This is a genomic window from Kitasatospora sp. NPDC058478, from assembly GCF_042720345.1.
Classification (GTDB): Bacteria; Actinomycetota; Actinomycetes; order Streptomycetales; family Streptomycetaceae; genus Kitasatospora.
Genome location: NZ_JBHXML010000082.1, coordinates 1 through 45,446 on the forward strand (window position 1 = coordinate 1; position 45,446 = coordinate 45,446).

Consider the following 45,446-nt stretch of genomic DNA (forward strand, 5'->3'; position numbering starts at 1 on the left):
CGCGCCGTCCCGGCACTCCCCGACTCCGGGCGGGATCGGCCCGACGAACCGACAGACACCATCACTCAACCCCTGATGCCGGTAACCGCCCTCCCCGCCCCCGACCATGCCGCGCCGATCAGCAGCCGAATTTAAGCAGATAATCGCTATTCAGATCCCCCATTCGGCCGGTGCGGTGTTCGAAAATAAATGGCTAGCATTCATGGCTCACGGGGTGCTGCAATTGCAGCACCCCAGGCTGTCCGAGGGATGTCCGGGTCGGGCTCCGGTCATACCCGAAGGCCGCCAGTCGAGTACGTCGAATGCGGGAGGTCACATGCAGGGCTTCACCAATGGAATGTCGGCCGCGCTGATCGAGGATGTCGCCTGGGTCAAGGCGCAGGCGAGCTACGGAGACGGTGGCGAGTGCGTCGAGCTGGCCGGGCTGCCGACCGGCGACGTGGCCATCCGCAACTCCCGCGACCCAGAGGGTGCCGCCCTGATCGTCACGCGCGGTGAGATCAGGGCGTTCCTCGACGGCGCCAAGCGGAACGAGTTCGACCACTTGATCCCCTAAAGGGAGATTCAAGAATCAGATAAGTCAGATTAGCTTCATATTCTGACCTGGATTCTGCCGCGTGACGGCACGCGGGCACGGCGTGTGGGAGGATGTGGGCCATTGGTGTCAGGCCACCCGAATCGCCTACGGAGTCCGCGTGTCGTCCATTTCCGAATCTGCCGAATTTCCCGCCGACGAGCGCCCCATCGGCGCTCGCGCGGCCGAAGGCGAGAGCCCGCTCCAGCCCGCGGAAGGCGCCAGCGACCACGGCCTCGCCGCCGTCCTGCCGCTGAACCCTCGCGCCGAGAAGTCGGCGCCGCCGGTGCGGGGCACTCCCACGGCGGACCGGGTGGTCCTGGGAGAACGCCTGCGCCGGGCCCGTGACCGGCGAGGCCTGTCCCAGGAGCGGGCGGCCGCGCACGGCAAGATCCTGCTGCCGGAATCCAAACTGTCGTACTCGACGCTGTCGCGCATCGAGTCCGCCAAGACGCCGGTCTCCGGCGAGATCGTCGCCACCCTCGCCGAGGTCTACGGAATCGACTCCAGGGAACTGCGGGAGCTGCAGGACCTGGTCGAACGGGGCCGGCAACTCGAATGGTTCGAGGCCCCGGAGTGGGAGGGTGCTGTCGCGGCGCACTGCAGCACCTACCTGGGGCTGGAGCCGGTCGCCCGGGAGCTGCGTTCCTACCAGACCACGATCATCCCCGGGCTCCTGCAGACGCCGGACTACGCCTGCGGCATCATCGCCGGCCACCACCTGGCCGTCGACGAGAAGCGCGCGGAGCACAGGGTCCGCGCCAGGATGGAGCGGCAGCGGCGCTTCTTCGCTTCGCCGCCCGCGCGAACGGTCCTCGTGATCAACGAGCTCGCGCTGCAGCTGACGATCGGCGGTCCCGCCGTCATGGCGGCGCAGGTGCGTCACCTGCTGCACGTGGCGGACATGCCGAGCGTGAAGGTACGCGTCGTGCCGCTCGACCAGACCATCGCAACGCCCGTCAGCGGTCTCACCCACCTGATGTTCCAGCCCGAGGGACCGCCCGAGATGGTCTACATCGAAGGCCTCAGCTCGTCCACCTACCACCCCGCCGACACCGGGGAGCCCAGCGCGCGCAAGAAGGTACGCAAGGGCAAGAACGCCAGCGCGGACATGGAATCCTACGTACAGCTGATGTTGAAGATCAGCCAGGGCGCGGCCCACCGGCGGCGCAGCATGGACATCCTGACGCAGGCCTTGAAGCGGTTCGAGGGACGTTAGTCGGCCGACTGAGGATGCGGAACGCGGGCGATGCCCCCGTACTGCTGCCACTGGCTGGAGCGCAGGGCCTGCTGAAGGGCTGACTCGGGGCGCCAGTCGGCGACGTCGACCAGGCCGGGCTGTTCGAGGGCCAGGCCGTCGAAGTAGGCGTCGACCTCCCACTGTTCCCGTACCCGGCCCCAGAGTTCGCCGGTCTGCTCGGCCATGATCCTGGTGACGTCGCCACGCAGCTGTGGGTCGCCGCTGACGGCGTGGCTGATGACCACGAAACTGCCCGAGGGCAGGCGATCGACGATGCGTCGCACTACGCTGCGCGGCTGGGCGGAGTCCGGAAGGCATTCCAGCGAGGCGACGAACAGGACGGCGGTCGGCTCGTCCGGACGCAGCAGTTCCTTGACGGCCGGGTGCTCGAAGATGCCTTCGGTGTCCGTCATGTCGGCGTTGAGCATGGCGGTGCGGTCGTTCTCGTCCAGGGATTCGCGACCGTAGGCGATCACGATGGGGTCGTTGTCGACGTAGACGACGCGCGACCTAGGGTCGACGGCCTGGACGATCTGGTGGACGTTGAGCGTCATCGGCTGGCCCGAACCGCAGTCGAGGAACTGGCGGATGCCGTACTCGGCGGCCAGCGCCCGCACCACGCGGTGCAGGAACGACCGGTTGGCGAGTGCGAGTGCGTCGACCTCCGGCACCCGCTCGCGCAGGCACTCGGCGGCGGCGCGGTCGGCGTCGAAGTTCAGGCTCCCGCCCGCCAACACGTCGTAGATGCGTGCCGAACTGGGCACGGTGACGTCGATCTCACGTTTGGACCCCACAGCGCCCCTCGCTCCTGGCAACCATCGCAGGCCGCACGGCTGTTGAGCGCCCATTGTAAAGATCGCATGACTGAAAGCGCCACGTGCCTGACGGTGCATCACCCAAAGGAGGTGGCGCGCGGCGCGGCGCTGGACAGTCCTGTGCGCCGCCATCCGCCCGCGCACAACGTGTGGCGGCGGGTGGCAGCGATGTCGTTCAGGCCCTGGGCGCCCTCCCTTCCATCAGGGAGAAGGCCCCGCCTGCGGCGATCAGCCGGTCAGCGCTGCGGAGCCCCGCCCTCACCGCGCCGGGGTCCGTGCCCATCAGGCGGGCCACGTCCAAGACGGACAGACCGAGCCCGTGGTGGAGGAGGGCGGCGTCGGCCAGCGGGTCCGGCAGGTGGCGGTGCAGCAGGTCGACCGGTCCTGGCCGCGACGCGGTGGCGCCCGGGCGGGGGCGGTGCGCGGTCACCGCGGCGCGCAGCACGCACCAGGCGTCACCGGCGGGCGAGGGACCGGCGAGCAGGACCGCCCAGCGCGCGTGGGCGTGGGCGAGAGCCTCCTCGACGGCGGCCGCGCCGCTCGCGCCGTCCCTCAGCCGGGCCGTGGCGTAGTCGAGGTAGCGGTCGTACACAAGGGCCACGAACGCCAGGAATCCGGCGTCGGGTTCGGTTCGGCGGGTTCGGTGGGGCGGGCCCGGGGCGGTACCGGGCCCAGAAGATGATGCCTGTGGCATATGCAGATCCTGGGATGGCCGTCGAAGTCCGGCGTGCGAGCCGGGCGGGGGGTGCGCGGGAGGGTGCGCGGAATGCGGGGGTGCGGCTGTTCCCCGCACCGGCCGATGTCAACGCAGCGTCAGCCGCCACCAGGTGACAACGCTGCCGTGCGAGAGCGCGCCGAGGGCGAGCGCGGCGACGTACCGCTAGGCGCCGTCCAGAGCGAGAAGGGCCACGGGCACGCGCGCCCCGCACACCCCGATGACCCGCCCGCACGGCTGCTGCGCTCCCGCGGACGGCGGGACGGGACTGATAGCGTTCACCGCCATCGAGGGCGCCTTCGGGCGCGCTCCATGGCTACGGTCGGGCTTGGGCATACTCAACCTACGTGTGATCGACGTCCAGCCCCGGCCGGCGGCCGTGATCCGTCGGCCAGGGCAGCTCCCGCGAGGAACCAGGGAGCCAGCACGAAACGCTACTCCCCGTACCGGCCGGTAGACCCGCTGTGGCGACTGCTGCAAAAGCCACCCCGGGAACGTTTCCGCTCGACTCCGGACAACCGGGACAACTCCTCACTCCCGTCCCGGACATGGGGCCATCCAGCGGCACACCTTCCCGGAGCCGTCGGCCACTCGAAGAGGTGGTCGAGGAGTGTGCCGGCGTAGGACTCAGGGAGCGGGGGCGGGTCAGAAGCGGCTGCGGCGCAGGGCGTCGGTGAGCATGAGGGCCGGCAGCACCTGGTGCACCTGGCCCGTGTTGGCGTACGGGACGGCGCTGCCCTGCTGGGTGGCGAGGGTGTTCCAGGCCGCGAGGGGGAGGGAGGTGAGGGAGAGGCGGTCGTCCGGGGTGGCGGCGTCGAAGGGGGCGGGGCCGGGGGCGGTGACGCCGAGTTGGGTGAGCAGCGGGGAGAGTTGGGCGGGGTCGTTCTGGGTGTAGAGGCGGGCGGTCTTGGTGCCGGAGGTGCCGCGCCCGGCCCAGGCGGTGACCTGGGTCAGCGGGGCGAGGGTCTCGGAGACCAGGTCGGCGTGCGGGTCGAACAGGTAGACCTCCTGGAGGGTGTCCAGGTAGAGCGGGTGGGCCTGGTTGTCGGTGTTGCCGAGGAAGCAGGTGAGGGCGGCGTGGCCGCTGCTGAAGGAGGCCATGCCGAGGCGGCCGATCGGTCCGAACTGGAAGTTGCCGCTGCGCCGGAGCATGAGGGCCTGGATCTCCGGCAGGTACTCCTGGAGGACGGTGGCGTCCGCGAACGACGAGATCTCGTCGCAGGGGTTGCCGGCGACCCGCATCAGCGGGAGCACGAGCACCACGTTCCGGGCGGCGCCGTCGATCTGGAGCGGGAGGCCCTTGGCGAAGGGGTTGGTGAGGAACGGGTCGCCGATGTACTGGAGGTAGTTGAGCAGGCCGAAGAACTGGTAGTCCCAGCCGAAGGGGTAGGTACTGCCGGTGGTCGGGTCGTGGCGGTCCCGGGGTTCGTTGTAGAAGGCCGGGGAGTTCTGGGCCATGCCCGGGTGGAAGTAGACGAGGAAGGGCGCGGGCGGTCCGCCTGGGTCCCTGGACACGCCGGAGGGCCAGTAGACGGCGACGAGTTGCGGTGCATCGATGCCGGGGAGTTGGAGGACGACGGCCTCGCCGTCGGGGGTCACGCTGCGGGTCTCGACCTGGATCGCGCCGCCGGTGATCGACGGCGAGGCGATGAAGGTGCTGTCCGTCACGCCCGGGGGCGGGGAGTAGGCCCCCGGCGGCAGCGCCACGCCGGGGGTGCGGAAGCTCATGTCGCCGGGTGGTGGGGCGGGCGGGCTGCCCGGGTAGTCGCTGCCGGTCTGGGCCAGGCTGACGCGTGCCTGTTCGGTGACGTCGCGCAGCGGCGAGAAGTGGACCGTCAGCTGGATCGTCTGGCCGGAGTCGGAGGACGTGACGGCGGGTGGCGGCCAGTTGCCGTCGGGCGGGAAGGTGGCCTGGACGGTGCCGGCGGAGTCGATGTCGAGGTGGGCGGTGGGCGTGCCGTACTTGGTCTGGTCGAGGGCGGCCGCCTGGATGTCGATCGACGCGTCGGTGTCCGGGATGTTGAAGATCGACTGGTCCAGGACCACGCTGTCCGGCCCGACCTGGTCACCGCCGTTCACGGCGATGGTGAAGTTGCACTGGGTGGTGGTCTGGCCGTGGATCTGGCCGGTGAGGACGAGCTGGGCCATCGGAGTCTCCTTCTCCTCAGTGCCGCGCGAGCGCGAGCGCGATGGCGTGGGCGATCGGCTGGCCGGTGTTGGCCTCGTAGTAGTTGAAGGCCGGGCAGGGGTTGACCTCGAAGCAGTAGACCTCGCCGTCGTCGGCCAGCATCAGGTCGATGCCGGCGAGTGCGAGCCCCAGTCGGGCCGCCAGGTGCAGGCAGCGTTCGGCGAGGTCGTCGGGGGGTTGCCAGGGCGAGAGTTCGGCCCGGCCGCCGTCGCTCCGGGCGTAGCGGTAGTCGACCCGGTCGGTCTCGATCCGGGTGGCGAAGACCTCGCCGGCGACCGTGTGCACCCGGACGTTGGTGCCGGTGACGTAGCGCTGGAACTGCACCGGGCAGTAGCGGATGAGCGGCAGCCGGTCGAGGGCCTCCCGGTCGAGGGTCCGGACGATCGAGCGGACCCCGCTGATCGACTTGTAGACCAGTTCGCCGTGCCGCGCGTGGAACTCGTGGACGAGGTCCGGGTCGTTGGTCACCAGGGTCTCCGGAGCCCGGAATCCGGACTGCTGGATCAGCTGGGCCTGGTGGGGCTTCGACGTGTTGGACACCATCGCGCTCTCCCGGTTCATCACGCAGCCGGGGGCGAGCTCCGCCCAGGTGCTCAGGGCCGTGTGCCAGGACCGGCACCTGCGTACCGTGTCCTCGCCCGCCTCGCGGACTTCGGGGAGTCTGCGCCATTCCATCAGCCGGAGGTAGATGCCGGTGACGGTGGCGCAGTCGATGGATCCGCCGTCGTACGGGATGCGTCCCCGGACGGCGGTGCCGGTGGCCTCCACCTCGAACGGCAGCTCCTCGAAGCGCCGTTGGTGGAGCATGGCGTACGGCAGGCCGAGGCTGTCGAGTTCGGCCCTGACCCGGGCGAGCGGCGACTCGCTGGCGATGCCGCAGACGACGATCACGGCGCACCCCGGGGGAGCCCGGTGAGGTGTTCGTACAGGCGGTCGAGGAAGGCGGCGCCGGCTGGGCGGAGGTCGGGCAGGGGGCTCGCTCCCGCGAAGACTGCCGGCCGACCGTCGTCGCGGCGGTGGTGGCCGGCTCCGAGCAGGTCGGCCCCGGGAGGGTCGGCTCCCGGCAGGTCGGCCCCCGGCGGGTCGGCCCCGAGCAGGTCGATCCCGAGCAGGTCGACCTCGGCGAGCCGGGCCAGCCGGACGTACGGCTCCTCGTCCTCGGCCGGGGGTGCGCCGAAGACGTGCTCGCCGAGCACCAGGACGTCGCCGCGTCCGGTCGGGGCCGCTCGTGGTTCGCCGTCGGGGCTGCTGGAGATCCGGGCCGGCCGGGCGGGGAGCCCCGCTCTGATCGCGAGTGCGGTCCACTCGGCGGTCGAGCGCCAGGCACCGCACAGTCCGTACCCGGCGGGCCGGTTGACCGAGACCGGGGCCAGGCAGGTGAGCAGGCTGAGCAGGAGTGCGTCCAGCTCCTGGGCGGCGTAGGCGGCGTCGGTGTGGGTGGTGAACGGCAGGTACCCGAAGGGGGCGGAGGCCACCCGGTTGAGCACGCCGTCGACGTCACGGCTGTCCAGGACGCGCCCGTCGGGCAGGGTGATCTCGAAGCTCGCGCCGAGGCGGTCGACGCGGTGCACCGACCTGGTGGAGCTGAGCAGGGTCTGCGGGGAGAGCAGTTCCAGGGGTTCCAGCCCGCGCTCGCGCAGCCCCTCGTACGCCCACACGGCGGCCCGGTCCGCCGGATCGCAGAGCACCAGCCACATGCGGCGCCTACCTCTCGGTCCGTCCCGGCTCGGGGGGTTCGTCCCGCAGGGCGCTGTCCGCGAGGTCGGGGCGCTGCGCCGGGGGGATGAAGTGCTCGGGTGGGTGGTTGACTTCGGATGCCGGGTGCATGCCCTCGGCGGGGTGTTCCTTGAATGCGTCCTTGTCCTCCTTGTCCTCCTTGGCTTCCTTCCGCTCCTTGTCGTCCTTGTCGTCCTTGTTCTCCTTGGCGACGTCCTTGACGTCCTTGACGTCCTTGCCCTTCTCGTCGCGTGACAGCTGCAGGGTGACCTCCTGGGCCACCGGATCGTTGCAGGGCAGGACGAAGTCGGCGGTCTGCAGGCTGGTGACGATCGGTTCGGATACGGGGCTGATCCCGATCTGGAGGTGGTCGCAGGCGTTGGGCGGGAGGCTGGCCGGGAAGTTCTTCAGCACGTAGCCCGCACCCATGGGCTGGTCGCCCGGACCGTTCACGTGCAGCGGTCCGGTGCCGATGTTGGAGATCGGGATCGTGATGTCCGGGACGGTCTCGCCCAAGGCCACCGTCATCCGCAGGGGGGTGCGGTCCAGGATGATCCGCGGCTGCTGGGCCTTCGCCGGGGTCTTCCCCGTGGACCAGACGAAGCCGAGTTCCTGCGGGTCGGTGTTCGTGATCCGCAGGCCCCAGGGGCGTTCCCCCGGATTGGAGATGTCGATCTGCACCGTGAAGACGTCGTTGGCGTCCCTGGTCCACGACGCGGTGCCGACCGCGCTCCCGGTCCCGTCGACGATCGACGACTTGGCGGGTGCCTGCGCGACGGTGGTGAGCGCTCCGGAGCCCGCCCGCAGCTCGATGTCCGGTGGCCTCGCGCCCAGGGGTGCGCAGTTCGGGCCGAGGGCCACCACCAGGACGGACCAGGACGTCGCCACCTTGTCCACGACGAGGGGCAGGAGGCCGCTGGTGGCCTGGTCCGCGAGCCGGAGCTGGCCGGTGTCGGGAAAGATGTCTGCCATGATCGCTTCTTCGGTCGTGGAGCCGCGGTGACGTCCGTCACCACGTTCCGAGGGCTACGACGTCGACGAACACGGGTCGACCGGTGGTGTCGGCGCCGGCGGGAACGGGCCGGGTCTCGAACTCCCGGACGACCAGGCGCTGGGCCCGCTGCCCGGTGTCCGGAACGCTGATCGTGATGGTCTGCCCGAGGACGGCGGAGGCCGTCAGGACGGTGGACCAGCCGGTGACGCCGTCCGGCGCCGTCACCCCCGGGTCCTGGACCTGGAGTTCGGTCCGGACGGTGTTCCCGGCGCCGCCCGGCCCGAGGCCCTCCAGGACGACGCCCGCCTGCCCCGCGCTGCGGGTGACCGTGAGGCGCCGCTGCGGCGCGAGTTGGACGGGCTCGGTCAGCACCACCTGTGACACGTCGGGGACACCCGGGATGGTGTACCGCTGGTAGCGGGCCAGGGCGAGCCGGACGAACGGGAAGTAGGAGGCGGAGACGACCGGCGTCAGGTCGAGGTCGGCGAACCAGCGGTCGCCCTCGGCGTCGAACTCGACCGGGTAGAGGGCGGCGTCCAGCAGGCGGTGCAGCTCGGGGAGGGTCACCTGGGCCCGCTGCGCCGCGTTGACCTGGGCTCCGGTGAGGACGGCGGGTGGTGCCCCGGTGTCCCGGATCGGGTCGCGTCCGGCGACCGCGACGTACCGCAGGGCTTCGGCGGGGACCGGCCCGGGCGGGAAGGTGAGTACGGCCAGGGCCTCGTCGTCGCCCGAGACGTACCAGGGCCGTTGGAGGAGGACCCGCAGGCCGCCGCCCTGGCGCAGCCGGGTGAGCGACCGCTGCCCGTCGGTGGTGCGGGTCCAGCCGAACGACGGGACGCAGTCGAGCAGTTGGGGGGCGGGTGGGCGCACGGTGCTCGGCACGTCGATGTCGCCGAGTTGCCCGGCGGCGGTGCAGGCACCGGGATCGGTGGCGAGGATGCGCGCGAAGCAGTCCTCGAAGCGGGACACCGCCGTCACGGCGTAGCTCACGTGGTGGTGGCGGGTGTCGCCGAACTCCTGGCGGATCTCCGGGAGCGCCTCCAGCAGGGGCAGGTGCTGGACCTCGTACGAGCCGACGTGCGCCATCCGCCGGGTGGTGGTCGGTGCGGCCGGCGGGCTGTCGTCCCGGTCGGTCCAGTCGGCGTTCAGGTCGATCCGTCCGGTGCTCGGGATGTCGATCGCGAAGGCGTCCGTCCCGAGGACGGTGTCGCGGTCGCCGGGCCCCCGCCTGGGCGTCAGCTGCCCGCTCGGGTCGGTGAGGGGGTGTTGCACCGCGTGCACCAGGGTGACCGTGCGCGGCGGGGTGATCAGGCGGTTCCGGCCGGCGACGATGTCCTGGAAGGCCGGCAGGTGCGGCACGTTCGGGTCGACGCCCTGCCAGAGCGCGATGCCGAACAGCGCGACGTCGTCGAACGTGAGGCAGGACGGGATGTCGAAGGTCACCTGCTCGGCCGGGCCGAGCGCGACCGTGACGTGGCGTGGGTCCGCCCGGCTCACCGTGCAGCCGCTCGCGGCCGCCTCCAGCCGTACGGACGCGGTCTGCAGATCGGGCCAGGCGCCTTGCCAGATGGCGATCACGGCGTCGTCGGGCGGGTCGATCTGACCGGGCCGCCCGTTGCCGGGGTCGATGGGCCGGGGCCGGGCGTTCAGGGCGGCGCACACGCCGCTCGGGTCGGCCAGCCAGGGCAGGGCCGCGTCGGTCTCGGGCAGGACGACGTACGAGGACGGCGAGGACGGTCCGGCGGGGACGGTACGCGCGCCCTGGACGTCGGTGAGCTCGCGGTCGGCCCGTTCGGCGACCGCGAACAGCCGGCTCACCTCGGTGCCGGGCGCCGCGGGGCCCAGCGCGGTGTCGAAGGCTCCGTCGTACTGCAGCGCCAGGGCCAGCGAGCACTTCGGCGGCAGCAGGTGCCGCAGGTCGTGGGCACGGTAGCCGTGGAGGGTCGCGTAGTCGTCCGCCGAGGTGCCGCGGTCGCTGCGGATGACCATCCGGTCGTGGCCGTCGCCGTCGTCCCACTCCCGGGTCGGCACCAGCTCCGGCGGCGGCAGCGGCTCGAAGCGCCAGTAGGGGACGAGGTCCGACTGGGCGTCGGCGGCGCCGACCTCCTCGACGCGCAGCCCGCCGCCGGCGAGGTCGGCGATCCTGACCCGGATCCGGTACTTGCGGCCGAACCGCAGCCGAGGCAGCGAGCCGGTGTCGCACTCCACCACCGTGTCGAGGCCCGACGTGACCGGTACCGGCAGGGCGTCCCCGGTGTCAGCGACCCGCTCGGGCCGCTGGGCCACCTGGCTCCAGCCGTCCCAGCGCGCCACGATCTCGTGCAGGTACAGCGCGTCGGCGTCGCCGAAGCCGGTGACGACCGGGCCGGGCCGCAGGTAGCCCTCCTCCAGCAGGCCGTCGGGCAGCAGCGGCACGCCGCCGACGGTGTGGTGCACCCGCCGCCGGCACAGCGAGTACCAGGTCTGGCGGCTGTCGTCGAACACGTCCATCCGGTAGCCGCCGAGCAGGGAGTCCGCCAGCAGGGCGGAGGCGAGCAGGCCGGCCGGCGTGCCGCGCTGCTGCGCCCGCTGGAGCTGCTTGCCGTGCTCCTCCTCCCGCGCCCGGTCGACCAGGGCGAAGCCCGTCGAGTGCAGCGCGGGCAGTGCCCCGACCGGAACGGGGGACGACTCCCCGGGAGGGGGCGACGACCCGTCCGACCGGGCCGTGCTGACCAGCCGCAGGGCGGCGCCGTCCACGTCGAAGGGCAGCAGCTCGAACCGGGGGTTCGCGGAGGGCGCGAGACCGGCACCGGTCAGCGGCAGGAGGCCGCCGCTGAAGCCGGTGGAGGTCGGACCGTCGACGGAGGAGGGCACGAAGCGGGTGCCGGTGACGGTGTAGGCGGTGGCGGGCGAGAGGTCGGTCTGGGCGGCTGCGCTCCAGCCCGGTGACGGATCCGGGTCGGGCTGGGGCCACAGCGGCACCACCCTCAGCTCCGCCGGGTGCGTCTGGTCCACCGGGGTGAGCGCGGAGGCGGGTACGGCGAGGTCGACCAGCAGGCCGAGCGCGCGCAGCAGGACGGGGTGGTCGGCCAGGTGCGCGATGCCCTGGTGGAACTCGCCTGCGGGCGGGGGCGCCGCCAGGCGGTCCGGTGGCGTGGTGTCGGGCGCGCCGCGCCGGTAGAAGGCGTACGCCTGGGCGAGCGCCGGCGTCGCATCGGTCGGGACAGCGCCGGCCGGGGTGGCGTGGGGCGGCGTGGCACCGGTCGGGGTGGCGTGGGCCGGGGTGGCGCCGGCGGGTGCCAGCAGGCCGGGCTGCCACTGCTCGCCGATCGCCCGCAGCGCGGCCCGCAGCCCGGGGTGGCTCTCCGGCGCCGCGCCGCGGTGCGCGGCGTGGGCCTGGGCGGTGGCGGCGTAGATGCCCTTGACGTCGGTACCGGCCCGGCCAGCCGGGAAGGCCTTGGTGGCCCGCCCGTCGTAGCTGGTGGCCCGGTACGGCTCCACCGGCATCGTGGCGGTGAACAGCGTCTGCCAGACGGCGAGTTGCCGGTCCGGGGGGAACTGGACGGTGCTCCCGTCGAGGGCGGTGTACGGGACGCGCACGGACGGCAGCGCCCGCCCGCCGCGCCGGACGTCGAAGCCCACCCCGGCGAGCCGCCGCGGCCAGTCCTGCATCCCGAAGTCCGCGACGGTGAGCGCGGCTCCGTCCGGGGCGAGCAGGCGCGGTGTCAGCAGCACCGACAGCAGGGCCATCGGCGCGGACTGGCCGGGAACGGTCGCCAGCCGGCCCGCCGGGAGCACCGTCCAGACGAACTGCCGCTCCAGGCCGGTCGAACTCTCCGGGCCGGTCGAACTCTCCAGGCCGGTCGATGACATGGCTCACTCCCCTGCGAACGCCTGGCAGTAGGTCTGCCACGGGAAGGTCTGCCCCTGCGGCCCGAGCGCGGCCTCGACCGACGGGTCCGAGGCGGTCGAGGCGCCGCTCAGGGGGCGGCGCAGCCCGGCGGGGGGCGGGCAGTTGCCGAAGCACTTGTGGCACTCCAGCGTGAAGGACTTGGAGAAGAAGGTCAGGTCCACGGTGATCACGAGCCGGGCCGAACCGCTCAGCGAGCCGGAGGTGGAGTCGTACGTCAGGCTGAGGGTCAGTTCGATCGAGACGCTGATCAGCCCCAGCAGCGAGACGCTGCCGCCGATCCGCAGATAGCCGGTGACCTCGGTGTCGGTGCCGTTCTTGGCGAAGACGACGCCGCCGAAGACGTGCACCTCCGCGGACACGATGACGAAGTCCATGACGATGGCGGCGCCGAACTCGATCCCGCCGGTGAAGCGCTGCAGGCCGCTGTCGGTGCCGCCGGCGCTCAGGCCGAGTTCCAGGTACCCGCCGCCGCCGAAGCCCGACACGGTGACCAGGAACGGCCGTTCCCGGGTGCCGAACGCGAAGTCCATGACGATCGGCTGGTCGGTCAGCGACAGCGTGACGCCGGCCTGCGCGGTGAGGTTCTGCACGCTGAACACCAGCAGGCCGACGCTGGGGACGGCAACGGTGTACGAGGCCGTGATGCTGGTCGCCGAGGTGTCGATCCTCGGGCCGTTCCCCCCGAGCGGGAGGTACTGCTCCAGGGCGGCGAGGAACCCGAGGTCCCCGCCGAGTGTGACGTTCGTCAGGCGGGTGGAGAGGTCGAGCCGCTTGCCGGGGTCGGCGGTGAAGGTCACGGACGCGAAGGTGAGGGCGACGTACGCGGGGGCGCCGACGTCGGGGACGATCAGCTTGAAGTTGCTGATCGTCCCGGTGGCGTGCATCTCCGGCTTCCCGTCGACCGACAGGGCCCGGACGTCGAGGTCCAGCGCGCACCCGGTGTCGGGCGTGAACGGCGGGAAGGACTTCTGCAGGTCCTGGTGCCAGGTCAGCTCCGCGGACGGGGTGGGCGTCTGCTGCCCGACCCAGAGGAGCTTCGGCGGTGCGCTGACGACGTCGATGAGGCTGCTCAGCGGGACCACGCCGAACAGGGTGGCGTCCGGGGCGAACAGCTTCGAGGGCACGGTCTGGAAGGCGTCGCTGACGGCCGGCCCGAGCGTGCGCGAGATCTGCGACACGGTCATGTTGGGGGCGGACAGCCCGCCGACCCGGGCCCCGGCGGCCCCGAAGTCGAGCGTCCGGGGTGTGACGAGGTCGAGCAGCGCGTCGGGTGTCGGGCTGCCCCAGGGGGTGTCGACGAGCGCCTGCGAGATCGTGGCGGGGAGCGCCGGGAGCGGGCCGAGCAGCCGGCGGACGGCCGGCAGCCCCACGGCCAGCTGGGTCACCTGCGGGTAGAAGCCGACCCCGCTGGGGGAGAGCCCGGCCCCGATCCCGCCGAAGGTCATCGACTGCACCTCCTGCACGGCGTCCTCCACCGCCTGGGTCGGGGACGTCATGACGAGCGGGATGCGGGCGGCGATGTCGCAGAGGGGGCGGCCGAGGCCCGCGAAGGCTCCGGTGCTCGGACCGTTTCCGTAGATTCCGTCGAGTGCCGCGCCGTAGCCGGCGCCGGTGGCGCCGTCCTCGACGAACAGCAGTGGCAGGTTCAGCTCCACGTACTCCTGCCCGGCCGTGGCCTGGAGGGTGAACACCACGGGGGTACCGGCCCTGGTCGGCCAGAAGCACCTCGGCGGGGCGGCCGAGGAGCCCACCGGGATCCAGGAGGCGTCGTCGAGGCCGTCGGTCTGCCCGGGGTCGATCGCGACGCTCTGGAACGGGAACCGGCGTTCGTGCGGGCCGCCCGCGCCGATGCCGTAGTCGTCGCGGACGGGCTCGGTGACGATCAGGAAGGCCTTGCGGTGCAGGGCGGCCACGGCGGGGTCCGTGCCGTCGAACCGGCGGTCGGAGACCTCGATGTAGGCGGCCCGGTGGCCGAACGGGAACAGGGCGCCGGGGGCGGAGACCTTGACGCGGAAGTCCCGGCCGAGTGCGGCGTCCTGGGCCCACTCCAGCTGGGGCCAGTGCGCGGCGGCGCAGAACCGGGCGCCGTAGGCGCTCAGGATCAGCCGGTCGACGGTGAGGGGGACGGCCGGGTTCTCGGCGGCGGCCGCGACGATCCGGTCGTACCAGGTGTCCAGCGGGGTGCCGTGGTCGGTGCCGTCGGCCAGGGACCGGAGGGGCCGCGCCGTCAGGTGTCCGTCGGGGCCCGCGATGCGGCTGTGCCACAGCTCGGTGCCGCCTGCCGTGCCGGTGGCGGGCAGGGTGCGGTGGGTGCACCGGGCGTCCGGCTGCAGGGTGAGCAGCAGGTTCCAGGGGACTTCGAGCCGGGCCAGCAGGTCGGCGGTGGTGGCCGTCGTGACGATCAGCGGCAGGCGGTTCATCGCGTCGAGCAGGCCGGCCACGGTGAGCGTGACCGGGTCCGGGCCGACGGCGAAGCACAGGGTGGAAGGGCCGGCCAGGAAGCCCTGGGGCGGCTGACCGGACTCCACCACGGTCTCGGCCAGGTGCTGCGGGGGGACGTCCACCAGGAGGTGGCCGCCACCGGGGTCGGCCACCAGCTGGACCGTGCCGTCGGGCCGGGTCTGTTCGTGCAGGCCCTGGCTCCGGACGGTCAGGGTGACCAGGTCGTCCGCGCGGAGCACGGGGTAGCTGCCGGTGGGCGCGTCCGGCAGGTCGAGGAGCTGCCAGTCCTGCCAGCCGCGGTCGAAGCGCCGGTGCATCAGCGCGGCACCGGCCCAGACGGCGAGCACGTCGGTGCGGCCGCCGCCGGAGGCGACAGCGGCCAGTCGGGGGCCGGTCGTGTCGGGGGCGGTGAGGTCGCCGCCGAGCTGCTCCCAGCCGAGCCAGGGGGCCAGGGCGGAGTGCCGCAGGCCGTGGTCGCCGCCCAGGAAGACGTCACGCTCCGTCGCGGCGAGGCAGGTGAAGGAGCGTTCGTTCCCGTCGGGGAGCGGGCCGAGCTCCTCCCACACCGGTGGCTCGCGCATCGGCGGGGTGTCGCTCTCCAGGTGTGCGCGGAGCAGGCGTCGTTCGCGGGTGTCGGCGAGGAGGAGGTCGATCCGGCCGGGCGCGACGGGCACTGCCGTCAGGTGCCCGGGTGCGCGCTCGCCCGTGCGGAGCACAACTGGCCCCTTGGTCGGGTGTCCGCGCAGGAACTCCCAGCCGTGGGCGCCCGCGTCCAGGACGAGGTGGACATCGCCGGACCGGCTCGACACGACGGTGAAACCGGTCGCCGAGCCGCCCCGGGCGAGCGTGCCGAGCGAGGTCCAGTGCGGGTGCTCCCCCGCGCCGGGGCGCAGCCGTAACAGCTCGCCCGCCGCGCTGAGGGCGAACACCTCGACCGGGCGGCCCTCGGTCGCCGTCGCGCTCAGCCAGTTGAACGCGGGGGCGCCGGTGAACGCGGGGGCGCCGGGCGAGGGCCAGGGGCGGTCCAGCGCGTGCCAGGCGTGCCAGCGGCCGTCGAACACCCGGTACCGTACGGCGCCGTCGTGCGCGCCGACGAAGAGGTGGAGTCTGCCGTGCCCTGGCGAACAGACGGCCAAGGCCCGTGCCGGGTGGGTGTGCATGGGGCGCCCCCAGCAGATGGACGCGGTACCGGTGGACGCGGTACCGGTTGGACGCAGTACCGCTCAGCGGGGCCGACGCATCGGGCACCCGCCAACTCTCAATGGTTCCAGGCTATTCCCGCTTCGGGCACGTATCAATTCCTGGTCGCGACCCCCGCCTCCGGGCCGAAGCGGCCTCACTGTGCGTAGCCGCCTTCGGGTAACACTCCCCCGAGGACGTCGCCCGCGGTGTTCAGGGCTGCCACGGTGCCGGTCTCGGCGGCGTTCGACGGGAGCGACAGAAGGCGGGGGTGGGCAGAAGGCGCGGGGTCGGCGGGGCGGGGTCGGCCGGCCGCGGCGGGTGCCGGGCCGAGGAGCACGGTGGCGGCCGTCGCGGCGGCGGCCAGGACTGCTGCCGGGCGAAGGGTGCGTGAACCAGCCACCGGGAACTCCCCTCTCGCCAATGATCCATTGGATCAAGAGAATTGATGTAGCGTCAGTTTCCGGTTCGGCCAGACGCCCAGCCCGGGGGCGCCGGCCCCGGCGGCCCGGCGGCCCGTCGACCCCGGCACGTTGTTCGAAGAATCGGTGGAGACTCCACAGTGCAGCCTGCTTGATTGTTCATCTACAAGAAGCCGACTGAGGGTCAGGGGGCGGCGGACAATCAGGTCCGGCCGCCGGACAGGACAAGGGGGCACGGGGTGGCTGGTGTTGGACGTCCGCAGGGGCGGCTCAAGGGGGAGACCGAGCAGGCGGATGCCCTGGCCCGGTTCGTGCGGGAGGTGACGTCGGGGGTCACCGTCCGCGAGCTCGCCCGGCGTTACCCCGCAGGCAAGACCAGTTGGAGCGAGTACCGCTCCGGGGAGAAGGACATCCCGTGGCACCTGCTCCAGCGGCTGGTCCACGACCGCGTGACCGACCCGCGAGCCCGGACGGTGCTGCTGGAACGTGCTGCCCGCCTGCACGAACAAGCCACCCTGGCGGCCCGGGGACTGCGGCCGCCCGAGGCGGGACGTTTCGCCGCCCAGCAGGCGCTGGACCTGGCCCGCCAGGCGCAGCGACAGGCCGAGGAGGGGGTCGCGGAGGCGGATGAACTGATCCGTGTGCTGGTGGAGGTCGTGGCCGAGCTGCGGGGTGAACTGGGCGACGACGCGGAGGACGACACGGGCCCCGCTTCGCAGCAGGCGCCCGGCGGGGGCGCGGGGCAGCTGCGGCGGGCCCGGCTGCGGGAGGCGACGCGCTGCCTGGCCGAGGTGCGGCGCATCAGGCAGAGTGCACGTGAGGCGCAACAGGCGGCGCAGCGGGAGCAGGACGCCGTCGGGCTCCTGGCCGATCAGGAGCGTACGCACGCCCGGGCGGACGAGGGCCGGGCGGATGAAGGCCGGGAGCCGGGGTCCGAGCTGGTGGTGGCCGACGGGGTGCAGGCACACCTGCCGGTGCTGTGGCGCCTGGACGCCGACCTCCTGGCGGTGCGGGAGGCCTTGGCCGACCGGCGCCGGGAGGTGCTCGGGGTGACCTCCGTCGTACCGCGCTCACCGGTACCCCGGATTGTCCGCGGCGAGGTCGTCGACGCCCCGGACAATCGCCTGACCGGCCTCATCGCCCCGTTCGGCCGGGCGCGTAACGCCCCGCACGCCGCAGGCGCCCCCAGCGCCGCGGGCACCCGTCGCAGGACCGGCACCATCCTGTTCGCGGCCCTCGCCCTGCTACTGGTCGGAGTGCTGCTCGGTATGCACTTCAGCGCACCGGCACCGGGCATCCCGGTGCCGTACCTGGCGGATTCCTACCGTGTGCCGGCGGTCACCGAGGCCCACGGTCCGTCCCCGTCCCCGTCCGCGGCCGGCACGTCCGCGGACACGTACCGGCCGGCCGCCGGCATCGCGTCGGCCTCAGCCCCGGCCTCGGCCTCGGCAGACGCAACTGCTGCCCCCGGACCGCAGCAGGCTGCGGCCTCGCCTTCGGCCCCGCTTTCGGTCGAGGTGACGCCCACCCCCGGGTCGGCGCCGACCCCGGCCGACGCGACGCCCGCCCCCGAGGCGTCGAGCACCCCACGGAACCGCGACACCCAGGGCGTTCCGCCTGACACGGCCCCCCAGCAGCCGGGACAACCCGTGGTCGCCGCCTCCGCTCCGGGCACGCTGTACTCCATCGCCCCGGACCACCGCGCCGTCTACCAGTGGCAGGGCCGGGACATGGCCTGGACACCCATCGGCGGTCCCACCGAAAGGATCCTCGCGGGAGGCGCCGGTGTGTTCGCCGTCAGCGCCGACGACAAACGGCTGCTCGGCTACAGCGGGACCCCGGGCAACTGGACACCCGTCAGCGAACCCGGTGCCGACTTCGCCATCAGCGGCACCCGCCTCTACCGCCTCGCCCAGGACCACACCGGCGTCTACCGCTGGAACGGCACCGGAACGAGCTGGACCAAGATAGGAGGCCCGGCCGGACGCCTGTACGGCGGCGGGGCCGGCCTGTTCGCGACCGACCCGCGCGACGGCCGCATCTTCCGCTACGACACCGCCAGGGAAATCTGGACCTACGTGGGCACCGACGGGGCGACCTTCGCCGTCAGCGACACCCGCCTCTACGGACTCTCACCGGACCGCAGCCAGGTGTTCCAATGGGACGGTACGGGCAGCGACTGGACCCTCATCGGCGGCCACGCCCAGGACCTCTACGCCGGGCCGGCCGACCTGTTCGCCACCAGTCCCGATCACGGCACCTTCCTGCGTTACGCCCGCACTCCCCAGTTCTGGGATCCGGTCAGCGAGGCGGGAGCCGAATTCGCCGTCACCGCCGACCACATCTACCGCCTGGCGCCCGACCACAGCGCCATTTACCAGGCACCCAGCACCGGCACCGTCACCTGGACGAAAATCAGCGGGCCGGCCGCCACCCTGATCACCAGCAGGTGACAGGCGGGCTGATCGAGTCCACGAACACCAGGACCCGCCCGATCGTCCGCCGGGGCCTCCGCTCCCGCAGCGCGGACACCGTCATCGCGCTCGTCATGCTCCGCCTCAGCGGCAACCGCCCCGCCCTGCCCCGACGCCAACTCGTGTGACCACACCCACAGGTCCGGCACAACCTGCTCTCCGACGGCTCGTCCTCGTACGTCTACGGACCGGACGACCTGCCGGTCGAGCAGATCACCGGCACGGGCACCCTCTGGTTCTTCCACGACCAGCTGGGCTCCACCCGGGCCCTGACCGACACCTCGGGCTCCGTGGCCGGAGCGTACGCCTACACGCCCTACGGCGCCGTCAGTTCCCACACGGGCTCCGCGTCGACCGCGCTGCGGTACGCGGGCCAGTACAGCGACGACGAGAGCGGCCTGGTGTACCTCCGGGCCCGCTCCTACGACCCGGCCACGGCTCAGTTCCTCAGCATCGACCCGGTGGTCGAACAGACCCTCAGCGCATACGGCTACGCCAACGCCGATCCGCTCGACCAGACGGACCCGGCGGGGCTCTGGGGCTGGAGCAGCGTCAAGAAGTTCGCCCATGACCACTCCGACGTGATCTCGCACATCAACTCGGTCGCCACGGCCGTCTGGGCCGTCTCCGGCACGGTGGCGCTGGTCTGCGCCTTCGTGGGCGCGCTGCCCTGCGCGGCCGTCGCCGGGGGAATCTCCGGGGCAGCCTGGTTGGTGACCACCGTCACCCAGGTTGGCCTGGTGGCCGACAAGTGCAGCAGCGGAACGTCCGCCTGGGACTGCGGGGAGGCGGCCGGCTACCTGACGGCGGACGTCGCGGCGTCGCCCCTCGGACTGAAGGGGCTGGGCGCGCTGAGGGGCGTCCTCCCGGTCCGGACGGACAAGAGCCTGGACGTCTGGCGCAAGATCTGCGAGGGCTGACCGACCCCGGTTCCCGGCCGGTGCACACCGGCTACGGCCGACTCGATACTGTCCCTTCGACGACACCACGGCGGGCCGCCTCTCCTCGCGGGGGCGGCCCGCCGCTCGCGGTGGCGCGCGCTCCGTACCTCTCGACGACAGGAACGGCACATGACCGACAAGGCGTTACCCCTGTCCGCGCCGATCTCCGTACGGCCGAACCCGCTCCTCGGAATGCCCCTCACGGCGGGCGGCCTGCTGATCTCCCTGCCCAAGGCGCTCGACGGCGGCCCCACGGCCCCGGTGTACGCCGCCGCGGCGGTCGTGAGCGCCCTCACACCCGCGCTGGTGCTCCTCCTTTCCGTCGCCGTCGGCCGCGGCCGGATCACCGTCCGCCGAGGCCTGCACCGCACCTCCGTCCCGCTGGCGGAGCTGCGCTCGGTGACGGCCGAGGCGGACGCCGGCCGGGGGCCGCACACCCTCCGGCTCGAGAGCCGCACCGGGGCACACTGCCGGATCCCGCTACTGGCCGTGCGGCGGCGGGACCGGCAGCGACTCGTGGCCGCCCTCGAACGGACGGCTCCACCCGGCGCCGTCCGAGAGGACCAGGCCCTACGCGACCTGCTGGGCCTCCCGGGCTGACAGCGAGGATACGCAGTGGCTCCTCCAGCGGGTCCGACTCCCGGGCTGACCGACGCCGACGCCCCGGCTGCCGCGTGATCCGGGTGGTACTGGAGGTCGACGGCCGTCACCGTTCGGCAGCCCCGTAGCCGTGTGGGCGAGCCGCCCGCTTCTGGCCGTGCAGCCGGCCCCGCATCAAACGAGCCCAGCCGGTCGCCGGCAACGGACAGCTGCGCGGCCATAGCCCGCGAACTCCGCCTCTCCGCAATGGCATAGCGTCCGTCAGCGCCCTCCGCGCGTCTGCCTGACGGGCTGGATGTACCGTGCCCATCGCGCACGGTGCCAGCGAACGTACTCCAGGCCGACGTCATGGCCGGGCTCCGTTTCCAGACGCTGCCGCACTGTGCCGGTCACCGTTTCCACGACGCGCAGGTCGTCGGTCAGGTAGAGGCCGCCCTGGTCGAACTGCGTGTGGCAGTTCGGGCACAGGCACAGGACGTTGCCGGTATAGTCGGGTCCGCCTTGGCTCAGCGGGCGGATATGAGCACCTTCGCTGATCGTCTGGCGTGGTCCCGGGATTCCCAGGACGCTGCCGCACATCTGGCACTGGTTGCCGTACCAGTCCTTGACGTCCTGAACGACCGCCCCGTCACGCCTGACCCGGCCCTTCCTGTCCCTTACCCCGCTGGCGGGCACCGCGGCGGGCGCGCTGACGGCATGGAGACCACCCGGCGGGAACAGTTCTCCCAGCGGCAGGGCCTGCGGCGAGCCGGTCGCGGTCCGGACCTGCCCGCCGATCTCGTCGAGAATGCCGCCGACGAGGTCCAGGGCATCAGGGCAGAGCAATCGGGCCCGATCCCGGCCGGAACGAGCAACCAGGGACCATGCCGCCTCGATGTGGCCGCCGGTGATCACGTCCGTGTCCTCGGCGAGGGCGAGCGCTGCCGCGATCCGGTGGGTGTGGGCGTCCAGTCGGACGAACTGGTCCTCCGGCAGGGACTCCTGATCGTCGAAGCGAGCAGCGCTGAGCTGGACCGGCCAGAACTTCGCGGCGGCCTCACCCGTCATCGTGAACTGCACCTGTTGGTGCGACAGGCTGTCGTAGATCCGGGCGAGGCCCTCGACGGCCTGGGAAGCCACCGGCACTATCCGGCGGCCGGGGAGCGCGGCGCCGGGGATTGCCTCTTTCCGGCGGAAGACCAGGAATCTGCTGGAGGAGGCCGCTTCCGTCTGTGCTCTGTACCTCCAGTCGCCCGCCGGCATCTCCCACAGCACCCCGATCTTGGGGGCCTCCCCCGCCTGGCCGCCCGCGCGCGAACGACGCTGATGTTCGAGGTTGCGGTACTCGTTGCCGTCCCAGGCCGTACGCAACGCGTAGGCGAGGGAGTCATCGGAAAACGTCCTCGACGGGCGGTGCTTGACAGGGCTGCCGGTGAGCAGCAGAGAGAAGCCGGTGCCGGGCCGGGTACTCCGGGCGGACCGGCGCCAAGCGGCCCGCAGCCTGTCCGTGGTGGTGATGTCGTGGTGGCTGGTGAGCCGGCGAAAACGGCTGGAGTCCATACCGGCTGTGGCCAGGGCCGTGACCAGTGGAGGCCGGGCATCGTCGGCCAGGAAGGCTCCCCACACCAGACAAGGCCATTCCATGTGGCCGACCGGCAGGACCGCCGAGGGGGCCACGGCGGCCGCCCACCAGCACAGGGCCGCCGCATAGACGTCCTCGGTGTGGATACCGTCCTGCAGCCCTGCCTGCCGCGCGATATCTCCCAACGGACCGCACATCACCACATCCGACACTGCGCCCTCCCCCTGTCTGCCATGCCACCGGGCCCTGGTGATCATCTATCACCCGTCACCGACAGAAGCCGTCCGGTGGCTGCCTCTCGTCCGGAGGCCCCCGTGGTCCCGGACGGCGACCGCAGCCGGGGACGCATCGGGCCCGGGACAAGACCGGCGTCGAGCGATCCCCGGAGATCCCAGACGGGCAGCGAGAAGCACCACCAAGCCGACGGCCGACACCGGAGTGCCAAGGAAGGCTCTTGCGTCAGGCCCGGCAGCAGGACTCGCCCGGACGGCTGTCGATCGCGGCCAGCAGATCCTGAGCCGCTACTCGCACCGCAGGGTCGCTGTCGTGGGTGAGCCGGTCCGCTGTCGGTCGGCGGCTCAGCACGGCCTGGTGGGCTTCCAGTTGCACCTTCGGCTGCCGCGGATTGCCGTGTTCGAGGATCGTCTGCAGCAACTCGATCACCCCGGCCCGCGACGTCACGGTCTCGGTGACCGCGAGGTCCCACAGAAAGGGAACAGCGGCGGCAGTCGCATCGAAGACCGCCAACTCGCCGATCCACAGGGCGAGATCGCTCAGGGCTGCCGCACTCGCGAGGGCGTCGCCCCATGCGATCCGCGACAGCACGCCGGGAACATCTGCCGCAGATCCATAGGCATGCTTCAACTCGTCCCAGCGCACACGGCTTACGCCCTTGAGAATCGTCCCCACCCAAGCACTCCAGTCCACTCGTCAGACCCATGGCCCGGTCAGACTCATTCCACCTCGCCGACCGCCATGACCGCGAGTCCGGGCCGACACGACGCATGGGCACTCTCCGCGGGCGAGGCCGACGCCGTGGTGGAGAGCGCGAACGCCGTCATGGCCGATCCAGCGCATCCAGATGGCGCCGTCCGCCGGCGGGGAGTCGAGAACCGTCCGACCCAGGGCCTGGTCGGCTGGCATCGGGGCTACTGTTCACGCTGGCTGGCGGAACGTTTCCCCCCCACACCCACACCCCCGACCGAGCCGCTCCCCCGTCGCGTGGTGCTGATCCTCCCTTCTCCACCTGCCCACTGACATCCAGCGGGGCCACCCCGGAGGCGGACAGGTCCTTGGTGAGCACACGAGCGCCGCCAGCCTGTAGTCCTCGGACAGGGGCCAGTTGTCCGCCCTCATGATCGGCACCAGCCCGGCCTGGACGGCACGGTCCTTGGGACCGCGTGGGTCAGCACGCGGCATCGGGGCCGAATCCCGCTTCCGCGCTGCAGCGCGGAATGGTGCTCCTGACGTCGTCGGCAGGAATTCGTCTTGGCGGGCAAGCCATTGCTCTCAGCCGGCAACAGGACAAGATCAACTCTTGATCCGAGAAGGACAGCCTTGCCGAAGACCTCGCCCGCGAACTCCAGGGTCGGAACCTGCCAGCACGTGATCAGCCGCCGCTCCGAGCCGCCTTCACGAGTCCGGGCCCTGAACTGGGCACTGCCAGTCGGCTGCATCGATCGCGTTGCCCAGCATGTCATTGAGGTGGAAGCAGTGGCCGTTGGCCCACACCGTGACCGAATCCCGCCGATGGTCGACCTGGAAGGGCTCGTCCCCACGCAACGTCCCGGACCAGGAACCGTCGCCTGCTGGTGAGTGAGTGACAATGGCGCGGGTCTGCCCCGGCGGAATCCGGTAGGTATCCGCCCAGGGCTCCACGGCCAGCTTCAGCGGCGCTTCACCGTCGTTTCCGACCAGCAGCCGCGCAGTTCCCCCAGCGAACATCTCCACCTCTTCTTGCCCTTGAGGGCGGTCTCACACGCAAACACCGTACACAGGCGTACGCGGCCTGATCCTCACACACGTGATCACGTGTTCCAAGCCACCACCGAACTTGATCGAGCGGCTTCGGTGCCGTTCGCCTGACATCTGTTGGGTGGTTCCGGTAGCCCTGGGGGCGTGAGATACGCACACGGTGGCGGGTTGACCGACGCTGGGAGGGCCGCAAGGGAGCGGGTCCGGCTTCAGGCCGTGGAACGCTTCGCAGGAGGGCAGAAGAACCGGGAGATCGCCGCCTCGTTGCGGGTCAGCGAGCGGTCCGTAAAGCGCTGGCGCCGGCAGTGGTGCGAGCGCGCAGTGGACGCTGACCGTCGCGCTGCTCAGCAGCGCCGTCGCCACGCCGGTCCTGGGCCGGCTCGGAGCCGGCCCGCACCGGCGGGCCACGATCCTCGCCACGCTGGCGGTCGTCGTCGCCGGCAGCGCGCTCACCGTGCTGCCGCTGCCGTTCGCGTGGCTGCTGGCCGGCAGGGCGGCCCAGGGCGTCGGGCTCGGGCTGACGGCGCTGATGATGGGCGTGGCCCGGGACCACCTCCCCGAGGAGCGCAGCGCGGCCGTGATCGCCCTGATCTCGGTGGTCTCGATCATCGGGGCCGGCGTCGGCTACCCACTGGCCGCACTGCTCGCCGAGCTCGGCGGGGTACGGGCCGCCTACGGCCTCGGCCTGGTCGTCACCGCCGCCGCCCTCCTGACCGCGTGGCGCTCCATGCCCGAAGCCCCCGAAGACCGCTCCGCCCACGTGGACGTGGCAAGCGCGGTCGTCCTGGCCGCTGCGCTGCTCCTGGTGCTGTTCCTCGCCGGCGAACGGAATCTGTGGAGCCGGCACCTCGCCGTGGTGGCAGGCCTCGCCGTCGTCGCGGTGGTGCTCCTCTGCGTCTGGGCCGTCATCGAGCTGCGCAGCACGACGCCCCTGGTCGATGTGCGGGCGGTGCGGCACCCGGCGGCCGCCGGGGCGAACCTCGCCATGTTCGTCGGCGGGATCGGCATGTACCTCCTGCTCACGCTCATCACCCGGTACGCGCAGACGCCGCACGACGCCGGCTACGGCTTCGGGCTGACGACCTTCGTCGCCGGGCTGGTCCTCATCCCGTTCTCGGTGCTGGGGTTCGTCGCCGGCAAGCTCACGCCGCGGGTCCGGACGCGGAACGCCGACCCCCTGCTCCTGGCCGGCAGTGCCGTCGTGGTCGGCGGCGGGTTCGCCCTGTTCGCGGCGACCCGGTCGGACCTGACCGAACTGTTCGCGGCGATGGGCGTGCTCGGCTTCGGCGTCGGCGGCTTCTCGGCCGTGATGCCCGGCGTCATCCTGGCCGTCACCCCGAGGAGCGAGACGTCGAGCGCCATGAGCTTCAACTACGTCGTCCGCAGCGTCGGGTACTCCCTGGGCAGTGCCATCGGCGGCCTGATCCTCGCCGCGGGCACCGGCCCCGGCCGCCTCTTCCCCGACGACAGCGTCTACACCACCGCGGCGCTGGTCGGCATCGGTGCCATGGCGATCACGACGCTGACAAGCCTCGCTCTCGCCCGCCGACGCTCGTCCGAGACCAACCCGTAAGTCAGATGCACCATCCCAACACTGGAGGTTCCATGCCCAAGGGGTACTGGGTCAGCGTCTACCGCACCATTTCAGACCCTGAGAAGCTGGCTGCCTACAACAAGCTGGCCGGTCCGGCCGTCAAGGCCGGGGGCGGACGGGTCCTCGCCCGTGACAGTCGGGTCGTCGCACACGACGCCGGAATCGCCGAGCGCACCATCCTGATCGAGTTCGACAGCTTCGAGCAGGCCGTCGCGGCCCGCGAGAGTGCGGCCTACCAGGAGGCGCTGGTCGCCCTCTCCGACGGCGTCGAGCGCGACTTCCGCATGGTCGAAGGCATCGACTGACCGAGGTCCAGTCGATCTTCACTGAAGATCCACCGTCCTGGTTTCCGCTGGTGCGGCGGGGTTCGTGGGTGCTCGTGCTGGTCGTGGGCGGCGGTCTTCGGTCTTGATCGCCTGTCAGCGGTCGAGTTCGAGGTTCGTCAGGACGAGCAGAGCGCGGAGCAGGCAGCAGCCCGTCACGCGGCCGTGGGTGAGCCTTCGTCGGGGCGGGTCGATGTGGGCCGACGGTTCAGCTCGACGCGAGTGTGCGCTGGTGGTCCCCGGTCAGCGGCGGCCGGTGGCCAGGATGACGAGGAACTGGCCGCCGCCCGCCTCGATGCCGGCGGTCACCGGCAGCCCCGGCGCTAGTCGGGAGAACCGGTCCACCAGCCAATCCGCCGCTTCCTGGGCGTCCTGCCTGGTCGGACAACGGCCCACCATCTCGCGGCCGCCCTTGCGCTCCAGCCTCGCGGCAACGGTGATCAGCGGCGCGGGTTCGGCCACGTACAGGCGGTCCGGCCAGGCGATGACCACCTTGACCGCGCCCTTGCGGCTGTTGCACGCGCGGTGCGCGAGCCGCTCGGCGACCTTGGCCTTCCGGTCGGCGGTCCGGCTGTCAACGCTGGGCCCCCTGGGATCGTTCACCGACTTGTCGGGGTCGACCGGTTCGTCGCACACCCAGCACCGCCAGCCGTCGCGCTTGGCCACATCATCGAGGAGACTCACCCGGACAAACTAGCCTGCCCGGCCGCCACCCCGCGCACCAGGGCCTCGGCAACCAGGTGACCGTGCCCCGGAGGCCTACCTGTCCCATGCGTTCCAGGAGCTCCGTTCGCTGAACACTTCCGCGAACTTGTCGTTTCCGGGTCTATCGGGCAGTAGTGACGTCGCTTGTCTTCGGGTCTGGGCGGCACCAACATGGTCGTCAGATTGATCGCGACCGGGCAGTGGGAGATGGGAGAAGGGCGATGGTCCTCGGCCGGCCCCGCTCGGACCGGGTGATGCACCGCCTGGCCATCGCCGTACGGACCCGTCCCCGCCCGGCGTTCGGGCATCGCTTCAGGGCTGTCAGCAGTGGGGTGCGGGGGCGGCTGCAGCGCCTGGCGGGTACCTGACATTCCTTGGCTGTTCATCCGTCATCTCCACTGCCTCGAAGCTCCCGGGGGAAAGCCACAGGTAGTCCGGTGCGGTGACATCCCGCACGCGCACCGGCGCGACGGAGAGGGTAGGGCTGATGTCCGGAATAACCCGACGGAGGCTGCTGGGATCGGCGGCCGGCGTGATGGGAGCGGCAGCGGCGATGAGCCTGCTGCCACCGAGTGTCCAGCGGGCGGTAGCGGCGGGGGTGCCGAAGGCCGGTTCGCTGCGGGACGTCGAGCACGTGGTCCTGCTGATGCAGGAGAACCGGTCCTTCGACCACTACTTCGGCACGCTGGCCGGTGTCCGCGGCTTCGCGGACCCGAACGCGCTGCGGCTGGACAACGGGCGCTCGGTGTTCTACCAGCCCGACGGCGTCAACCCGGACGGCTACCTGCTGCCGTTCCACCTGGACACCCGCACCACGAGCGCCCAGGCGATCCCGTCCACCAGCCACTCCTGGTCGGTGCAACACCGGGCCTGGAACGGCGGGAAGATGGACCGGTGGCTGCCCGCGCACCGGTCCGCCGACGGCGTCAACGGCCCGTACGTGATGGGGTACTACACCCGGGAGGACATCCCCTTCCAGTTCGCCCTGGCCGAGTCGTTCACCATCTGCGACAACTACTTCTGCTCGGTCCAGGGACCGACCTGGCCCAACCGGCTGTACTGGATGACGGGTTCGATCGGAGCCGACGGCGGCCAGGGCGGCCCGATCATCAAGAACTCGGCGCCCGAGCCGCTGACCTGGAAGACCTACCCCGAACAGCTGGAGGCGGCCGGCGTCAGCTGGCAGGTCTACCAGGAAGCCGACAACTACGGCACCAACATGCTCTCGCTCTTCAAGAGCTTCCAGCAGGCCGCGCCCGGCAGCGCACTGCACCACAAGGGCATGACCGCCCGGCCGGCCGGCACCTTCGAGGACGACGCGCGCAACAACCGGCTGCCCGCCGTCTCCTGGATCCTGCCGACCAGCTACCAGTCCGAGCACCCGGACTACCTGCCCGCCGCCGGTGCCGACTACGTCGCCTCCAAGATCGAGGCGGTCGCGTCGAACCCCGAGGTCTGGGCGAAGACGGTGTTCATCCTCAACTACGACGAGAACGACGGGCTGTTCGACCACGTGCCGCCGCCGGTGCCCCCGGCCGCGACGCCGGGCGAGTTCGTCGGCGGCCTGCCGATCGGCGGCGGCTTCCGAGTGCCGTGCATCATCATCTCGCCCTGGACGGTGGGCGGCTGGGTCGCCGGCGAGGCCTTCGACCACACCTCGGTGCTGCAGTTCCTGGAGCGGTTCACCGGAGTCCGGTCGACCACCGTCACCGACTGGCGTCGCAACGCCTTCGGGGACCTGACCTCTGCCTTCCAGTTCAACGGCGGCGCGTGCAGGGCCCCGGCGCTGCCCCCGACCGCCGAGCAGCTCGAACTGGCCAAGTACGAGGTGGCGAACTATCCGGCGCCCGCCCTTCCGGGCGCGGGCCAACGGTTCCCCACCCAGGAGCCCGGCGACCGGCCGCACCTGCCCCGATAACACTCAGTAGCACTCGGCGGCCTTCGCCCAGGGCCCGGACCGAAGGCCGCTGCGCACCGCCCGCCCGGCCGTGTCTCGGGCCGGAGCGGCGACCCAGCCACCGCGACGCTATTGCCGATCGTCAACGTGGCCGCCCGTCCCCGAGAGTGCCGTCCGGGAGGCCCATGTTGAACCCGCGACGGCCACGGCCGCTGGGAGTTCGAACTGCATCGAAGCACTTCGACCGGGTACCGTGCGGTCCTGCGAATCCATACCCTTGTCATGGGAAAAGAAGTGCAGGATGCACATACTGGATGACCTCACCGGTCTTTCCTCTCGTGCGAAGACCCTGCTTGAACGAACCGGCCGGCGCGATGATCCACAGGATCCCCGGCCCTCCACCGATTTCCGGGAGCAGCGACGCGCCACGTCGTTGGCGCGCATTCATCTGGAGCCGAGGTGAATCCGGCCGACGCCAGGTTGAAGAGGCCGCTGCACGAGCAACAGCCACAGCAGCCGGACAACAGATCGCGACAGCCACCGGATGACGACCACTGCTCGACAGAGCTGATTCCACAGAATGTCCGTTAACGGGTCCTTCGACCGCGCCGGAGCGGTAAGTTGACGGCTGCCGACTAGGGAAAGAGCACCGACGTGACCATCGACCAGGCTGCCCTCGGCAGCGCCGTGAAGGCGGTCGCCGCCGCCGCACACACCGATGACCCCGCTGCGCTGTACCGCGCCGTGATGCCACCGACGGGCACGGACACGCCCCCGGCCGAGGCCGCCAACTGGTTCGGGACGCTCCTCATCCACCTGGCGCTCACCGCGGCGAGCACTTCGCGGCTGGAACAGGGCTGCCCCCGGGAGACCGTCTCGGAATGGATCGAAGAGGCACTGGGCCCGCTGCCCACCCCCGCGCTGCTGCGCGCTGCGGACCCCGGCCACATCGACCACGTCGAGGCGGTCCGCGCCGCAGAGGACTACTCCCAGTGCCGCGAGTATGCCGTCGACCTGATCCGGATCGGCCTGACCGATCCGAATGAAGCACCGGACGCGCGAGGCGTCGATGCCCACTGCACGGTGACGAACGACAAGGACGCGCGGATCACCGTGATGGCGATGCTCGGCCGCCTCGCCGCCGATCCTGGCGAGCGAGGTTGACGGCGCCTCCCCCTTCCGGGTGAGCGGAGTCAGCGGGCGGGAGGATCGGCTTCCACCCGCTGCCAGCGCCGTCAGCACGGCGGCAGGCCGGCGCGTTTCAGCGCTGTGCAAACAGCGAACTCCCAAACGAATCTAGGTACTTGGGGTCCCCCACCGAAACATCGCTTCATAGCCGCAAGGTCAGCAAGTTGTACCGGTTGGCCATGACGCGAACAGAGGAACCCACCGTCGATCAAGATCATTTGGCGCGGGGCAAGCGCAAAAGCCAGTTCGAAGTGACCACGGACGAGTGCTTCTGTGAGGGCTGCTGCCTGCCGCTCGGCATAGCGGACGGAGATGTTCACGCAGACGGATCCACCTGGGAACTCGCGGAATCCGCTCCTTCACGCCCGCGGCTGAGCAACGCCTTCCGCAAGCCAGCCGACATCACGTGCCCAACCGGGCACGACGTGTTCCAGGCCGCAGTCGCCCTCGACGCGGACGGCCAAGTCCGCCGCGTGTCGGTCGGCCTGCGATGTCCGGTCGACGGCACGCTGCGCCTGCACCTCGACAACGCGCAGGTAGCGCCGAGCAAAACCTGACACCGACCTCGCCTGAGGAGCCTGGGCGCGGACGACCGACCGTGGTGATCACCACCGCTCAGCTGACGGGAGAATGAGCCGGGTGACCAACACCCAGCCCCTGCCCCGCGGGATCGGCGCCCTGATCCACGACGCCCGCGCCAAGGCCACGCCCGGCGAGCGGGCCGCCTCCCAGCTCCTGCACCTGCGCGAGGCGACCGTCCCCGTGCCGGTGCTCGCCGCAGCCGTCGAGCTGATCGCCCCGCAGCTGGACGACCCCGGCCCGGCCACCCGTGAAGCCGCCGGCGCCGTCCACGTCCGCCTGCTCACCGCCATCGAGGACGCCGCACCCGGCCGGTAGCCAGCCGACCGGGCCGGATGTCCCAACACTGTCCCGGCCCGGGCGTGAAAGCGCTCCTACCAGGGAAACGACCTGGGACCATCCTGGTGAATCGGTCAAAACGGACTGTCAGGTTCCGGACAGTGCAAGAACTGTCCGGAAGACGATCGCCAGCCCGTCAGGCGAGCCCGTGACCTGCGCCGTCACAGAAACACCACACCGCTTCCGGTCGAAATTGGTCTCGACCATTGCCTCGCCTTCACATTCGGAGGAGGCTCCTCGGCGAAGCGCAGGGGCACGGACCCCGGCGCTCACCATTGGGAGGAAGACCACTCATGTCGCTTCGCAAGGCATTCTCCGCTGTGGCCGTGGCCGGGGTCGTGGCCGGCGGCGCCCTGATCGCCGCCCCGACCGCCCAGGCGTCCACCTACACCTACATCGGCATATACCCGACCGCCGCCGCCTGCCACGCGGCCGGCCAGGCGTATGTGAACAGCCACCAGGCCATCGTCTACTTCTGCGACACCACCACCGAGACCGGCCCGGCACGGCTCTCCGTAGTCCTCTACTGAGCCGCCGGAACGCACTGATGGTGGGCCGCCGGTCGTGCGGCCCACCATCATCACTGAACGCCTCGCCGACGCCCAGCAGGAAACCGGCACCGTACTGGCGGCCGCGGCGGTCGGCGAGATCGCCACCCAGGCCGTCGGCGACGGCCGACAGCACCAACCCACCGCTGGTGAGCTTGCGGGCGCTCACCGACCGCCGTCCTGGGGGTGGGGGCCGAGAGGGGCTGCGGCCAGGGCCTGCACGGCCGGCGCCCAACGGGCGATCAGGTCCATCACATCGGGCAGCTCTGCGGCGTAGGCGGTGAGGATGGTGCCGTCCTGGTTGCCGCTCAGGTCGATCGCGAAGCGGGGCACCGTGCGGTAGCGGTGATACACCGCCATCTCCAGCGGAAGCTCCTCTCCTGCTGAGTGCGCAGTGGGGTAGGCGTGGCGCTCTGGCCGGCCCGGATTGGTCCACTCAGGCAGTCGTAGAAGACCCCCCGGAAGCGTGACAGTTCCGCGAACGGCTCGCACTGCCCGCCCTGTTCCACCAGACTCACCCAGACCCACCATCACGGTCTTCGCGTCAAATCCTGTTCCTCTTGGTCGAGTTCAGGACCACGCGAAGGTCGCACCGCCGTCCCGGGAACACCCGGACGAGTGATCACCCGGCCCACCTGTTCGAAGCCGGACGATAAATCACAAGCCAAGCGTCGGCTTGAGCTGGAGGCGGAGTCGCACTCCTCGTGTTTCTGGTGGCAGGACCAGCAACGACCGCCGCCCACCAGGGTGACAGCCCCTCACGGCCCGGTCAGCCGCCGGTACCACCATGGCCGCCTCGACGCGTCGGGCCGGACGGAGGACGGCCGCCGGGCGGCGTACGGGTCCGGCAGCGTGCGCCGTTCGAACTCCGTGTCGAGCCCGGCGACGATCCGCCCCAACTCGCAGCGGGCGCGCGGTAGCAGGGCGGGGAGCATCGCCTCGATCTCGTCGCGCGCGCCGAGGACGTCGTGGCAGGGGCAGTCCGGCAGGGGCACGTACAGCCACCGGCCGGGCTGGCGCAGGAATTCCTCGTACTGGCCGAGCGCCCTGCTCAGGTACCCGGGCTCGAAGCGCCGGGCTTCGAGGCGTCGTACGGCGGCCTGGGCGTTGCGCCGCAGGCCTCGGATCCGGCTGAACGGTCGGGGCTGCGAGCCCCGGGCGTACCGCGTCTGGGCGCGCAGGGCGCCGGGCGGCCTACGCGGCATCGCCCTTTCTGAGGGAGGTCATGGGCTCACCCTGCCATGCCGCGTGCCGACGCGCTCCCGGGTTTCCCGGCTGGGAAACCCGGGAGCGTGGACTGCGGGCTACGGGTTACGGGTTGGGGATGCTGCAGTTGCTGTCCTGCGGGCCCGCCAGGGAGGCGCCGTTGGAGTAGTCGTGCTGGGTGCTGTAGGCGGGGCAGATCTGGTCGAGCGACGCGATGGCCGTCCAGATGTCCGGGGAAGTGGCGTGGATGTTGACGTAGCCGTAGACGTCCTTGCTGCTCTGGTCCCCGATGGTCGCCTGGCCGGCGTAGCCGTTGCTCGCCATCAGGTACACCTTGACCTGGGAGCCGTTTCCCTGGAAGCCGCCGGACCACTGGAAGTGGGCGATCGCCGTCCGGCTACAGCTGTCGTACTGCTGCTCGACCTGGCCGACGTAGACGCCGTTGTTGTAGATGTTGCCCGGGAGGCCCTGGTCGCTCACCCCGCAGGCGAGACGCGGGGCCGGGGCGGCCGAGGCGGCGGTGCTCATCGTGAGCGCGGCGGTCGCCGCGAGGGTGACCGTGGCGACGGCGTGGCGAATACGCATTGGGTGTTCCCCCTGGGTCGGTCCCACGGCCGGAGCGGCCGGGGTTCGAGGGGAGCGTAGGCAGGCGCCGAGGAGGCGACGTAGGCGCGTTCAGGCCAAAACCCTTAGTTGGGGCACCAGTTGAGAGGGATTTGCCGCCCCGCCGGCGGACGGATAACGGGAGTTGGGATCCCCGCCACCCGCCCGTCGCGTAGCCCTACGCCCCGGCGGGGCGGGTGAAACCGTAGGAGCGCTCGACCTCGGCGACGAGGAGGGAGCAGGCGGGCCCGGACGGCCGGGGCCGGGCAAAGGCGGCTGGACGCAGCTGCAGCCCTGACCGGCACCCGCACCTTGATGCCCAGCCCGGGCGGGGCATCAAGGTATTCGGATCGGCCACCACCAATGCTTTGAACTGCCGGCTTTACCCGGGCTCCAGGCCTTCCGGGACCGACTGCGGGACGGCCTCCAAGGTGACCATCAAGGAATCCCGTTCTGAAACGGTCCGTCAGGTGCCCGGGCCAGCCGCTCCGCCCAGGGGCGGGGCGTCGACCTTCTCGACCGGGCCGAAGTCCCGGAAGGTGCCCGAGGTGCGCACCCGAAGCCCCTCGAACTCGACCAGCCGGTCGTAGCGGACAGTGCGGCCCTGGGCGTCGATCCACTGGTCGAGCTGGACTTCCTTGGCGTTCTTGGCCTTCAGGGTCTGGTAGAGCGAGGCCTCCACGGTCCTGATCCGCTCCAGGTCCACCCTGCCGGAGAGGTGGAAGCACGGTGTGCCGGCGCAGTCCTCCATGCCCTTGCGAGCGGAGGGGCCGAAGGAGAGGAGCAGCGTGGCGTAGCCGTGGTAGTCCGCGATCCGGTCGCCGCGCGGGGAGATGCTCCAGCCGTTGTCGCCCTTGGTGTAGGTCTTGCCGTCGTCGCCGACGATGACCGTGGGGCCGTCGCTGCCGCCGCCCAGGACGGTGACGAGGCCGGAGTTCACGGTCTCGTCGAGCTGGCCGGTGCGGACGGGGCCGTTGAGGTTGACCCGGCCCTACTGCCGGCCGGGCACCCGGGTGCCAGTAGCAGGGGGTGGCTGTCTCCCGATGAGACTCACCCGGTGCCGGTCACCGTCCCCATGGGGACTCGTGGCCACGGGGACGGGGAATTACGCCGACACGAAACCGCAGCTCGTGGGGAATTGCGCGACCGCCGACAAGTGGACGGCCAAGGGGGTGGTGCCGGCCGGGTCGGGGGCGGTCGAGTGCAGCACCACCTGGGACTTCGTGGCCCGGATCTCGACCAGCTGGCGGAGGGGTCCACCTCGGGTGACGGCCCCCGGCCCGGCCGTCGAGGGCGCCGGCCTCATCGTGGCACGCGGCTTCGTCGAGGCGGTGAACGGCGAACTGGCCGTCGAACCCGCCCCCGACGGCGGCACCGCCTACGCCCTCGGCCTCGCCGAGCCGGTCAGACCTGGTTGAGTCCGCCGTCGACGAAGAGTTCGGCTCCGGTGGTGAAGGAGCTCTGGTCCGAGGCGAGGAAGAGAGCCGCGGCGGCGACCTCGTCGGGGCGTCCGATCCGGCCCAGCGGAATCCTGGCGACGAGCTCGTCCAGCGCGGGCGCCTGCTCCGCGATCAGACTGCGGATGGCGGGAGTCTCGATCGGGCCGGGGCTGATGGCGTTGACCCGGATGCCGCGGCCCGCGAGCTCGGCGGCCCACGTGCGGACGAGGTTGCGGTCGGCGGCCTTGGTGGCGCTGTAGACGCTCATCGCCTGGACGCCCGTCGACGCGTTGGTGGAGGCGAGCACGATCACCGAGGCGCCGTCCGGCAACAGGGGCAGCGCCTTCTGGACGGTGAAGACCACCCCCCTGACGTTGATGTCGAAGGTCCTGTCGTAGTGCTCCTCGGTGATCTTCCCGAGCGGGGCGAGCTCGCCGACGCCGGCATTGGCCACCACGACGTCCAGCCGTCCGCTGCGTGCCTCGATCGCCGCGAAGAGCCGGTCGAGGTCGTCGAGATTCGACACATCGCTCTGGACGCCGATGGCCCGTTCGCCGATGGCTTCCACGGCCTCGTCCAGCTCGGCCTTGCGCCGGCCGGTGAGGTAGACGGTGGCACCTTCGGCGGCGAACCGACGGACGACGGCGAGACCGATCCCGGCCGAGCCCCCGGTCACCAGGGCGACCTTCCCATCCAGCTGTCCCATGGTTTCCACTCCCTTGACCATCACTGCTTCGACCATCGCTGCTTCGACCATCGCTGCTTCGACCATCGCTGCTTCGACCATCGCTGGAGTTACTGCTTCCGGTGGGAGCGCCGAAGCCCCCGCCGGGAATTCCCACGGGCGTTCCGTGTCCACCGGCGCCGCCCGGCCCCGGAAGCCGGCCGGGGCGGCTTTCCCAGCTCGTTCTCCTCGGCCGCGTGGCCGGTGAGGAAGAGGAAGACGTCGTCGAGGGTGGGCCTGCGCAGGCCGATGTCGTCGATGAGGACGCCCAGCCCGTCCAGCTCGCGGATGACGTCGGCGAGCACCCGGGCGCCCCCGCCCACCGGCACGAGGATTCGCCGGGTGTGCTGCTCCACGCTGAGCGGGCCCCCACCGTACGGGGTGAGCGCAGCGACGGCCGCACCGATCTGCTCGCGGTCGTGGACCACCACCTCCACCCGCTCGCCGCCGGTCCTGGTCTTGAGGTCGTCGGCGGATCCGCGTGCGATCACCCGGCCGTGGTCGACCACGACGATGTCGTGCGCCAGCCGGTCGGCCTCCTCCAGGTACTGGGTGGTGAGCAGCAGGGTGGTGCCCTCCGCGGCCAGCATCTCGACGACCTCCCACAGCGCCAGCCGGTTGCGCGGGTCCAGACCGGTGGTGGGCTCATCGAGGAACATCACCGGGGGCCGCACCACCAGCGCGGCCGCCAGGTCGAGCCGGCGGCGCATGCCACCGGAGTAGGTCCTGGCCGGCCGGTCGGCCGCCTCGGCGAGGTCGAACCACTCCAGCAGCTCCCGGGCGCGCGCCTTGGCGTCCCTGCTCCGCATCTGGTAGAGCTCGCCGACCATCTGGAGGTTCTCCCGGCCGGTGAGGTACTCGTCGACCGCCGCGTACTGGCCGCAGAGGCCCAGCAGGCTGCGGACCCGGCCGGGGTGCTTGAGCACGTCCACCCCCGCCACGTGGGCGCTGCCCGCGTCGGGCCGCACCAGGGTGGTGAGCACCCGTACCGTGGTGCTCTTGCCGGCGCCGTTGGGGCCGAGCAGGCCCAGCACCGTCCCCTCCGGCACGTCCAGGTCGACCCCGTCCAGGGCCCGTACGTCGCCGAAGTCCTTCACCAGGCCCTCGGCCCGGATGGCCGCCCTCATGTGCCCCTCCTTCTCCTGGAACCAGCCGGGAACCACCTGACGGCCGACACTGGCAGGATCCCCCCGGAGCGCCCGTCGTGCGCTTCGGCGGGGGATCGGAGGCACCGCGTGCGCGGCCGCCGGGATGCGGGCCACCCGGGTGTGGTGGAAATGTGGAGGAGAGAGCCCGGCCCTGCCCTGGCCGCCCCGCCGGGTTCCCGAAGGCCGTGTGCACCGGACGAGAAGGACCGAGGACCCGCACAGACCTGCGGCGGTCACACGCCGGCCGCCCGGAGGCCCCCGCCGGCTCACCCTCCCTTGCGCGAATCGATACCGGATGCGTCTCCTGTCGATACCGGATGCGTCTCCTGCCGAATCGAGGCGGTACCAGTGGATCTCAGGATGTCGGTCGAAGCCCGGGAGGCGTTCCTCGCCGGCCCGCACGTGGGAATCCTGGGGGTGGACGACGCGCGCGACGGCGGCGGACCGCTGCTCGTCCCGCTCTGGTACTCCTACCGGCCCGGCGGGCTGGTGACGATCCAGACCGGGCGGACGATGCTGAAGGCCCGGCTCATCCGCAGCGCGGGCCGGTTCAGCCTCTGCGCGCAGGTCGAGTCGGCGCCCTACCGCTACGTCAGCGTGGAGGGGCCGGTGGTGGCCGTCGAGGACCCGCTGCCGCCGGCCGCACGCGAGGAGCTGGCCCGCCGGTATCTGGACGCGGACACGGCGGCGGCCTACCTGGACGCCAACCGGCGGCAGCTGGCCGATGACGTCCTCATCCGCATGAGGCCCGAAAGATGGCGGACCGCCGACTTCGCCGCCTTCGCCAAGGAGTTCGAACCCTAGCTTCCCGCGCGCGGTCCGTGTGCGGCAGAGAGCGTGACGTCCCGATGAACACCCGAGCAACGACGCATCAGGAGGCGGCCGAGCACGCCGCGGCGGTGCCGTATCCACGCGATCGCTGCCTCCACGAGCTGTTCGACGCCCGGGCGGTGCACCGCCCGCGGGCCATCGCCTCCGTACAGCACGGCCGCGGCATCAGCTACGGCGAACTCAAGCTCCGCTCCGACGCGGTGGCGGCCCGGCTGCACGACTCCGGCGTGCGGTACGGCGACACGGTCGGGGTGTGCGGGGCCCGCTCTCCGGAGGCGCTGGTCGCGTTCCTGGGCATCCTCAAGACCGGTGCGGCCTACGTCCCGCTCGACGACGCCTCACCACCCGCGCGTCTGCAGGCGATGGCCGAGGACGCGGGGGTGCACACCGTCGTCACGCTGCCCGGCAGCTCCCGCCGCATCCGGCGCGTGCGTTCCCGCATCGACCTGGGTGGCCTGGCTCCGACCGCCCCGGCCACCCCGACCGCCCCGGCCGCGGTGCCGCAGGCCCGGGTGCTCCCCGCGGACTGCGCCTACGTGATGTTCACCTCCGGCTCGACCGGCCGCCCCAAACCCGTGGCGATCCCGCACCGCGGCATCGTCCGGCTGGCCGCCTCCGACCTGGTCCGGCAGCGGCCGCGGCCCGGTGAGCGGGTGCTGCACGCCTACGGCCTCTCCTCGGACGCCTCCACGATCGAGATCTGGCCCGCGCTGCTCGCCGGCGCCTGCATCGTGATCGCCGACCAGGAGGAACTGCTGTCGCCGACCGCCCTGGAATCGCTTCTGCTCTCCGAGCGGGTCAGCATCGCCTACCTGACCACCGGGGTGTTCCACCACATCGCGCGCACCAGGCCCTCGGCGCTGCGGTCCCTGCGGTTCGCCTCGGCCGGAGGCGAGGCGATGGACGCGGAACTGGCCCGCGCGATACTGGCGGCCTGCCCGGACACCACCGTGGTCAACTTCTACGGCCCGACCGAGAACAGCGTGGTGTCCACCGCACACGCGCTGCACGACCTGCCTCCCGAGGCGACGGCCGTGCCGATCGGCCTCCCCCTGGAGAACTCCACCTGTCACGTGCTGCGCCCGGACGGCACGCTCGCCGACACCGGCGAGGAAGGCGAGCTCCTCGTCGGCGGGGACGGGCTCGCCCTGGGGTACCTCGGCGACCCCGGGCTGACCGCCGAGCGCTTCGTCGACGACCTCGTCCAGCCCGGCACGCGCCTCTACCGCACCGGTGACCGCGTGGTCCGGCACCCGGACGGCGTACTGGAGTACCGGGCCCGGGTGGACCGGCAGATCAAACTACGCGGGCACCGCATCGAACCGGACGAGGTGGAGGCGCGGCTGCGCGCGGACGACACGGTGGGCGAGGCCGTCGTCGAACGGGAGGGCGACACCCTGATCGGGTACGTGACCCCGGCCCGCCCCGGCCAGGCACTGACCCTGGACCGCATCCGCAGCGCTCTCGCCACCTGGCTGCCCGCGGCCGCGGTGCCCGCGCGGCTGGTGGAACTCGCGCGGTTCCCGGTGACGGCCGGGGGCAAGGTCGACCGCGCCCGGCTGCGCAGGCTGACGGCGACCGAGGAGGCTGCCGTCCCGGCGGCGGTGAACGGCACCGCGTTCGGCCCGCAGGACACGGTGGCCCGGATCTGGCAGGTGGTGCTGGGTGTGCACCCGGCGCCGGGCGACAGCTTCTTCGACATCGGCGGCGACTCCCTGCTGGCAGCCGAGGCCGTCACCCGTGCGCTGGCCGCCTTCGGCCTCGACGCCCGGCACGGCCGCACCCTCGTCCACAGCCTGCTGCGCTCCCCGACACTGGAGGACTTCACCGCCGCCGTCGTCGCCGTCCAGGGCCCGCCCGGCAGGGTGAACGCCGACGCGGGCCCGGTGGACTTCCGCGCCGAGGCACGGCTGGGCTTCACCCTCCCGCAACCGCGCGGGCCGGAGCCGGACTGGCACCACCCCGCGGAGGTGCTGCTCACCGGCGCCTCCGGCTTCGTCGGCGCCTTCCTCCTGGACGCGCTGCTGCGCCGCACCGACGCCCGGGTGTGCTGCCCGGTGCGGAGCCGGGCCCCCGCCCACGCCCGGCAGAAGGTGATGCGCAACCTCGCCCGCTTCGGCCTCGCCACCCCCGAAGCCGCCGACCGCATCGTGTGCCTCCCCGCCGACCTCGCCGAGCCCGGCCTCGGACTGGAGCCGGGCCGCGCCGACGAACTCGCCGACACCGTCGACCTGGTGATCCACTCGGCCGCGCAGGTCAACTTCATCTATCCGTACGACGCGCTGCGCCGCACCAACGTGGAAGGCACCAGGGAGCTCATCCGACTGGCGGCCGGGCGCCGGGTGCCGGTGCACTTCCTCTCCACCATCGCGGTGCTCGCCGGCTTCGGAACCGCCGGCGTACGGCACGTCGACGAGGACCTGCCGCTCGACCACGCCGACGGGCTCACCATGGGCTACGCCGAGAGCAAGTGGGTCGCCGAGGAGGTGCTGCGCGACGCCGCGGACCAGGACCAGGGCCTGCCGGTGGCGGTCTACCGTCCGTACGAGATCACCGGCGACCGGCACACCGGCGCGTGCAACACCGACACCGCGATCTGCTCGCTGTTCAAGACCATCAGCGAGACCGGGCTCGCCCCCGACATCCGGCTGCCGCTGGACTTCGTCCCGGTGGACTTCCTCTCCGACGCCCTGGTGCACATCGCCACCACCCACCGCGCCACCCGCCGGACCTACCACATGACCAACCCCCGCGCCGCGAGCCTGTGCGACATGCTCGACCGGATGGACAGGGCCGGCCACCGGATCTCCCGGCTCCCCTACGAGCAGTGGGTGGGCGAGCTCGTCCGCCACGTCGCGCAGCACCCCACGAGCCCCACGGCCCCGTTCGTCTCGCTGTGCGTGGACCGCTGCAAGCAGGCCGACATGTCCGTCAAGGAGATGTACTTCGAGGGCACCTTCCCGACCGTCGGGCGGGCCAACGTCGAGCACGACCTGGCCACCTCGGGCCTGCACTGCCCTCCCGTCGACGCGGAGCTGCTGGACCGCTACCTGGAGTACTTCTACACCACCGGTTACATCGAACGCCCCTGCCCCCGCCACCCGGAAGGGGCGCGGGCATGAGCGCACGGCCGCCCGGTGCGCGGGGGGCCGGCGCCGAGCCGGACGTCCTGGACTTCCCGCTCCCGCCGCCGGGCACCATGGGGCCGCCCGAGGAGTCCGCGCGGCTGCGCGAGAACTGCCCCCTGGCCAGGGTCAGGCTGCCGATGGACGCGACCGCCTGGTACGCCACCCGGCACGAGGACGTCCGGATGCTCTTCGCGGACCCCCGGCTGATCAGGCCGACCATCAACGACTGGCCGCCGCGTCCCGGGCAACCCGAGGACGACGGGCCGCGCCTGGTCACGATCGCCGAACTCGACGGCCCCCGGCACGCGGCCCTGCGCCGGGCGCTGGCCGAACCGTTCAGCTCCCGGGCCGTGCGCGACCACCTGCCGCGCATCCGCGGGCTGGCCGGGCGACTGCTGCGGGCGTTCGAGGACAACGGCCCGCCCGGCGACCTCGTCGCCGGCTTCACCGACCCCTTCCCCCTGCTCGTGCTCTGCGACCTGGTGGGCATCCCCTTCGAGGACCGGGACCGGTTCCTCCCGGTGCTGGACGCGGCCCTCGGCGGCATGGTGACCTCGCAGGAGGGGCGCCGGGTCACCGACCTGCTGCGCGAGTACGTCGCCGCACTGATCGTCCGGAAGCGGGACCGGCCCGGCGACGACGTCCTGACCCGGCTGGTCCGCCGGTGCGACGACGGCGAGCTGACCCACGACGACGTGATGGCCTTCGGGCTGTCCATGCTCACCGTCGGCTTCGGCATCAGCAGCTTCTTCCTGGCCGACACCGTGCACACCCTGCTCGACCGGCCGGGCCTGTGGGCCCGCCTGCGCGACGGCCGGGAGCTGATGCCCGGCGCGGTGGAGGAGTTCCTGCGCTACATGCCGGTGATGAACGGCACCGTGATCCTCCTGGCGACCGAGGACATCGAGCTGCGCGGGCGGACGATCCGCGAGGGCGACGCCGTCATTCCCGTACCGGCCTGCGCCAACCGCGACGAGCGGGTGTTCGCCGACGCCGACCGGCTCGACCTGGAGCGGGCCGGCGCGACCACGGGCCGCGGGGGCCACCTCGCCTTCGGACGAGGAGCCCACAACTGCCTCGGCGCCCACCTGGCCCGCGCCGAACTGACCGCGGGAGTCGAGGCGTTGTTCGACCACTTCCCGCGGCTGCGCCTCGCCGAAGGACAGGAACCCGCCTGGGACGACGAATCCGTGACCAAGTCACCGCTGACCCTCCCGGTCAGCTGGTGAGACCCGACCGGCCACCTCGCACACGATCACCTCGCACACGATCACCTCGTACGCGGCCACCTCACACACGATCACCTCACACCCGGCCACCTCACACCCGGCCACCTCACACCCGGCCACCTCACACCCGGCCACCTCGTACGCGACCAGGGAGCACCGCCAGTGAGCAGCTCACCGCCGCAACCCGCCGCCGACCCGCCCGCCATCGACCTGCCCCTGCCGCCGCCGGGCACCATGGGCCCGCCCACGCAGTACGGGTGGCTGCGCCGGGAGTGCCCGCTCGCGGAGGTCCGGCTGCCGATCGGCGCCACCGCCTGGTACGCCACCCGCTACGAGGACGTCCGGGACCTGATCGCGGACCCCCGGCTGATCAGGCCGACCATCAACGACTGGCCGCCCCGGCCTGACCGGGCCGCCGACGACGAGCCGGGCCTGATCACGATGATGGAACTGAACGGCCCCCGCCACGAGGCCCTGCGCCGCGCTCTGGCCGAACCGTTCAGCGTCCGTTCCGTCCGGCGCCGGCTGCCGCGACTGCGCCGGACGGCCGATGGGCTGCTGGACGACTTCACGGCCGCCGGGCAGCCCGGCGACCTGGTCGGCGGCTTCCTGGAGCCCTTCCCGCTGCTGGCCATGTGCGAGCTGGTGGGCATCCCCTACGAGGACCGCGAGTACTTCCTGCCCAGGGCGGACGCCGCCCTCGGGGCGATGGTCACCCTGGACGAGGGCCGCGAGGTCACCTCCGAACTGCGCGAGTACATCGCGTCACTGCTCGACCGCAAGCGGCGCGAGCCCGCCGACGACGTCCTCACCGGGCTGGTCCACGCGTGCGGGCCCGGCACCCTGGACGGGGAGAGCGTGGTGACCTTCGGGCTCTCGATGCTGGTCGCCGGCTACCGCACGAGCACCATGTTCCTGGCCGACGCCGTGGTGGCCCTGCTGACCGCGCCCGACCGGTACGCCCGGCTCCACGACGACCGCGGCCTCCTACCCGGCGCGGTGGAGGAACTCCTGCGGTACATACCGGTCATGAACGGCGTCGTGGTCCTCCAGGCCGTCGAGGACATCGAGTTGCACGACCGCAGGATCCGCGCGGGCGACGCCGTTCTGCCCGTCCTCGCCTCGGCCAACCGCGACGAGCGGGTGTTCACCGACGCCGACCGGCTCGACCTGTGCCGGGCGGAGAACCCGCACCTCACCTTCGGCCGGGGTGCGCACAACTGCATCGGCGCGCACCTGGCCCGGGCCCAGATGGCCGTGGGACTGGAAGCCCTGCTCGACCGCTTCCCGCGACTGCGCCTCGCCGAAGGACAGGAGCCCGCCTGGGACGACGAATCCCCGAGCAAGTCACCGCTCACCCTCCCCGTCAGCTGGCACGCCACCACCGCCGCGGCTCAAGGGGTCGGCGATCCACCGGAACGACCGCGAAGCCACCGGCCCCCGCCGCCGTGAGGACACCGCCGAGCGTTGCACTCACCGCCGCGCGCCGGGAGGAAGGGCCCTCCTGCCGGGCCGGCAGAGACCTTGGACGACCGCTCCGCGGGGAGCGCGCGTACGGAGTGCGTTGGGAAGGCGGCCCCGGGCCTCAGGAAGGCGTCAAGGACGGGCGGACCGCGGCGAGGGTGCTGTGGAGGGCGGCGAGGCCGTCGCGGTAGATGGTGGTGAAGAGGGCCACGGCCTCGGCCTCGGTGGCGCCGTCGGGGTTGAAGCGGCCGGACCACTGGACCTCGGCGGCGTTCTCCTGGCCGGGGACGGCGTGGACGCGGATCGTGGAGACGTAGCCGTTGACGGGGAACGGGGCTTCCAGGATGGCGTAGCTGTAGTGGCGCTCGGCCTCGTTGAAGGCGACGAGGCGCTCGATGATGGTCCCGCCCTCGGGGTTGCGCAGGCGGCGGACGCGGCCGCCTTCGAGGGCGGTGCTCTCGGGGATGTACGGGAGCCAGTCGGGGAGGGAGTCGAAGCCGCCGATGAGGTTCCACACCTTGTCGGGGGAGGCGGGGACGATGCGGCTGACGGAGGTGGAGGCCATGATCGGATTTCCTGACGGGTCGGGGGTGGTTCAGGCGCCGTACGGCAGCGGGGCGGCCGGGCTGACGAGGTCGGCGGAGCGCAGCTCCTGCCAGAACGCGGCGGGGACGGTCTCGTTGAGCGCCGCCTGGTCCTCGGCGATGCGGCTGGGCTTGGTTGCGCCGGCGACGACCGCGGCGGTGACCGGGTGGGCGAGGGAGAACTGCAGGGCGGCGGCCTTGATGCTCACGCCGTGCTCCGCGGCCAGGTCCTTGAGCCGGGTGACGCGCTCGACGATGTGCGCAGGGGCTTCCTGGTACTCGAAGTGGGTGCCGCCGGCGAGGATGCCGGAGCTGTAGGGGCCGCCGACGACCATGCCGACGCCCTGCTCCTGTGCCATCGGCAGCAGGCGCTGGAGGGCGTGCTCGTGGTCGAGGAGGGTGTAGCGGCCGGCGAGGAGGAAGCCGTCCGGGCGGGGCTCGTCGAGGGCGAGGGTGAGCTCGATCGGCTCGGTCTTGTTGACGCCGAGGCCCCAGGCCCCGATGACGCCCTCGTCGCGCAGGCGGGACAGGACTCGGAAGGCGCCGGTGCGGGCCTCCTCGAACTTGGCCAGCCACTGGTCGCCGTGGAAGTCCTGGGCGATGTCGTGGACCCAGACGATGTCCAGGCGGTCGGTGCGCAGGCGCTTGAGGCTGTCCTCGATGGAGCGCTCGGTGGCCTCGGCGGTCCAGACGTGCAGCATCCTGTTGGGGTTGCCGTGCTCGAACAGGCCGCCCTTCTCGCCGAGTTCGCGGGCGCCCTCCTCCAGTTCCGCGAGGATGACGCGGCCGACCTTGGTGGAGAGCACGTACTCGTCGCGGGGCTTGGCGCAGAGGACCTCGCCGAGGCGTTCCTCGGCGAGGCCGGCGCCGTAGAAGGGGGCGGTGTCGTAGTAGCGGACGCCGTGCTGCCAGGCGGCCTCGACGGTGGCGGCGGCCTCCTGGTCGGGGATCGCGCGGAACATGTTGCCGAGCGGGGCGGTGCCGTAGCCGAGCTTGCCGGGGAGGAGTTCCTTGAGGGACATGGTGGTGCCTTTTCGAAACGGAGGGTGCGGGGCGCAAAGGGTCCCGCAATAGATGCGAGCGCGTCTTGCATGCGTTAACAATAGTTGCAGGCGCGCTGTAATGCAAGGGCCCTACGCGCCGGATGCGGGGAAGCGCGGCAGGACGTACTCCGCGAGCTCCTGCAGCAGTTCCTCCACCGGCCGGTCGTTGGGCCGCAGATTGAAGGAGACGTGCGAGACCCCGAACAGCGCCATGGTCTCCAGGTGCTCGATCAGGGCGTTGCGGCCGGTGCTGAGGCCGAGCCGGATCGGACGGGCCGGGGCGTCCGGGTCCTCCTGGAGGGTGAGCACCATCGGGGTCACGTACGGCTTCTCCCCGGCGAGTTCGCGCCACTGGCGGGTCCGCAGGCGCAGCGCGCCCAGGTCGCGGGGGTAGTTGAGCAAGGCGTCGGCGTGCTCGGCGATCCACTCGGGCGTCTGCTGGGCGCCTCCGGCGACGGCGATCGGGATGCCCGCCGCCTCCGCCGGTTTCGGCAGGACCTCCAGCTGGAAGTCCGGGCCGAGCCCGACCCCGGGCAGTTCCAGCGGGCCCGGGCGCCAGGCGGCGCGCAGGGTGTGCAGTCCCTCGCGGAAGGCGGCGCCGCGGGCCTCGAAGTCCCGCCCGAAGAGCGGGTACTCGACGGGACGGTCACCGCTGGCGAGGCCGAGCAGCATCCGGCCGCCGGAGAGCGCGTCGACGGTGGCGGCGGCCTTGGCGACGAGCAGCGGTTCGCGCAGCGGCAGGACGACGGCCGCGGTGCCGAGGACGGCCTGCTCGGTGACGGCGGCGAGGTGGCCGAGGTGGGTGAAGGTCTCGAAGACCGTCCCGGCGTCCCCGAAGCGGACGGGGTCGAAGAGCGGGACGTCGCGCACCCAGAGGCCGGCGAAGCCGAGCCGGTCGGCGAGCCGGGCGAGGCGCGCGTGGTCGGCGAGGTCCGGGACGCCGTGGGGGCGGCCGACCGTACGGTCGGTGGCCTGCCGGGACGGGCCCCAGTCGTTGTCGAGGGGGAGTTCCAGGCCGAGGGTGAGCCGGCCCTCGCCGGGGGCGAGGCGGGCGAGGGCGGGGTGACGGGGTGCCATGGGTGAATCGGTCCTCAGAGCGGGGGGAACGGGCGAAGCCCGCTGCGGGCCGGCCGGGAAGGGCCGGCCC

40 protein-coding genes are annotated in these 45,446 nt (G+C 71.9%); 18 read left to right on the top strand and 22 right to left on the bottom strand.

Annotated elements, in window-relative coordinates; translation table 11 throughout:
• Nucleotides 1–316: 316 nt before the first annotated feature.
• Nucleotides 317–556, top strand: a complete 240-nt coding sequence (locus ACFWPT_RS34490; RefSeq protein ID WP_380486642.1) for a DUF397 domain-containing protein — start codon at nt 317–319, stop codon at nt 554–556.
• A gap of 139 nt (nt 557–695) precedes the next feature.
• The gene (locus ACFWPT_RS34495) at nt 696–1,793 is read left to right on the top strand and encodes a helix-turn-helix transcriptional regulator (protein ID WP_380486644.1); all 1,098 of its coding nucleotides are present in this window, start codon (nt 696–698) and stop codon (nt 1,791–1,793) included.
• Here ACFWPT_RS34495 and ACFWPT_RS34500 read toward each other — a convergent pair.
• From ACFWPT_RS34500 to ACFWPT_RS34540, 9 genes are all read right to left on the bottom strand, one after another.
• On the bottom strand, nt 1,790–2,608 hold the full coding sequence (locus ACFWPT_RS34500; RefSeq protein ID WP_380486646.1) for an SAM-dependent methyltransferase: 819 nt from the start codon (nt 2,606–2,608) through the stop codon (nt 1,790–1,792). The two genes, ACFWPT_RS34495 and ACFWPT_RS34500, sit on opposite strands and share 4 nt — an antisense overlap.
• Before the next feature lie 196 nt (nt 2,609–2,804).
• Nucleotides 2,805–3,230 (bottom strand): hypothetical protein, encoded by a 426-nt coding sequence (locus ACFWPT_RS34505; protein ID WP_380375009.1) that lies wholly within the window; start codon nt 3,228–3,230, stop codon nt 2,805–2,807.
• 759 nt (nt 3,231–3,989) lie between these two features.
• Nucleotides 3,990–5,492 (bottom strand): hypothetical protein, encoded by a 1,503-nt coding sequence (locus tag ACFWPT_RS34510; protein WP_380486648.1) that lies wholly within the window; start codon nt 5,490–5,492, stop codon nt 3,990–3,992.
• 16 nt (nt 5,493–5,508) lie between these two features.
• The gene (locus ACFWPT_RS34515) at nt 5,509–6,423 is read right to left on the bottom strand and encodes an ATP-grasp domain-containing protein (RefSeq protein ID WP_380486651.1); all 915 of its coding nucleotides are present in this window, start codon (nt 6,421–6,423) and stop codon (nt 5,509–5,511) included.
• Nucleotides 6,420–7,229 (bottom strand): hypothetical protein, encoded by an 810-nt coding sequence (locus ACFWPT_RS34520; RefSeq protein WP_380486653.1) that lies wholly within the window; start codon nt 7,227–7,229, stop codon nt 6,420–6,422. Before ACFWPT_RS34520 ends, ACFWPT_RS34515 begins: the two co-directional genes overlap by 4 nt.
• A 7-nt stretch (nt 7,230–7,236) precedes the next feature.
• Entirely contained in the window at nt 7,237–8,220 is a 984-nt protein-coding gene (locus tag ACFWPT_RS34525; RefSeq protein ID WP_380486655.1) for a hypothetical protein, read from the bottom strand.
• A gap of 37 nt (nt 8,221–8,257) precedes the next feature.
• Nucleotides 8,258–12,094, bottom strand: coding sequence for a hypothetical protein (locus ACFWPT_RS34530; protein WP_380486657.1), 3,837 nt, complete (start codon nt 12,092–12,094; stop codon nt 8,258–8,260).
• Nucleotides 12,095–12,097: 3 nt separating this feature from the next.
• On the bottom strand, nt 12,098–15,736 hold the full coding sequence (locus tag ACFWPT_RS34535; RefSeq protein WP_380486659.1) for a hypothetical protein: 3,639 nt from the start codon (nt 15,734–15,736) through the stop codon (nt 12,098–12,100).
• A 176-nt stretch (nt 15,737–15,912) separates the two neighbouring features.
• Nucleotides 15,913–16,158: a hypothetical protein gene (locus tag ACFWPT_RS34540; protein ID WP_380486662.1), complete on the bottom strand. Its 246-nt coding sequence runs from the start codon at nt 16,156–16,158 to the stop codon at nt 15,913–15,915.
• 258 nt (nt 16,159–16,416) lie between these two features.
• Between ACFWPT_RS34540 and ACFWPT_RS34545 the strand changes: the two genes are divergently transcribed.
• The 4 genes from ACFWPT_RS34545 to ACFWPT_RS34560 all read left to right on the top strand — a co-directional run bounded on the left by ACFWPT_RS34545 (nt 16,417) and on the right by ACFWPT_RS34560 (nt 20,192).
• Nucleotides 16,417–18,630: a hypothetical protein gene (locus ACFWPT_RS34545; protein ID WP_380486664.1), complete on the top strand. Its 2,214-nt coding sequence runs from the start codon at nt 16,417–16,419 to the stop codon at nt 18,628–18,630.
• Nucleotides 18,627–18,779 (top strand): hypothetical protein, encoded by a 153-nt coding sequence (locus ACFWPT_RS34550; RefSeq protein ID WP_380486666.1) that lies wholly within the window; start codon nt 18,627–18,629, stop codon nt 18,777–18,779. Before ACFWPT_RS34545 ends, ACFWPT_RS34550 begins: the two co-directional genes overlap by 4 nt.
• Nucleotides 18,780–18,941: 162 nt before the next feature.
• Nucleotides 18,942–19,571, top strand: a complete 630-nt coding sequence (locus ACFWPT_RS34555; protein ID WP_380486668.1) for an RHS repeat-associated core domain-containing protein — start codon at nt 18,942–18,944, stop codon at nt 19,569–19,571.
• Nucleotides 19,572–19,721: 150 nt separating this feature from the next.
• Entirely contained in the window at nt 19,722–20,192 is a 471-nt protein-coding gene (locus tag ACFWPT_RS34560; RefSeq protein WP_380486670.1) for a hypothetical protein, read from the top strand.
• Nucleotides 20,193–20,453: 261 nt separating this feature from the next.
• On the opposite strand, the gene ACFWPT_RS34565 is transcribed toward ACFWPT_RS34560, so the two are convergent.
• From ACFWPT_RS34565 to ACFWPT_RS34575, 3 genes are all read right to left on the bottom strand, one after another.
• Complete coding sequence (locus ACFWPT_RS34565) at nt 20,454–21,965, bottom strand: HNH endonuclease (protein WP_380486672.1); 1,512 nt, start codon at nt 21,963–21,965, stop codon at nt 20,454–20,456.
• Nucleotides 21,966–22,212: 247 nt separating this feature from the next.
• The gene (locus ACFWPT_RS34570) at nt 22,213–22,662 is read right to left on the bottom strand and encodes a hypothetical protein (protein ID WP_380486674.1); all 450 of its coding nucleotides are present in this window, start codon (nt 22,660–22,662) and stop codon (nt 22,213–22,215) included.
• A gap of 723 nt (nt 22,663–23,385) precedes the next feature.
• Complete coding sequence (locus tag ACFWPT_RS34575; protein ID WP_380486711.1) at nt 23,386–23,697, bottom strand: hypothetical protein; 312 nt, start codon at nt 23,695–23,697, stop codon at nt 23,386–23,388.
• A gap of 370 nt (nt 23,698–24,067) precedes the next feature.
• Here ACFWPT_RS34575 and ACFWPT_RS34580 point away from each other — a divergent pair, with 370 nt between their 5' ends.
• Nucleotides 24,068–25,300: an MFS transporter gene (locus ACFWPT_RS34580; RefSeq protein ID WP_380486713.1), complete on the top strand. Its 1,233-nt coding sequence runs from the start codon at nt 24,068–24,070 to the stop codon at nt 25,298–25,300.
• Nucleotides 25,301–25,332: 32 nt separating this feature from the next.
• On the top strand, nt 25,333–25,626 hold the full coding sequence (locus ACFWPT_RS34585; protein ID WP_380486715.1) for a DUF1330 domain-containing protein: 294 nt from the start codon (nt 25,333–25,335) through the stop codon (nt 25,624–25,626).
• A 261-nt stretch (nt 25,627–25,887) separates the two neighbouring features.
• Here the strand turns inward: ACFWPT_RS34585 and ACFWPT_RS34590 are convergent, their stop codons facing one another.
• The gene (locus ACFWPT_RS34590) at nt 25,888–26,328 is read right to left on the bottom strand and encodes a hypothetical protein (protein WP_380486676.1); all 441 of its coding nucleotides are present in this window, start codon (nt 26,326–26,328) and stop codon (nt 25,888–25,890) included.
• 508 nt (nt 26,329–26,836) lie between these two features.
• Here ACFWPT_RS34590 and ACFWPT_RS34595 point away from each other — a divergent pair.
• The 5 genes from ACFWPT_RS34595 to ACFWPT_RS34615 all read left to right on the top strand — a co-directional run bounded on the left by ACFWPT_RS34595 (nt 26,837) and on the right by ACFWPT_RS34615 (nt 30,882).
• A complete protein-coding gene (locus ACFWPT_RS34595; protein WP_380486678.1) occupies nt 26,837–28,267 on the top strand; it encodes an alkaline phosphatase family protein in 1,431 nt (476 codons plus the stop codon).
• 633 nt (nt 28,268–28,900) lie between these two features.
• On the top strand, nt 28,901–29,410 hold the full coding sequence (locus tag ACFWPT_RS34600) for a hypothetical protein (protein ID WP_063351740.1): 510 nt from the start codon (nt 28,901–28,903) through the stop codon (nt 29,408–29,410).
• A gap of 203 nt (nt 29,411–29,613) precedes the next feature.
• Nucleotides 29,614–29,991: a hypothetical protein gene (locus ACFWPT_RS34605; protein ID WP_380486680.1), complete on the top strand. Its 378-nt coding sequence runs from the start codon at nt 29,614–29,616 to the stop codon at nt 29,989–29,991.
• An 82-nt stretch (nt 29,992–30,073) separates the two neighbouring features.
• A complete protein-coding gene (locus ACFWPT_RS34610; protein WP_380375031.1) occupies nt 30,074–30,331 on the top strand; it encodes a hypothetical protein in 258 nt (85 codons plus the stop codon).
• 314 nt (nt 30,332–30,645) lie between these two features.
• The gene (locus ACFWPT_RS34615) at nt 30,646–30,882 is read left to right on the top strand and encodes a hypothetical protein (protein ID WP_063351744.1); all 237 of its coding nucleotides are present in this window, start codon (nt 30,646–30,648) and stop codon (nt 30,880–30,882) included.
• 183 nt (nt 30,883–31,065) lie between these two features.
• On the opposite strand, the gene ACFWPT_RS34620 is transcribed toward ACFWPT_RS34615, so the two are convergent.
• The 4 genes from ACFWPT_RS34620 to ACFWPT_RS34635 all read right to left on the bottom strand — a co-directional run bounded on the left by ACFWPT_RS34620 (nt 31,066) and on the right by ACFWPT_RS34635 (nt 33,649).
• Nucleotides 31,066–31,260 (bottom strand): hypothetical protein, encoded by a 195-nt coding sequence (locus ACFWPT_RS34620; protein WP_380486683.1) that lies wholly within the window; start codon nt 31,258–31,260, stop codon nt 31,066–31,068.
• Between the two features lie 398 nt (nt 31,261–31,658).
• The gene (locus ACFWPT_RS34625) at nt 31,659–32,105 is read right to left on the bottom strand and encodes a hypothetical protein (RefSeq protein WP_380486685.1); all 447 of its coding nucleotides are present in this window, start codon (nt 32,103–32,105) and stop codon (nt 31,659–31,661) included.
• A 106-nt stretch (nt 32,106–32,211) separates the two neighbouring features.
• Nucleotides 32,212–32,691 (bottom strand): hypothetical protein, encoded by a 480-nt coding sequence (locus ACFWPT_RS34630; RefSeq protein ID WP_380486687.1) that lies wholly within the window; start codon nt 32,689–32,691, stop codon nt 32,212–32,214.
• A gap of 484 nt (nt 32,692–33,175) precedes the next feature.
• Nucleotides 33,176–33,649, bottom strand: coding sequence for a hypothetical protein (locus tag ACFWPT_RS34635; protein WP_380486689.1), 474 nt, complete (start codon nt 33,647–33,649; stop codon nt 33,176–33,178).
• A 190-nt stretch (nt 33,650–33,839) separates the two neighbouring features.
• Here ACFWPT_RS34635 and ACFWPT_RS34640 point away from each other — a divergent pair, with 190 nt between their 5' ends.
• Complete coding sequence (locus ACFWPT_RS34640; protein ID WP_380486691.1) at nt 33,840–34,127, top strand: hypothetical protein; 288 nt, start codon at nt 33,840–33,842, stop codon at nt 34,125–34,127.
• Here the strand turns inward: ACFWPT_RS34640 and ACFWPT_RS34645 are convergent.
• Nucleotides 34,114–34,854, bottom strand: coding sequence for an SDR family NAD(P)-dependent oxidoreductase (locus ACFWPT_RS34645; RefSeq protein WP_380424377.1), 741 nt, complete (start codon nt 34,852–34,854; stop codon nt 34,114–34,116). The two genes, ACFWPT_RS34640 and ACFWPT_RS34645, sit on opposite strands and share 14 nt — an antisense overlap.
• A gap of 89 nt (nt 34,855–34,943) precedes the next feature.
• A complete protein-coding gene (locus ACFWPT_RS34650; protein WP_380486695.1) occupies nt 34,944–35,999 on the bottom strand; it encodes an ATP-binding cassette domain-containing protein in 1,056 nt (351 codons plus the stop codon).
• Between the two features lie 381 nt (nt 36,000–36,380).
• Between ACFWPT_RS34650 and ACFWPT_RS34655 the strand changes: the two genes are divergently transcribed.
• The 4 genes from ACFWPT_RS34655 (at nt 36,381) to ACFWPT_RS34670 (ending at nt 42,660) form a co-directional block, all read left to right on the top strand.
• Complete coding sequence (locus ACFWPT_RS34655) at nt 36,381–36,824, top strand: pyridoxamine 5'-phosphate oxidase family protein (protein ID WP_380486697.1); 444 nt, start codon at nt 36,381–36,383, stop codon at nt 36,822–36,824.
• 44 nt (nt 36,825–36,868) lie between these two features.
• The gene (locus ACFWPT_RS34660) at nt 36,869–39,973 is read left to right on the top strand and encodes an amino acid adenylation domain-containing protein (RefSeq protein ID WP_380486699.1); all 3,105 of its coding nucleotides are present in this window, start codon (nt 36,869–36,871) and stop codon (nt 39,971–39,973) included.
• Nucleotides 39,970–41,208: a cytochrome P450 gene (locus ACFWPT_RS34665; protein ID WP_380486701.1), complete on the top strand. Its 1,239-nt coding sequence runs from the start codon at nt 39,970–39,972 to the stop codon at nt 41,206–41,208. Before ACFWPT_RS34660 ends, ACFWPT_RS34665 begins: the two co-directional genes overlap by 4 nt.
• Nucleotides 41,209–41,370: 162 nt before the next feature.
• On the top strand, nt 41,371–42,660 hold the full coding sequence (locus tag ACFWPT_RS34670; protein WP_380486703.1) for a cytochrome P450: 1,290 nt from the start codon (nt 41,371–41,373) through the stop codon (nt 42,658–42,660).
• 133 nt (nt 42,661–42,793) lie between these two features.
• Here the strand turns inward: ACFWPT_RS34670 and ACFWPT_RS34675 are convergent, their stop codons facing one another.
• From ACFWPT_RS34675 to ACFWPT_RS34685, 3 genes are all read right to left on the bottom strand, one after another.
• Nucleotides 42,794–43,237 (bottom strand): SRPBCC family protein, encoded by a 444-nt coding sequence (locus ACFWPT_RS34675; RefSeq protein ID WP_380486705.1) that lies wholly within the window; start codon nt 43,235–43,237, stop codon nt 42,794–42,796.
• Between the two features lie 30 nt (nt 43,238–43,267).
• Nucleotides 43,268–44,278, bottom strand: a complete 1,011-nt coding sequence (locus tag ACFWPT_RS34680; protein ID WP_380486707.1) for an aldo/keto reductase — start codon at nt 44,276–44,278, stop codon at nt 43,268–43,270.
• A gap of 111 nt (nt 44,279–44,389) precedes the next feature.
• Entirely contained in the window at nt 44,390–45,376 is a 987-nt protein-coding gene (locus ACFWPT_RS34685; protein WP_380486709.1) for a TIGR03571 family LLM class oxidoreductase, read from the bottom strand.
• Nucleotides 45,377–45,446: the final 70 nt, after the last annotated feature.

What these genes read in the sequence shown, in the direction of transcription:
- ACFWPT_RS34490 (WP_380486642.1), top strand. Translation starts at nt 317, where the DNA reads ATGCAGGGCTTCACCAATGGAATGTCGGCCGCGCTGATCGAGGATGTC.
- ACFWPT_RS34510 (WP_380486648.1), bottom strand. Translation starts at nt 5,492, where the DNA reads ATGGCCCAGCTCGTCCTCACCGGCCAGATCCACGGCCAGACCACCACC.
- ACFWPT_RS34520 (WP_380486653.1), bottom strand. Translation starts at nt 7,229, where the DNA reads ATGTGGCTGGTGCTCTGCGATCCGGCGGACCGGGCCGCCGTGTGGGCG.
- ACFWPT_RS34525 (WP_380486655.1), bottom strand. Translation starts at nt 8,220, where the DNA reads ATGGCAGACATCTTTCCCGACACCGGCCAGCTCCGGCTCGCGGACCAG.
- ACFWPT_RS34530 (WP_380486657.1), bottom strand. Translation starts at nt 12,094, where the DNA reads ATGTCATCGACCGGCCTGGAGAGTTCGACCGGCCCGGAGAGTTCGACC.
- ACFWPT_RS34535 (WP_380486659.1), bottom strand. Translation starts at nt 15,736, where the DNA reads ATGCACACCCACCCGGCACGGGCCTTGGCCGTCTGTTCGCCAGGGCAC.
- ACFWPT_RS34560 (WP_380486670.1), top strand. Translation starts at nt 19,722, where the DNA reads ATGACCGACAAGGCGTTACCCCTGTCCGCGCCGATCTCCGTACGGCCG.
- ACFWPT_RS34575 (WP_380486711.1), bottom strand. Translation starts at nt 23,697, where the DNA reads ATGTTCGCTGGGGGAACTGCGCGGCTGCTGGTCGGAAACGACGGTGAA.
- ACFWPT_RS34585 (WP_380486715.1), top strand. Translation starts at nt 25,333, where the DNA reads ATGCCCAAGGGGTACTGGGTCAGCGTCTACCGCACCATTTCAGACCCT.
- ACFWPT_RS34595 (WP_380486678.1), top strand. Translation starts at nt 26,837, where the DNA reads ATGTCCGGAATAACCCGACGGAGGCTGCTGGGATCGGCGGCCGGCGTG.
- ACFWPT_RS34605 (WP_380486680.1), top strand. Translation starts at nt 29,614, where the DNA reads ATGACGCGAACAGAGGAACCCACCGTCGATCAAGATCATTTGGCGCGG.
- ACFWPT_RS34615 (WP_063351744.1), top strand. Translation starts at nt 30,646, where the DNA reads ATGTCGCTTCGCAAGGCATTCTCCGCTGTGGCCGTGGCCGGGGTCGTG.
- ACFWPT_RS34620 (WP_380486683.1), bottom strand. Translation starts at nt 31,260, where the DNA reads ATGGCGGTGTATCACCGCTACCGCACGGTGCCCCGCTTCGCGATCGAC.
- ACFWPT_RS34625 (WP_380486685.1), bottom strand. Translation starts at nt 32,105, where the DNA reads ATGCCGCGTAGGCCGCCCGGCGCCCTGCGCGCCCAGACGCGGTACGCC.
- ACFWPT_RS34630 (WP_380486687.1), bottom strand. Translation starts at nt 32,691, where the DNA reads ATGCGTATTCGCCACGCCGTCGCCACGGTCACCCTCGCGGCGACCGCC.
- ACFWPT_RS34645 (WP_380424377.1), bottom strand. Translation starts at nt 34,854, where the DNA reads ATGGGACAGCTGGATGGGAAGGTCGCCCTGGTGACCGGGGGCTCGGCC.
- ACFWPT_RS34650 (WP_380486695.1), bottom strand. Translation starts at nt 35,999, where the DNA reads ATGAGGGCGGCCATCCGGGCCGAGGGCCTGGTGAAGGACTTCGGCGAC.
- ACFWPT_RS34655 (WP_380486697.1), top strand. Translation starts at nt 36,381, where the DNA reads ATGTCGGTCGAAGCCCGGGAGGCGTTCCTCGCCGGCCCGCACGTGGGA.
- ACFWPT_RS34660 (WP_380486699.1), top strand. Translation starts at nt 36,869, where the DNA reads ATGAACACCCGAGCAACGACGCATCAGGAGGCGGCCGAGCACGCCGCG.
- ACFWPT_RS34665 (WP_380486701.1), top strand. Translation starts at nt 39,970, where the DNA reads ATGAGCGCACGGCCGCCCGGTGCGCGGGGGGCCGGCGCCGAGCCGGAC.
- ACFWPT_RS34675 (WP_380486705.1), bottom strand. Translation starts at nt 43,237, where the DNA reads ATGGCCTCCACCTCCGTCAGCCGCATCGTCCCCGCCTCCCCCGACAAG.
- ACFWPT_RS34680 (WP_380486707.1), bottom strand. Translation starts at nt 44,278, where the DNA reads ATGTCCCTCAAGGAACTCCTCCCCGGCAAGCTCGGCTACGGCACCGCC.
- ACFWPT_RS34685 (WP_380486709.1), bottom strand. Translation starts at nt 45,376, where the DNA reads ATGGCACCCCGTCACCCCGCCCTCGCCCGCCTCGCCCCCGGCGAGGGC.